The following is a 57,671-nucleotide window of genomic DNA, read 5'->3' as shown; positions in this document are numbered from 1 at the left end:
TCCCGCAGACCGGCGACGAGCTCCTGCCGTGGATGGTGGGGCTGGCCCTGGTCGCGGCCCTCGGCCTCGTTCTCGCCGTGGCCGCCCGCCGGCGCGACGATGACGACGAGGAGGAAGAAGAGACCCCTGAGGAGTAGGGGAGACCGCCGGGGCGGACGGAGCGCCCTCCGCCCCGGCACCTGAGACCTTTCCGAGTAGGCAGACTGCTTCGCGGAACCCTGATTACCCGCGAAGTCACCTGCCGAAGCCCGCCGGCTGCCGCCGCTTATGCGCGCGGCGGCAGCCGGCACATCATATATGCCATCTCCGATGAAGCAGACGGCCCCGCGGAATCCTGATTACCCGCGGGGCCACCTGCTATTTAGGGGTTGTGAAATCGGGGGAAGGGTCTTTCAAAAATCTGCGAGTCGATTATCATAGGCGTCATGTTTTCTCGCGAGCACATACTTTCGGCGTTCTCCGCCGCCGTTCCCATCATGCTGGGCTATGTGGCCATTGGCCTTCCCTGCGGCATTTTGGGGAACACCATCGGGCTGAATCCCTTGCAGGTGGCGCTTCTGTCCATCCTTCTGTACTCGGGCGCCGGCCAGTTCATGATTCCCAACATGCTCCTCGCCGGCTCTTCGGTGGCGGCCATCACGGCGTCGGTGTCCCTCGTGAACACGCGCCAGATGCTCTACGCCGCCTCCTTCGCGCCCCAGTGCGCTGCAAGCCCCCGTTGGCTTGCGGCCCTGTTCGCCGCATCGGTGACTGACGAGTCCTACGGCGTGAACACGGCGCGCTTCGCCGAGGGCAACTGGTCGGTGGATCGGGCGCTCATGGTGAACCTGTTCTCCCAAAGCTCCTGGACGATCTCGAACATCGTGGGCTGCGCGGTGGGGGCGGCCGTCGACATCCCCGTGCCCATCGCCGCCTTCGCCATGACGGCCATCTTCATCTGCCTGCTCGTCACCCAGAAGTTCACCTCCGCCAATATCGTCGCCATGATTGTGGCGATGCTCGGCGTGTACCTGTGCAAGGCGCTCGGGCTTACCGGGCCGGCCATTCTCATCGGCGCTGTTGCCGGTGTCGTGTGCGCCCTGGCGTTCTCGGCGCTGTTCCCGCGCCGTCCCGTCACGGCAAGCGCTCCCGGTACTGATCCCGTAGGGGGCGACCTTGGTCGCCCCTCCTCGAGTGGGGACTCCTCGCCTGATGAGGGCGGTGAGCGCCGATGAGCTGGGAGCAGTTCTGGTTCGTTCTCATCGGGTGCGTGCTGGCCATGTGGGCCTGTCGCGTCATCCCGCTGTTTCTGCTGAAGGGCCGCGAGCTGCCCCCGCGCCTCGCCCAGGCCCTCGGCTTCATCCCGCCCGCGGCGTTCGCGGCGCTTGTGGCCAACGACCTTCTGAACCCCGGCATGTTCGACGCGGGCGTGTGGCCGGCGGCCATCCCGCTCGTGGCCGCTGTGGCATCGGCGCTCGTGGCCGTGAAGACCAAGTCGCTTCTGTGGACCGCCGTGGCTGGCGTGGCCGTTTACGCGGCGCTCGCCTTCTTCGCTGTGTAGGGGAGGGGCAGCCTTGGGCGTGATCCGGTTTCTCGGGCAGCACAAGGGGGCGGTGGCGCTCGTTATGCTGCTTCTGCTCCTGAAGGCCGGTTGCGAGCTGGCCATCCCGGTGCTCACCTCGCAGATCGTCGATGTGGGCATCGCCCAGTCGGGCGTGGAGGATCTCGACGTTCTTGCGGGCTACAAGGCGGCCGGCGTCGATCTGTTCCCCATTCAGATGGCCTATCTCCTGCGCATCGGCGGCCTCATGCTGCTCGCCGCCGCCGGCTCCATGGTGCTCGATGTGGCCGCCGGCTTCGTGTCGGCCCGCACCGGCGCCAAGATCGGCCGCGACTTGCGCCGGCGCCTGTTCGCGCGGGTGGTGGCCTTCTCCGATGCCGAGATCAACCAGTTCTCGGCGGCCTCGCTCATCACGCGCGGCACCAACGATGTCACCCTCATCCAGAACGTGTGCACCATGGTGATGCGCATGGTGCTCTACGCCCCCATCCTCGCCATCGGCGGCGTGGTCATGGTCATGGTCACCAACCCCCAGTTGGGGTGGATCGTCGTGCTCGCCGTGGCCATGGTCTTCGCGGTCATCGCCGTTCTGTTCCGCTTCACGCTGCCGCGGTTCAAAATCATGCAGACGCTCATCGATCGCGTGAACCTCGTGGCTCGCGAGATGCTGAACGGCCTGTCGGTGGTGCGCGCCTTCAACCGCGAGGGCTTCGAGGAGAACCGCTTCGACGCCGCCTCGCGCAAGCTGCGTGATACCCAGCTGTTCACCAACCGCGCCATGGCCTTCATGATGCCCACCATGATGCTTGTGATGAACCTCACCTCGGTGGCCATCGTGTGGTTCGGCGCTCAGGGCGTGGCCGCGGACACGATGCAGACCGGCGATCTCATCGCGTTCATCACCTACGCCATGGTCATCATCATGGGCTGCCTCATCATGGGGATGGTGTCCATCATGCTGCCCCGCGCCGACGTGGCCGCCCAGCGCCTGAGCGAGGTGCTCGCGACCGAGCCCACCGTCCGCGATCCCGAGGCGCCGACTCGCGTGCGATCCGATGCCGCAGCGGGCGCGCGCATCACTTTCGACGACGTCTCCTTCCGCTACACCGACGACGGCGACCCGGCGCTCTCCCATGTGTCGTTTACGGCCGAGCCCGGCACCACGCTGGCCATCGTAGGCCCCACCGGTTCGGGCAAATCCACCATCGTGAAGCTCATCGAGCGCTTCTACGACCCGACGGAGGGCTCCGTCACCCTCGACGGCGCCGATCTGCGCGCGCTTTCCCAGGCCGACCTGCGGGCGTGCTTCGGCTATGTGCCCCAGAAGGCCTTCCTGTTCGAGGGCACGGTGGAAAGCAACATCGCCTACGGAGACGAGAGCGCCGACGAGGCGGCCATCCGCGGCGCCCTTGAGGTGGCCTGCGCCCTGGATTTCGTGGAAGCGCGCGAGGGAGGCCTTTCCGCTCCCATTGCCCAGGGAGGCGACAACGTCTCCGGCGGCCAGCGCCAGCGGCTTTCCATGGCCCGCGCCCTCGTGCGGCGGCCGCGCGCCTACCTGTTCGACGACTGCTTCTCGGCGCTCGACTACGCCACGGACGCCCGCGTGCGCGCCGCGCTGCCCGCCTGGGCCGCCGGTTCCACCGTGATCCTCGTGGCCCAGCGCATCTCCACGGTGCTTGCGGCCGATCGCATCGTGGTGCTCGACGAGGGGCGCGTCGCCGGCGTGGGCACCCATGCCGAGCTTATGGAGAGTTGCCCCGAGTACCGCGAAATCGCCCTGTCGCAGCTTTCCGAGGAAGAACTTGCCGAAGGGGGTGCGCGATGAGCGGGCATCCCTCCTTCATTCCCAAGGCCGGCAGCGGCTCTCGGCGGAGCCCCGGCGGCCACGGCCACGGGCACGGCCCCGGCGGCCATGGCCCGGCGGCCCGCATGATGGGCGGCGAGAAGGCGCTGGCCTTCGGCCCCACCATGAAGCGGATGCTCGCCTTCATGGGGCAGTTCAAGGGCCGGCTTCTGCTCGTGCTCCTGTTCGCCATCGCTTCCACCGCGTTTTCCATCGTGGGGCCCAAGGTGCTCTCCGAGGCCACCACGGTGCTCTTCGACGGCGCTGTGGCCTCCGCAGCCGGCACCGGCTCGATCGATTTCGACGCCATCGGCCGCATCCTTCTGGCGACGTTGGCCCTGTACCTGCTGTCGGCGGCGTGCTCGTGGGTGCAGTCCTGGGTCATGAGCTACATCTCGCAGCAGACGTGCTACCGGCTGCGCGACGCCATTGCGAAAAAGATCGACCGTGTGCCCTTCGGATATTTCGAGAAGACCTCCACCGGCGACACCCTCTCGCGCATCACCAACGACGTGGACACCCTGGGCCAGAGCCTCAACCAGGGCATCACCCAGGCCATCACGTCGGCAGTCACGGTGGTGGGCGTGCTTGTCATGATGCTCTCCATCAACTGGATCATGACGCTCGTGGCCCTGGTCATGGTGCCGGTCTCCATGGCGCTCGTGGCGGTGGTGGTGAGGCTCTCCCAGAAGCACTTCGTGGCCCAGCAGCGCCTGCTCGGCGTGCTGAACGGCCGCGTGGAGGAGACGTTCTCGGGCCATGCCGTCGTGCGCGCCTTCGGGCGGGAGGACGAGACCGTGCGCGCCTACGAGGCCGACAACGAGGCGCTGTACAACGCCGGCTGGAAGGCGCAGTTTCTCTCGGGCCTCATGATGCCGGTGCTCGGGTTCGTGGGGAATCTGGGGTACGTGGCCGTCGCCGTCACCGGGGCGTTCTTCGCCGTGGCAGGCACCATCACCGTGGGCGACATCCAGGCCTTCGTCCAGTACGTGAAAAACTTCACGCAGCCCATCACCCAGCTGGCCCAGATCTCCAACGTGCTGCAGTCCCTGGCCGCGGCGGCCGAGCGCATCTTCGCCTTCCTCGATCTGCCCGAGGTGCCGAAAGAGGCCTCCGCCGTGGATCCCGCGGCGCTTTCCACCGACGTGGAATTCGACGGCGTGCGCTTTGGCTACACGCCCGATGCGCCCGTCATCCGCAACTTCTCCGCTCGCGTGGCTGCCGGGCAAACCGTGGCCATCGTCGGCCCCACGGGCGCCGGCAAGACCACCATGGTGAAGCTGCTCATGCGCTTCTACGACGTGGACGCGGGCGCCATCCGCATCGGCGGCGCCGACATCCGCGAGCTTTCCCGCCCCGATGTGCGGAATCTGTTTGCCATGGTGCTGCAGGATACGTGGCTGTTCTCCGGCACCGTGCGCGAGAACATCCGCTACGGGCGGCTTAATGCCACCGATGGGGACGTGGAAGCGGCCGCGCGCGAGGCCTGCGCTGACCATTTCATCCGCATGCTGTCCGGCGGTTACGACTTCGAGATCAACGAGGACGCGAGCAACTTGAGCCAGGGCCAACGCCAGCTCATCACCATCGCCCGGGCTCTTCTGGCCGACCGCCGCATGCTCATTCTGGACGAGGCCACCTCCTCGGTGGACACGCGCACCGAGCTGCGCATCCAAGAGGCCATGGACCGGCTCATGGCGGGACGCACGTCCTTCGTCATCGCGCATAGGCTCTCCACCATCCGTGCGGCCGATCTCATCTTGGTTATGCGCGACGGCGACATCGTGGAGCAGGGCAGCCACGAGGAGCTGCTCGCCGCGGGCGGCTTCTACGCCGAGCTGTACAACTCCCAATTCGCCTCCTGCAACGACCGCTTCGAGGAGTAGCCTCTCTTTCCTCCCGTAATCTCTTCGTAGACGCCGGCCCATCCGTAGGGGCAGACCTTGGTCTGCCCTCCTCAAGCGAGGCCACCGCACCTGAACAGGAACGATCAAGGTCGCCTCTTGCGGGAACAGGCGCGAAGCTGTTCTTCGGCGAGGCGGCTCCATTCCTTCAATTCCGTAAAAGTTTCCTGCAGAAACGTCGCAGGACGGGCGGGGTCGTGCCGGGTCGGCTATCATAGGCGAGGCAAATTTTGACGAACCTGACCGCACAGCTGGAGGACGAGCGAGTGATTATGCCCCAGGCGAGCACCTATGTGAGAATTCCCGACGACGCGGCTTTTCGCGGCGAGACCGGGCCACTTCCCGCCGGGGTGCGCCGCGTGACCCCCGACGCCTTGGGCGCCATCCGACTCATGGACGGGCCGATTGCGCGCAACGCTGAGGGAAAAGTCCAGGTGGCGGCCTTCGATTTCGACGGCACGTGCATCCAGGGCAACTCGCCGGTCATGCTCGTCCGCTACCTGGTGCGCCGGCGCATGCTGTCACCCTCGGTGGTGGCCCGCATTCTCAGCTGGGCCTTCGCCTACAAGACGCGCCTGCCCCAGAACGAGGCATGGGTGCGGGGGCTGGTGTTTCGCGCGTTCGCGGGGCGGCCGGTCGCGGAGGTGAACGGGTTTCTGCGCGACTTCTACGACCAGGTTATCGACTGGCGTTTCCGCGCCGATGCCGAGGCCGAGATGACGGCCCACGAGGAGGCGGGGCATGCCGTGGTGTGCGTGTCGGCCACCTTCGAGCCCATCATCGCCGCGGCCATGGAGCGCCGCCCCATCCAGTACGCCATCGCCACGCGCATGAGGGTCGACTTCCAGGGCAACTACACCGACGAGGTGGAGGGCGAGCCCATCGAGGGCCCCGAGAAGGTGGTGGTGCTCCGTCGCCTGTGCGACGAGCTGTTCGGCGCGGACGGCTGGGAGCTCGCCTGGGCCTACGGCGACCATCATTCCGATAGGGCCATGCTGGCCGCTGCGAAGAGCGCCTACGCGGTCACGCCGGATCGGCCCCTTACGCGCACGGCCAACGCCCAGGGCTACGATATTTTGGAATGGTAGGGCGCGCGAGGATAGTTGCGAAGTGGCGATGGCAGCGGTCGCGCGGCGGCAGCGGCGGCGGCGCGCGGTAGCAGGGCGCAATGGTGGCGCGGCGGCCGATAAATTTTCTCCCGCGAAATACGAAAATATTCTTGGCAATCGTACTTATGTACGATAAAATGGCGGCAGAACACGATCGGGGCCCTGAAAGCCCCCAGCATTTGAGAGGTAACGGCCATGTTAGAGAATATCAACACATCCCCTAATTCCCGCGACGACGGCGCGGGCACTCCGGAAAACTACCTGTCCCGCGCGGTGGCCGCCTGCGAGGCCGGCGACGCGCGCCTCGGGCTCCATCTGTACCTGGCCGCCTTCGAGCAGGCCGCCGAGCAAAGCGACGCCCCCTCCGAGGACGCTATCATGGGTCTCAAGCAGGCATGGCGCGTGGCCTGCTCCACCAAGGAGCGCGCTCTGGCCGAGTACATTTTCGAGCGGCTCGAGCCCTACCTGTCCGATGACGAGGTGCAGGCCTGCGTGGAGCAGCTGCAGGTGCTCGCCATGGAGCGCCTCGAGGGCATCGGTCTTTCCGGCGATGATCTCATGGAAATGACGGAGGCCCTTTCCGGCGACTTCATGGAAATGGTGGGGCCGATGATGGCCGCCGCCGTTCACGGCGAGGACGCGGCCATGGCCCAGGCCGAGGCGCTGGCAGCGCCGTCGGGGGCCGCTCCGGCGGGAGAGGAGGCCTCCCAGTCCGTCGATATCTTCTCCTACGACAGCATCTCCGGCTACGGCGCCGCCGTGGCGCGCATGCGCTCTTTGGGCGTGGGCCTGGCCGGCACTCCCGAGTTCGACGATTTCGTCGCGATGCTGAACTCCCGCCACGGGCTGGACGCCATGCCAGTCGTCGACAGCCTTCTGTTCTGCTCGCCGGCCCGGGAGGATGCGAGCCGCTTCATGCTGGCCACGGTGGGGGAGCTGGGACTACCGGCTATCCGCATGCGCATGGAGGAGACCTTCCAAGGCGTGCCCATGCTCTGCGTCAGCGCCCAGGCCACCGATGCCGAGAAGCTCGCTAGCCTGCGCCACGGCTTTGCGGGCCCGGGCATCCTGGTGCTGGAGGATCTCGATCTGTGGGGAGCGCCGGTCATCGATGCCGCCGACGACATGGCGGGCTTCTTCATGGCCGCCATGTCCCGGGGTGCGCGCGAGGCGGTGAACCTCATCCGCCAGGCAGTGGAGAACCCCGACGTCTACGTGCTGGCCTCCGCTTCGTCGCTCGAGGCCATCGATCCGTTCTTCGCGGAGCTTCTGTTCCCCCTCACCTGCGTCGATATCGACTATCCCACCGCTGAGGAGCGCGCCGACATTTGGATGGATATCGCCCGCGACCACCCCTCCATCCGATCGGTGGGCCGCGACGAGCTGGTGCGCCTTTCGGCGAACCTGCCGCGCTACGACATCTACATGGCGGCCCGCGAGGCCATCGAGGAAGCCTACAAGCAGGGCCTTGTGGAACGCCGCTACATCCCGGTGTCCCGCGAGAACCTCTTCGACAAGCTCGCCGCCTACCAGCCGCTCGATTCCGCCGAGTACGCCGAGCTCGAGCGCCTCGTCGTCTCCGACTTCTCCGCCTCCTTGGGCGATTTGAACGACTTGGTGGGATAGCCGGTGGTTATTTGCCGAATTGAACGGGCGGGCGCGAACCCGCCCGTTTTCTGTCGGGAGCTCTGCTTCCGTGTGAAGACGACCGATGAAGGAGGACGGGATCTGTGGTTCGCCGTGAGAATGCAGAACCGATAGATTGGCCCTGCGAGGGGCCGGCCCTCGATGACTTTGTGACCTCGATGCTCGCCAGGGGAGACGAGCTGTACCGCGATTTGCCTTGGCGCCATGTGGACGATCCTTACGCGGTGCTCGTCTCGGAGATCATGCTGCAGCAGACCCAGGTGGCGCGCGTCGGTCGCTTCTGGGAACGGTTCCTGTCGGCGTTTCCCACGGTGGATGCCCTGGCGTCCGCCGCGGTGCCCGATGTGCTCGAGCTGTGGCAGGGCCTCGGCTACAACCGCCGCGCCCTGGCGCTTAAGCGTACGGCCGATACCTGTGCCGCCGAGGGGGCCGGCCGCCTTCCGGAAACCTACGAGGGGATGCTGGCGCTGCCCGGCATCGGTCCGGCTACGGCGGCGGGGGTGGTGGCCTTCGCCTATCAGCGGCCGGCCGTCTATCTGGAGACCAACGTGCGCTCGGTGTTTTTGCACGAGCTCTTTCCCGAAGAGGAGGCCGTAAGCGACAAGGTGCTTTTGCCCCTGGTTGAGGCCGCCGCCTTCCATCCCGCCGCCGCAGCCGATCCGCGCCGCTGGTACTACGGGCTGCTCGACTACGGCGCTCACCTGAAGGCCACGGTGCCGAACCCCTCTCGGCGCAGTGCGGGCCACAGCCGCCAGTCGGCTTTCGAGGGCTCGCGCCGTCAGAAGCGGGCCTGGATCATCCGCCGCGTGCTCGCCGCTCCCGAGGGCGTTTCCCGCGCGGCCGTGCTCGCCGACCTGAACACGGCTGAGCTCGCTGCCGGTCGTCCCGAGGTGGAGCCTCCGCTCTTCGATTCCATCGTCGCCGATCTCCTCGCCGAGGGCTTCTTCCGCGAGGAAAACGATACGTTGACCCCCTGAGGGAGAAAGGGTTCGCTGTGGGTTTCATCGAGTTGTTCCTGACGGGCGTCGGGCTTTCCATGGACGCGTTCGCCGTGGCCATCTGCAAAGGCCTCGGCATGCGGAAGATACGTTGGCGCGATGCGCTGGTGATCGCCCTGTTCTTCGGGGGCTTTCAGGCGCTCATGCCGCTTATCGGTTGGGCCGCAGGCTCGCTGTTCGCCAGCACCATCACCGCCGTCGATCACTGGATTGCTTTCGGGCTTCTCGCCTTCATCGGCGGCAAGATGCTCTGGGACGCCTTCCACGAGGAGGACTCCCCGTGCGTGTGCGGGCGTGATTGCGCGACGTGCCAACGCCGCGGAGGCGCCGATTGCGACGATCCCGAGGCGGCGCGGCAGGCGCCGATCGCCCCGCCCCTCGATTATCGCGAGCTTGTCATGCTCGCCATCGCCACGAGCATCGATGCCTTGGCTGTGGGCATCACGTTTGCCTTCCTCGGAGTGAACATTTGGGTCGCCATCGCGATCATCGGTGTCACCACTTTCGCGCTGTCGCTTGTCGGCGTAGTGGTCGGCAACCAGTTCGGCTCGCGTTTCGAGAAGCCCGCCACCATCGCCGGCGGCATCGTCCTCATCCTCATCGGCCTGAAAATCCTCATCGAGCACCTCGCCGGCTAACGCGTCCCTGCGTGCCGCGTCCCTAGCCGACCGGTGCGCTCTCGCAGCCGTCCGATCCCCGCAGTCGCCCAATTGCCCTCACCAGCCGACGCGTCCGATCCTGCACTTTTTAAAATCCGCAGGTGAATGCCGCTTCGACTCCGAAATGGTCGACTTGCTGAGGGGAAATCCCTCGAAAATGCCACTTTAACCTAGAAATGGCCAGAAAGATAGGAGGGGGATGAGCCATTTCGGGGTCGAAGTGGCATCTACCTGCCATGTTTCCGATACGTACCCGCTTGCATTCGTTCTCGGCGATTGACGCGATGCATACTTGTCGAATTCCGAAACTTACCTCCAGAACTCCGCAATCGAATCGGGTGCAAGAAGCAACCTGCGAAGCTGCATTCGGCTATCTCGGCAATGCGCCGTCTCCGGACGGCTTCGCACGCCAAGTTCACGGCGGACGTTATCTGCGAATTGGGAAAACAGTGCGGCGGAAGAAACGATGGAACGATTGGCGATCATGACGCGATAGCCGATGGACTCGAGATCGTTACGCCTCCGGGCGTCATGCTCTGTCTTTTTCGGCGTGCTGTGGTGCTTGAAGCTGTCGTATTCGACGATGAGCTGCTTGTCGGGCCAGAATAAATCCGGGTAGAAATTGTGCTGGGCGACAAGGTGCGCTTCGCGGGACTTGGGCGCGATCGGTTGGTTGGCAACGGGCTTGGGGAGGCCGTAGCCTCCAAGCTTGCGGGGCAGGCAGAGAAACAGGTAGAGAATGGTCTCATAGGGGGAGCCTAGGTGGTCGATGGCGAGATCGATGGCCCTGAGCGCCTTCGATGCTCCACGAATTTGTTGATGAGCGTGAAGGAACGCACGCATCTCTCGCAACGATGTGAGCGGTACTGCCGAGGTGACAACGTCTTCGGGTTTGGAGGCGAAGCGGTAGTTGCCGCTCAGGGCGCATGCGAGCTCAGTGAGTTGCGCGAGAGGCAGCTCGCCGGCGAACTGCGCCAGGCACATTGCCGGTGAAACTGTGGCAAGCTTAGGGGCAATTCCCCATACCGTGCCTTTGTTGCCGAGTTGGCGATCGATGTGGGAAACGCAGCGCAAGACGCGGCAGCGCTCGGATGGAGACCCGACGGCAATGTGAAGCGGTTCGGTGAAGAAGCTTCCTCGATTCAGCCAGAAATCAACGTCCTTCGCCGCAACGCCGACGGCGCCCTTCTTGGACTTGAGCGTCCGGTCGTAGCATGTGGGCGCAGCATTGGTTTCGGCCATATGTGACCATAGTTCAAGGGAGCTTTTATGTGCTAGCGTGCATTCCATGAGCCCACGATACCAGGTCTCAATTCCGTGTCAATACGATTTGAAATAATGTGCAAAACTCTTGGTAAATCGGGAATTTAACAAGACATCAATGCGGTTTCAACGCGAATTTGGCGAGAATGAGAGTAGACGAGATGACGAAAGAGTGGAAAGTCGTTTCGAGATGGTGGATAACGTACCCTGAAGGATGCTTTGCCGGAAAAGCATCCCGGAAACGCTTTGTTGATGCTGTCGTGTTCGCCCAAGGCTCAGCAACCGAAGAGCACGTGAAAGAGATCGGAACGGGGCTGTTTCAAAGCCGTTCGGGCGCCGACGCGCTATGATGATCGCAGACAACACGCGACGTCGCGTTCTGGCATGCAGCATCGCGAGCGACGTGCGACGCGGCTCGCGATTAGTGGCGCAGTGATTGGCGCGCGACATCGCAAATGACGCACAACAGATTGGTTTAACATGAGCTACGAGAACTCCATCGCTTTTTTGGGTCCTGCCGGAACGTACTGCAACGAAGCGGCTTTGCGTTTCGCCGCCCGTCTCGGCATCGACGACCCCGATCTGGTGGAGTGCGCTTCTTTCGACGAGGTTTTCGATTGCGTCGACGATGGGACGGTGCGCTTCGGCGTCGTCGGCAAGGAGAATTCGCTGGAAGGTCCCGTCACGGCGACGCTCGACAACTTCGCCTTCCGCACCGACTCGGTTATCCTGGCCGAGGAGGTGATCGATGTGCGCCATTGTCTGGCGATGCATCCCGAGGCCGCTCGATCCGACATTCGCAGGATCGCCTCCCATCCGCAGGGCATCGCGCAGTGCCGCCGCTTTCTGGCGGAGCATTTTAAGGGCGTTTCAACGCTTTCCGTGGCCTCAACGGCCGAAAGCGCGCGGATGGCGGCCGGCGATCCTGCCACGGCGGGTATCTGCAACCCCCTTGCCGCTCGGTTGCACGGCGCGCGCGTGGTCGCGGAGTCGATACAGGACAACCCCGAGAACCAGACCGCTTTCGCATTGGTGGGTCGCCTGGTCGATGCCGAGCTTTTGCGGGGTTCGCGCTACAAGACGTCGCTGGCGCTCTTTTTGCGCGCGGACAAGCCCGGTGCCCTACAGATGATTCTTTCCGAATTCGCCTACGCGGGCATCAACCTGACGATGCTGCAGTCGCGTCCGACAAAAAAGCAGCTGGGAGATTACATGTTCTTCGTTGAGCTTGACGGGTCAATGCATGATATCGACGTTCAGACTGCCCTCGATTGCCTGCGGCTGAAGTTGCGTGAGGTTAAGGTGTTCGGTAGCTATCCGGTGGAGTAGCGGCCGTTCCCTGCTCTCTGTTTCGAGCAAGTGGTCGGTAGATGCCACTTCGACCCCGAAATGGACGGGAGCCCACCTTCCTTTTTGGCCATTTCTAGGTCGAAGTGGCATTTTCGCGTGCTTTTTCTTTGGCCCGTCGACCATTTCTGGGTCGAAGTGGCATCTACGCGGCAAATACCGAAGACGAGAGAGCGGGCGACCCGCGATTCTTTCGTGCGGCAAAGCGGAGTTGCGGCTGAGGGCGCTATCGCAAGCGGCATGTGTTGGTCGCGCAGTCGTCTGCCGCCGCTGGCGAATTCGGGCATGCAAGGGGATTGCGGCCGACAGCTCGCCAGGGCCGCGCGAGCAGGGCCTTCCCGCCGACGGCGCAAATCGGGCGCGAACGGCGCGGCGCCGAAAATGCCTTGTTACCAGCAGGGGAGCGCGTAACATTTTCTCGCCGCTGGTAGATGATTTGACCGTTTGTGACCCATTGTGCAGCTTTTGTGGCGATCGAACGGATAATCTAACCCCTGCATGTAAGAGAGACGAGACACCTATAAGGAGGTGTACGCATGGAAAATCAGGCAACGATGTCAGACTTTGACAGCATCCTTGCCTCGCGTGGCGTTACCCGTCGCAGCTTCATGAAGCTGTGCGCCGGCATCGCCGCCGCAGCCGGGCTCTCCCAGCTCGCGGTTCCGCGCGTGGCGCAAGCTCTGGAAGAGTCTGTTATCGGCGCGACGTCCGGCAACCTGTATCCGGTCATCTGGATCGAGGGTGCTTCCTGCACCGGTTGCACGGAGTCCTTCGCCCAGGTGGAGACTCCCGATGTCGCATCGGTCGTGCTCGACATGATCTCCCTGAACTACTCGGAGACCCTGTCGGCCGCCGCTGGCCACTCCATGGAGGAGGCCAAGGCCCAGACCATCGCGGCAGGCAACTACATTCTCATCTACGAGGGCGCCGTGCTCGAGGCCTTCGACGGCAACGCTCTGCGCGTGGCCGGCGAGACCGGCATCACGGCCCTTGTGGAGGCTGCCGAGTCGGCCAACGCCGTTGTGGCGGTCGGCTCCTGCGCCGTGAACGGCGGCTGGATGGCCGCTGCCCCCAACCCGGCCCAGGCCCTTGGCGTCCAGCAGTACCTGAAGAAGGTCGGCGTCGCCACGCCGGTCGTCAACGTTCCGGGCTGCCCCGTGAACCCCGAGTGGGTCATGTCCGTGCTCGTGGACGTCGTGGTCATGAAGGACATGGGCCTGCTGGTGAACCGTCTGAACGAGTTCAACATGCCGGGCGATCTGTTCAACCAGACCATCCATGACAACTGCGAGCGTCGCGGCCACTTCGAGAATGGCGAGTTCGTCTACGAATTCGGCTCGAAGGAAGAGGAGATGGGCTACTGCCTGTATCCCGTCGGCTGCAAGGGCCCGCAGACCCGTGCCCTGTGCGGCGTCACGCTGTGGAACAACCGCCGCAGCTGGTGCGTGCAGTCCGGCGCCCCCTGCATCGGCTGCTGCGAGGCCAACCCGAACAACCCGGGCGACAACTGGGCCGAGGTGAACACCCCGTTCTACAAGCGCATGCGCGACCTGCGCATCGGTCCTCTGAGCCTGCAGCCCACCACCATCGCCGTGACCATCACCGGCATCGTGGCGGCGGCGCTCGTGGTGCACGGCTTCGGCATGAAGCTCTCCGGCCGCATGGACGGCGGCGCTCCGTTCGAGAAGATCCGCAAGTGGGATGCCAAGCATCCCGACCAGGAGATCGGCACCTACGCCGACCCGGTCGCCGGCGGCCCGGTTCTCGACGACGAGCTGCTGCAGAAGAACGCCGAACCCCGTAACAACGATTAAGAAGGAGGTGAGCTGACTTGACACGTTCTGTTATTGATCCCATTACCCGTATCGAGGGCCATCTCCGCGTCGAGATGGAGGTCGAGAACGGCGTGGTCGCCGACGCCTGGGTGTCCGGCGGCTGCTTCCGCGGCATGGAGCTCGTCGTGCAGAACCGCACCCCCGAGGATGCGGCCCAAATCGTCGAGCGTATCTGCGGCGTGTGCCCCGTTTCGCACGCGCATGCCTCCTCGATCGCCGGTGACAAGGCCTACGGCATCACCATTTCGAACAACGCCCGTATCGTGCGTAACCTGCTGGAGGGCGCTCAGTTCCTGCACAGCCATATCCTGTGGCTGTACAACCTGGCGGCTCTCGATTACGTGAACCCGCTGAATGCGCTTCAGGCCAACGTCGACGACGCCTACGCTGTGGCCCTGGAGAACGGCCTGGCGCTGCACTCCGACCTCAACCAGCTCTACGAGAAGCTGGCGGCCTTTGCCGACAACGGCCAGCTGTCCATCTTCTCGGGCAACTGGTTCGATGCCGACGGCGGCGAGGCCTACGTCGACAACCCTGAGGCGAACCTGATCCTCACCTCCCATTACCTGGAGGCCCTGAAGATGCAGGCCCGCTCCTCCGAGATGGCGGCGCTGCTCGGCGGCAAGATGCCCCACGTCATGACCTCCATTCCCGGCGGCAACATGTGGGTGCCCACCGAGAGCAAGCTCGACGATCTGCTCGCCATGGCCACCGAGGTCCGCGACTGGGTCAACGACACCGTTCTCGCCGACACCGTGATGCTCGCCAAGCTCTATCCCGAGGTGCTCACCTTCGGCAAGGGCTGCGGCCGCTACATCGCCTGGGGCGTCTTCGAAGGCCCCGACTGGCCCTACGGCGACAACTACACCGAGCAGATGCTCAACCGCTACCTGCCCATGGCCGTCCTGGACGAGCAGTTCCAGGCGTCGGACGTGCAGGAGAACCTCATCACCGAGTACATGGGCCGCTCCTGGTACAAGGGCAGCGAGACCTACACCTCGCCGTACTTCGTCACCGATCCGGACTTCACCGAGTACAACGTCGACGACCGCTACAGCTGGGTGAAGGCCCCCGCCTACGACGGCAAGCCCATGGAGGCCGGCTCCATGGCCCGCATCTTCGCGGCCTACGTGCGCGGCGTGCCCTTCATCAAGGAGCAGGTCGACGCCGTTCTCGGCATCCTCGGCGCCAAGCCGGGCGACCTGGCCGCCTTCCAGTCCACCCTGGGACGCACCGCCATCCGCCAGATCGAGACCATCTACATCGCCAACCTCATGGTGGAATGGGTCAACGAGCTCGCCGAGGCCATCAAGGGCGGCGACTCCGAGTACTTCCGCGAGCCTGCCCGCCTCACCGGCGAGGGCACGGGCTTCTGGGAGGCCCCCCGCGGCGCGCTCTACCACTCCGAGAAGGTGGTTGACGGCAAGATCGAGGGCTACCAGATCATCATCCCGTCCACGTGGAACCTGGCTCCCATCAACGGCGACGGCGAGCACGGCCCGCTCGAGCAGGCGCTCATCGGCGTTCCGGTGGCCGACATCGAGAAGCCCATCAACGCCCTGCGCACGGTTCACTCCTTCGACCCCTGCACCGCTTGCGCCGTGCACGTCACGGAGCGCGGTACCGGCAAGCACTTCGAGACCGTCACCAGCCCTTGGGGGGTGAAGTAAGATGGCCCATCTCGCTCACTACAAAGAGGCCCATCCTCTTATCTTCGTGGTGACCCACTGGATCAACCTGATCGCCATGATCATGCTCATCCTGTCGGGCATCATCATCCACTTCCCGGTGCTGCCGTTCCTCACGGGCATCGCCCGCGGCTGCCATCTGTTCTTCGGTTTCGTGCTGTTCATCAACTGTGTGGCCCGCGTCATCATGGCCTTCTTCGTGAAGACCGCGCCGACCGGCGGCACGCGCCAGCAGGTGACCGACTTCAAGACCTGGCTGCCCCAGAAGGACAACCGTCATCAGGCCCTGGAGTGGATCAAGTACTACCTGTTCCTGAAGAAGGATCATCCCCTGGGCGCCAAGCTCGGCGTGCCGCAGAAGATCAGCTACCTCTTGATCCCGATCCTCATCGTGCTGATGTTCTGGACGGGGCTCTGCCTGTGGGGCGTGACCATGAACGTTCCCGCGTTCGCCGCGACGACGAACCTCGTGGGCGGTCTCATGTCCATGCGCATCATCCACTACTTCGGCATGTACGTGTTCATCATCTTCATGTTCATCCATATCTACCTGGCCAATGTTGAGGGCTTCGCCCCCACCAAGCTCATGTTCATCCGCAAGGAGCATGGCGGCCTGGTGTACGACCCCGACCTGCACAACATCGTTGGGGAGGACGCCGACCTCCACTAAGGGTCGCGCGCGCCGAAGTCGAAAGGGCGGTCTCGCAAGGGGCCGCCCTTTTTGTTGCGCGTCTCCCGGGGAGGAGCCGTCGGGTATTCTGATTCGCTCAAACAGTCCTCGCTGGTATCGAAGGCGACGAGATTGCCCCATTCCGTTCCCACTGCGCCTTCGATACCATCTGCGGAACTCGCTCGGTCAGAACACCCGACGTCTCCTCTGGGCTCTCACGTGCTTGACCAAACGTTCCGAACCGTCAACAAGAGGAAGCAAACTTGCCGGGGTTGCGTTATGATTATCGGCAACTCTGTTCACTTACCGACTGCAGGCGGAAAGGACCCGTTTCGTGCGGAATGTTCTGAAGATACTCAAGCGCGATCTTCTGCGTCTTTTGAAAACGCCGCAGGCGCTCGTGGTCGTGTTCGCCCTCATGGTGATTCCCTCGCTGTACACCTGGTACAACGTCGTCGGGTTCTGGAACCCCTACGACAACACCGGCAACCTCACGGTCTGCGTGGTGAACCAGGATGCGGGCGGTTCCTCCGAGCTCACCGGCGAGCTGAACGTGGGGGAGCGCATCGTGGACCAGCTGCATGAGAACAACCAGCTGCACTGGGAATTCACCGACTACGACGCGGCCATGAACGAGCTGAAGGGCGGACGCGCCTACGCGGCCTATGTCATTCCCGAGCATTTCACCGCCGATCTGCTCACCATCACCACCGGAAGTTTCACGCAGCCCAAGATCGAGTACTACGTGAACGAGAAATCGGGCCCGGTGGCGCCCAAGATCACCGACACGGGCGCCACAACCTTGGACGAGACCATCAACTCCACCTTCGTCGCCACCGTAAGCGACGTGGTCGTCAAGACCATCGACGAGAAGGTGAACGAGGGGCGTGAGAGCACCAAGGAGATGCAGTCGAAGGCCGCGCAGAAGATATCGGAGGCCGTCGCCGCCACCGGCGAGGTGCGCCGCGTGCTCGCCGATTTGGGGGATGCGTCGAAGGCGGCCAAGGACAAGGCCGCCTCGGCCAAAGAGACGCTCTCCAAAGCGAGCGCCGGCATCGACGCGGCCGATGAGTCCTTGGGCCAGATGGGGGAGACCGCGACGACCATGCAGAAGACCTTGAGCGACTTCTCCGCCTTCGTGCTGCCGGCCGTCACCGCCGGCCTCGACGACATCACCCAGGCGTCGAACGACGCCACCTCGGCCGCCGCGCGCCTCACCGCCGCCTTCGGCGAGGCCCAGGGAGGCATCCAGGCGGCGCTGGCCCAGGGAGGCGCCGCCGTGCAGGAGAGCGGCCAGCTGGCGTCCTCCGTGCGCGCGGCGGCGGCCTCCCTTCCCTCCGGCAGCAGCGAGCGCGCCGCCCTGGAGGCTCTGGCCGACTCCCTGGACGAGCGGACCCGGGCGGCCTCGACGGCCCTGGACGCGCTGACGGTCGCCAACGACCGCGCGCAGTCCTCGGCGGCCGCGCTCTCCGACGCGGCATCGGCCCTCGATGGCGCGGTGCGCCAGGCGACCAGCGGCGCGTCGGCCTATTCCACGACGTTGTTCGGCACCACGCTACCCGCCGTGAACGACGCGCTGGACGCGCTGGCCGAAACTTCGTCGGCCCTTTCCGGGGCCCTTGAGACCCAGCGGCTCCTCGTGGCCCAGACCGGGCTCGTCATCGACCAGCTGGACGCCACCATGGACACGGCCGCCTCAACGGTGGCCGAGACCGACCGGCTCTTCGCCGGCCTGGAAAGCGAGCTGGGCATCGTCTACAACGACGTGCTCGCCTTCGGCACCTCCGACGCGCTTTCCCGGCTCGTAGGCGAGGGCGGTCTTGACGCCGACAAGATCGCGGCGTTTATGGCGTCGCCCACCGAGGTGGTCACCGAGCAGCTCTATCCGCTGAACGCCTACGGCAGCGCCATGGCGCCCTTGTTCATGAACCTCACGTTCTGGATCGGCGCCTTCATGCTGCTCGTCATCATGCGCCAGGAGGCGGACGGCGAGGGCATCCCCGGCCTGACCCTGGCCCAGCGCTATTGGGGCCGGTATTTGTTCCTTGCGGCCATCGCCGTGATGCAGGCGGTCATCTGCTGTGTCGGGGTGCTCGCGCTCGGCGTGCAAACCGTCTCGGCGCCGGCGCTCATCTTCGCCGCGGCGCTGGCGTCGCTTGCCTACCTCTCCATCATCTACGCCTTCTCCGTCACGCTGCAGCATATCGGCAAGGGCATCTGCGTCGTTCTCGTGTTCGCCCAGATCCCCGGTGCCACGGGCCTCTATCCGATCGAGATGACCTCGCCGTTCTTCCAATCCATCTACCCGCTGTTCCCCTTCACCTACGGCATCGGGGCCATGCGCGAGGCCATCTGCGGCTTCTACGGCGGCCAGTACGTCTCCGACCTGCTCGTGCTCGCGCTGTTCCTCGTGCTGTTCATGGCGCTCGGGCTCCTCATCCGCCCGCTCATGGCGAACGTGAACCGCATGGTGGCCCGCCAGGTGCGCGACGGCGGCCTGTTCAACGGCGAGGACGTCGATATCCCCGTGCGCCCCTACCGCATCTCCCAGATCATGCGGGCGCTCTCCGACAAGGACACCTACGCCACGGCCCTGCAGCAGCGCTACGCGACGTTCAACCGCTGGTACCCGCGGCTCATGAAGGGCGCGCTCGTTTTGGGCGTGGCGGTGCCGGTGGTCCTTGCGGTCATCTTCGCCCTGACGCCGACCGAGAAGGTGTGGCTGCTCACGGGCTGGCTCATTTGGATCATCGTCATTTTCGTGGCGCTCGTGGTCATCGAGAGCCTGCGCTTCAGCTTCGAGCGGCAGCTGAAGCTGGAGAGCCTCTCCGACGCGAGCCTGATCGACCTGTACGGCGCCACGGCGGACGTGGAGCGGGCCGCCTGCATGGATGCGCGCGACGCGGGCTTCGGCGATCGAGAGCGCGCGTGCGCTCGCGATGCCGCGCGCGACGGTGCGGAAGGGGAGGAGGCCCGTCATGAATAACGTCTGGCGCCTGTTCCGCTTCGATCTGGGCCGCTTGAAGGCCAACGTCATGTCCATCATCATCACGCTGGGCCTCGTTCTCGTGCCCTCGCTGTTCGCCTGGTACAACATCATCGCCTGCTGGAACGTCTTCGACAACACGGGCAACCTCACGGTGGCCGTGGCCAACACCGACGAGGGCTACCAGAGCGACCTCATCCCGCTGCGCATCAACATCGGCGACCAGGTGGTCTCCGCCCTGCGGGCCAACGACCAGATCGATTGGCACATCACCGACGAGGAGGACGCCATCGACGGCGCGAAGTCGGGGCGCTACTACGCCGCCGTGGTGATCCCGAAGAGCTTCAGCCGCGACATGCTCACCTTCTACACGGGCGACGCGGGCCACGCCGATATCGTCTACTACGCCAACGAGAAGAAGAGCGCCATCGCGCCGAAGATCACCGATCAGGGAGCCGACACGGTGTCCTATCAGGTGAATGCCGTGTTCGCCCAGACGCTCTCCGAGGTGTCGCTCTCGCTGGCCGAATCGCTTTCCAGCTTCGCCGACGAGGACGACTGGGACGGCCGCATCGCGGTGGTGGCCGATCATGTGCGCGAGATGGCCGATGCCTTCGACGACGCGTCCGGGGTGCTTTCGCTCTACGGCTCGCTCGCTCGCTCCTGCGAGGATCTCTCGCGCCATTCGGCCGACCTGGCCACCCAGGCCTCCACGGCTCTGGACGAGACGCTGTCCGCCGCGACGGGGCGGGCCGACGCGGTGCCGGCCACGGTGGACGCTCTGAAGAGCTCGGCGGATACGCTCAAGAGCTCGCTGGCCGACAGCGCCGCCGCCTTCGGGGCGGTATCCGATTCCGTCGACGCACTGTTCGATGCGGCTTCCGGGGACAGTCAGGGCATTGCCAAGGATCTGCGCGCCCAGGCCGATGCGCTTGCGTCCCATGCGACGGTGTACCGCCAGGTGGCCGACAGCTTGGAAGGCGCCGCCCCGTCGCTGCCCGAGAGCCTCCGGCCCCAAGTGACCGCCCTGGCCGGCCGTGCGAGAGCGGTGGCGTCCCAGGCGGATTCCATGGCCGCGAGCCTGCGGACGGCCGCCGATAAGCTGGAGGCGGGCGACACCGATCTTTCCGCCGAGCGCGATGCCGCCAAGGCCAAGGCGGCCGAGGCCGCCGCCTCCATCAATTCCATCAAGGACGATTACGAGGCGAATGTGGCGCCGGGGCTCGCCTCGCTGGCAGAGCAGGCCGCCTCCATGGCCGATGCGCTCTCCGGCGTTTCCGACGACCTGAAGGGCGTCGGCGGCGAGCTGTCCGCCTCGGCCACCTCGGCGGCCGATGTCATGGCCGGCACCGCCGACAAGATAGCCGAGACCACCGAGAAGCTCAAGGGCGTCTCCTCGGGGCTGCGGGAGATGGCCTCCGATATCGACGGCGCCATCGCCTCGGGCGACCGCGACGCCCTGCGCGCCGTGCTCGGCTCCGATGTATCGGCCCTTTCGAAGGCGCTGTCCGCGCCCGTCGGCGTCGAGCGCATCCCGGTGTTCCCCGTGGAGAACTTCGGCAGCGCCATGGCCCCCCTTTACACGACGCTGGCCCTGTTCATCGGGTCGCTGCTCATCCTCGTGGTGTTCAAGCCGAAGGCGGGCCTACGCATCCAGAAGGAGGCGGGGCTTGTGAATCCGAAGCCGCGGCAGCTGTTCTTCGGTCGCTTCGCCGTCATGGCCGTGGTGTCGCTGGCCCAGTCGACGGTCATGGCGCTGGGCAATTTGTTCTTCCTCGATGTGCAGGTGACCTCGCCATGGCTGTTCATGGTGTGTTTCTGGGGCGCGGGACTTGTGTTCACCTTCATCATCTACGCGCTGGTGGTGTCCTTCGCCAACCTCGGCAAGGCCATCGCCGTGCTTCTGCTCATCGTGCAGGTGACCGGCTGCGGCGGCTCGTTCCCGCTGCAGATCATGCCCGATTTCGTGCAGGTCCTCTCGCCGTGGCTTCCCGCCACCCACGTGGTGAACGCCATGCGAAGCGCCATGATGGGCACCTACGGCAACGACTTCTGGGTGCAGATGGGCACGCTCGCCCTGTTCCTCATCCCGGCGGCGCTTTTGGGCCTCGTGCTTCGCAAGCCCCTGGAGAAGTTCATGGAATGGTACGTGGAAAAGGTGGAGAGCTCGAAGCTCATCAGCTAGCGCGCGCTGCGCGACCGTATCCGACCCCCATCCCCCATGCTTCCCTTTTTGGCAGTGAATGCCACTTTGACCCCGAAATGGCAAGCCAAATGCCAGTTGAAGGGCGAAATGGTCGAAAAAACTCTGGTATGTTGCCGAAAAATCGACCATTTCGGGGTTGAAGTGGCATTTATCCCCGAAAATTGGAAAACGAGAATCGAGATGGTCTTGTTGAATGAAACTGGGACCTGGATGGGACGTCCTGCCAATGATAGGGCGGGGTTGGAAATAACGGCGAGCACACGAAGGGGCCACCCGACGTGCCGCCGATCAAAGAGAGGAAAGATAGGCGACATGGGCGAGCCATTGACCGACGAGCAGATTGCTGAAGAGGAGAAGTTTCTCGCGGGGCTGCCCCGGGTGAACCTGGGGGCGCTGTTTTTGGCACCCGTGTGGGGGCCGGCCCATGGGATGTGGGCGGCGTTCCTCTTCTTCGTCGCGTGGCTGTTCGCGGACAACGTGATTTACGCGGCCACGGTGGAGCCGACAGCGATGAACGTGGTGCTGGCCATTCTCATGGCCGCGGGGCTGGTGGGCGCAACCGCGGTGTTCGCCATCGTGGCGCAGCCTTTCGCGGCGCATCGGGCCGAGAACATGGGGGTGAGTCGCGAGACCTACCTGCGGCGGCAGCGCATCTGGGCCGTTGTTGGCGCGATCATCGCCGTGGCCATCGTGGCGTTTGCCACCTGGTACAACTTGGATCTGCGCCCGACGCTGGATACCTGGGCCTAAGGAGAAGGCATGGAAGCGAGCGAGCGCACGGCGGCGGTGTTCTTCGTCGGGAACCGACTCATGCTGGACGATGGCGTGGGGCCGGCGGCCTACGACGAGATACTTGCCGGCTATGACATCCCCGAGAACGTGACGCTGGTGGACGTCGGCTGCATGTCGCTGGACATGCTGCCCTACGTGGAACGTTGCGACCTTATCCTCACGGTGGACGCCGTGGACGGCACGGGCGACGCGCCGGGCACCGTGTACCGGTTTGAGCCGGATGCCATGGCGCGCCATTTCGGCCCCGAGGCGTCGCTGCACGATTTGAAGCTCGTCGACCTGTTCGACGCCGCATCGCTCATGGGCTACGAGGCCGAGGGCTTCTGCCTGGGCATGCAGGTGGGCAACCCCTCCCCGGAGCAGTTTGTCGTGGGCCTCACCCCCGAATGCTCCGCTGCGCTGCCTTTGCTAGTTGAAACCGTCGTGGCCGAGCTGCACCGCCGCGGGTTCCCTCTGCGAAAGAAATAAGAAGAAGCGACCGAAGTCGCTTTCTGCGAAGGGGTTTTTGCCAGAAGATCCCGTAGGGGCTGGCCTTGGCCAGCCCTTCCAACCGGAATGAAGCCTCCTGCTGCGAAGGGGCGACCGAGGTCGCCCCCTACGGGTTCGATACTGAGCGGTTCCCGCCCTCTGCGCGTCGCTTTTACTGACGCATATCCACGTAGCCCAGGGCCAGGTCGGATTCGTCGAAGCTGGCATAGGTGCCATCTCCGGACAGGTTCAGCAGCAGTTTGTCCAGCTCATCGGCGGGCACGATCCAGGCGAGCTGCACCGTGGCCGCCTCGCCGGGCGTGGCGCCCACGGCGTGCAGGGCGCTCATCTCTTCAGCGCTAGCATCAAGCTTGAACTCTGCGGTTTCGGTCTCCTCGCCGGCGCCCCTCGCCTGGGCGATCTCCTCGGACCAGGCGCGGAGGGTCCCGTCGCTGCCAGGGATGACCTTGGTGCCTGTGGGAATAAGGCACGCGGCCTCGGCGATGCGGGTCAGCTCGTCGGAGGTGAGCGAGTCGGTCCACAGCCACAGGACGCGCTGCTCGTCGGGGAAGACGAGGTACATGTCCAGGCTGTGATCGCCCTGGGCGATGCCCGGCTTCTCGAAGACGACGCCCTCGGCGCCGTTCACGGACACCGGGGTGGCGCCGGTCGTGAACGACACGGGCAGAGGCTCGCTGGAATCTAGATAGAACAAGAAGGCGGAGAAGCCCTTCTCGTGGTCGGCCCAGTCGTATTTGGCGAGGTGGTTGTCGCGGTCGAAGGCGGCCGCCCCCTCGGGCAGGTTCGCGAACTCCAGGCGGTAGTCGGCCACGGGGCCCGTCGCCGGTGCGGCGACCTCGCCGGCATCCACGGCCATCAAAGTCTGGTAGTCGCCGGATTGCTGCAGGTTGATGAGCCCCAGGGCGTCGGCGGCGTAGGCGGTGCCTCCCACGCCCAGGCACACGGCGCAGGCCACGGCGGCCGCCCGGGCCCAGCGCGGCACAAGCACCGGCGCCGGGCGACGGCGGCTCGTAGAGGGCGCGGGGCTGCGGGCGGCGGCCTCCTGGGCGATGGCGGCGAAGGCGTCATCCATGGCCGCCTCGGCTTCAGGCGTCGGTCGCGCATCGCCCACAATGGCGCGGATGCTGCGATCAAGATTGTCGTTGGTCGTGTCGGTTCCTCTCATCGTGCCACGAATTCGGAAGGCGTGTGTAGCGCCCGCGCAGCAGGTAGGCGGCCGCGAAGCTGCTTCGCTTTCGCACGGTGGCATCGAAGGGTCGTAGGTGAAAAGGGATTGCGGTTCGGAGGAGGCGTCCTCGTCGGCTTCCGGGGTGATGGATCGCGAGAAGGGCCCTCCGTGCTCAGGCGGGGTTGGCGGCCTGCATGAGGGGCGCGTCGGTCTCGGCGGGAGCCCTCGGACGGCAGCCCCGCTCGGATATTCGTCGCGGGCCGTCCGGCTCTTCATTCGCTGCGACGCCGCGAGGGTCGCAGCCCAAGGCGCGCGCGATGCGCTTGCGGCCGCGGGAGAGCCGCTGGCGCACGTTCTCGGCGGTCGTGTCCAAAAGCTCGGCGATCTCGGCGGTGCTGTAGCCCTCCCCGTAGTACAGGGTGATGGCCAGCGCGCAGCCCTCGCCGGCGGCGGCGACAAGGACGCGGAAGGAGGCTTTGGCGTCGCTTGCGGCTGCAGCTCGGGTGGTCTCGTCGCTGCTCCCCGCCTGGCGCAGCGAGGCGTCCAGCCGCTCTTCGTCCACGGCCTCTAAAGGCATCAAGTTGATCTTCGTCTTGATGGGAGACTATTTAATGGCGATAACGGTATCGATGCACAAGTTCTTTCTCTGGAAGAGCCAACCCTGATTGCTCTAGAGAAGGATCAGATGGGAACTGTCTCCTTAGATAGAAGCTCCTTAGAGTCACATGCTCGAAAAGCTTTAGGCTGTGCGGCTGCGAAATATGGAGCCTATGTTTCTCCTGAGTTCATGCTGGGCTTGTGCTGCGATTACCCTCTTCTCTGGGACATGAGACAGGAGGGAGTTCGCAATGCGCTTCGCCTGCTTCACGACTTCGTCGACCGTGAAAAGGAAGCGTCTTTGGTTGGGTGTTCGGGATGTGAAGCGCAAATACTATGTGAGATGTGCGCAGCAAAAGCAGAGCCCATTAAATCGAACGACAAGACTATGTATCAGGTTCCTTTGGGTTATTGCGACGAAGTACGCACACGTTACCTTTCATTGATTGGATGAGAAAGCGAGGGTTTGAATGGCAACAAATTACGAGCGTGCCAAAGAGCTGGTTGGAGAATCGCAGGATCATTGGTTGCTGGCGCCTTTTATAGAAGAAGATCGGGTAGCCGCATTCGAGAAGGCGCGTCAAGCTGTTGCTCTTATAGAAAAGGACGCTTCTGCTGACGGTTCCTTAAGTTCTGAGGAGGGTCTTGTTTATGTTGCTGCGCTCGCTTTCAGCAATGAGGACGGGTATTTGCCAGAACTCGTCAAGGACAGATTGAAGCCATGTGTGAGCGGAGTCTACGGGATCATTTCTGAGGCAACTTTAGATGACGAAGGAAAAGACGAATGGGCAATGAGCCTTTTGGGCGTCGTTGAAACTACCCTCGGTCGGTACGTTGATCGGTTTTCGCATGCTGAGCCTGAGTATACGAAAGCAGAGCATCGCATTTCGCCGACAAGCTATTTCAATGGTCTCATCGCCCTTATGAACTTGCTGCAGGAGTTGGTGGCGCTTTGTGGCTCTGCGAGGGGTGCTGGTTCGGAAGACATTGTCCTGGCGGCTCGAAAAGATCTCGTCAAAGCTTGCAGCCTTATGCTTGAAGGAGATGGTACCACTTACACGCTTGCCCCTAATTATCCGGCTTCTTCGAAAGAAAAAATGATGGGACAGAAGGCGTTTAAGGCCGATGATGCTACGATTGAGAAAATCAAGACAGTAAAGCAGCGTGCTCAGAACGCAATTGCGAAAGTCGAGCCCAGTTATTGTAGTGAGCAGGAAAAAGGGGGCTGCTATGTAGCCACTTGCGTCTATGGCTCCTATGACTGTCCAGAGGTGTGGGTTCTTCGGCGTTTCAGGGATCAATACCTCGAAAAGAGTGTGATAGGTCACTCCTTGGTGAGGATTTACTATGCCGTCAGTCCATCTGTCGTGAAAAGGTTCGGCACTTGCGCCTTGTTTAGAAATCCTGTTCGGCAGACGCTCGACGTTTTCGTGCGTTCACTGAGAAACAAAGGCTATGCCGCTACTCCGTATTCTGATGCTGCTCAAAATTCCAAGAGGAGTCGTCATGGCAAATAAAATATTGAAGCCTTCACGATACAATTATGCTGGTCATTTGACCAATGGAACTGTGCTCGCAGTCAATTTCCTGACATCGGCCGTTTTGAACATGTCTCGTGATGATTACAATCGCCTTAATGCGATGTCAGTAACGAAGGAAGAGGAAGAAGTACTTAGCGCGAATGGTTTTTATGTTGCGGAAGACGAAGACGAGCTGGCTAAAGTCGTAGCGTTACGCAATGCGAATAACTTTTCCTCAAGTCAAGTTAGCTTTCAGATTCTTCCAACAACGTTGTGCAATGCACGCTGCTTCTACTGCTACGAAGAAGGTTTCAATCCTTGCGCATTTGATGAAAAGCATGAGAACGAGCTCGTTGCTTTTATCGAGCGGACTATGCAAGCAGCCCAAAAGCTTCACATTACTTGGTTCGGAGGCGAGCCTCTTTTGCGGCCCGACTTCATCGAACGTGTATCGATGAGGTTAATGGAAAGCGCGGATTCGAGGGGAATTACTTTTGAAGGAGACGTTATCACCAACGGATCGTTGGTGACAGACGAAGTTGCCAAGTTGCTGAAACGCTGCCGAGTTGGGAACGCTCAAATAACTCTTGATGGCACAAACGAAGAATATCAGAGGAGAAAAAACTACCTAGATTCCTCTATTACCCTTGACGATGTTTTAGGAAGTATAGAGAGGCTGCTAGACAATGAGATAGCCGTATCCGTCAGACTCAATATGGATAAAAGAAACCACGAGGATTTGCTGAGCCTTATTCCTTTACTAGGTGCTCGATTCGCTCAGAATGACTTCTTTTCCGCCCATGTGGCTCCTCTGTATAGTCTTTCTGCCGACAATTCCTGTTATGAGTCAGAAGAGCTGGCTGAAGCTTACAAGCCGATCTTGCGTGCGATGATTGATGCTGGCCTTATTAGGTCGTTGAATGGACTGCCGCTAAATTTCAATAATGCGAGTTGTTGCGCGCAAGGAATTAACAACTTTTGTATTTCGCCAGAAGGTTTCATCTCGAAGTGCGACCACTTGATCGGCGATCCTGGAGACCGAATCGGCAGCTTAAGCGAAGGCGTTGCTTTCAATGGATCAGCTGCTTTTTGGGCGCAAACGTCCATACCTGATCAATGTCGTGAATGCGTCTTTCTGCCAACTTGTCAAACTGGCTGCTACGCCGGTGAAAAGATGGGCTTCGGGTATGGTCGCTGTCCGTATATCAAGTTCATTTACGAGGCAGTATTTGATGCTGCTTCGTATTTGATAGAAAGAAACATGTAGAGAAAGGAATACTGATGGTAGTTTTAAGGAAAGCATTTTCGCTTACCGAGAATGGAGCCTGCGATTTTATCGGGCTTTCGTCTCTCCAGAGCGGAGGGGTCTATGCGTCATGCTCGACCATCTGTTCCCCTTATGAGGTGCCAGGCGGCGGTACCCCCTGTGGGACGAAGTGCATGATGTACTGCGTGGGTCGATAGAGCAATGGACGTTGGAAGCCTGCCATTCGGCAGGCTTCCTTGATATAGAGACGAGTGACGGCATGGCTGATTTTATGGAAGTTGTCAACTTGAGGGACGAAGCTCGAAACCTTAAAGGATTGAGCGACTGTGACAAGCTCTTTCAATATGCTCAGGAACTTTGGGAGGAGTCGAAGAGCGATGGCGAGCGTTATGCTGCTATTACAGGACTTGAAGCTGCAATGTTCCATGGGGATGCACCGCAGAGCGAAGCTGCCTCAATTATCGAGGAAGCTTATCGCGAAGGAAAGGGGGTTGATGGATCCCCTCTTGAAGCAATCGCATGGCATGCCGTAGCGGAAAGAGATATGTATACATTAAGAAAATACATTACAGTTCTCTATGAGGAAAGAAGAATTCGAGAGTTGGTTCAGTGGCTTGACTTGACGTCCTCGCTTGGCTCAACAAGGGCGATGGCTGCGTTGCCGGGAGTCGCCAATTTGTATGCTGAGATGATGTTCGAGATGGGGGATGAAAAAGAGGCGGTGTTCGTGGCAGAGAGGGGAATGCGCTGCATTGAGAAACTCTTTGCAATCGAGAAGGAAGAGACAGCACTAAAGGGTACGAGTTCTGCTCTTGGAGAATCGACTAGGGAGCAGTTTGAGAAGTTGCGCGAAGAGTTACGCTTAATTCAGGGAAATTCATACAGGGATCTTTATCTGCACGAGAGATCCAAAGATGCAGCTACGGCGAATTTGTTTTGCTTCGAGGCCTATAGATGTTACGAGGCGGTAAATGGCTTTAAATCCGAGATGCTGACTGCTTACTTAGACATTGCCACTAAAGAGGACGAAAAGATAGACAGAGCAATTAAGTTTCTAGAGAAGCGCTTGCGAGGACAAACCAAGCGATATTTTGAAGAGCTTCAAGCGTGCAATTCGTCCAACTGCCTCCGTTGGGGAAGTTATCTGGCGGCCTACTATGCTTTTTCTTTTGTCGAAAGCGAGCCAGCTTATGCCTACGAACTGTTTTCTGTAGCAGCTGATAATGGAATAGAATTCGCGCAAGAGCAATTGGGCAATTTTAAGAAGAACTTCTTTGGGAAAGTTGTTTATTCAGGGTGAAAAGCGAGAGCCATGGTAATCGCGCTTGCTGGTAGTTGCTCTTCTCCATTTCAGTTTTTCCCAGCTAAGGTTTATGTTTATAGTTGTCCAAACCCTGTAGGATCGACTTCGGTAGCTCTTCAAGCAACGGCCATGTTTGTGGCGAGGGGCGACCAAGGTCGCCCCCTACGGGGGTGAGACGGCGATTATCCGCTATGGAAGGGGGAAGGGTCCTACCCCCAAAGCCCTCGGGTGGGGCACAGATCGCCGACGATGCAGTCGGCGCAGCGGGGGTTGCGGGCGCGGCAGAACTCGCGGCCGAAATGCACCCACTGGTGGTTGATGAACAGCCACTGCTCGCGCGGGTACACCTTCAGAAGGATGTCCTCCACCTTCTGCGGCGTGTCAGCTGAGGGCCCGGCCAGCTTCAGCCGGTGGGCGATGCGGAAGACGTGGGTGTCCACGGCGATGCCCTGGGGATCCTTGAAGGCTTCGCACATGACGCAGTTGGCGGTCTTGCGGCCCACGCCGGGCAGCTTCTGCAGCTCATCTACGTCGGCGGGCACCTCGCCGCCGAAATCCGCCGTCACCATTTGTGCGAGTGCCACGAGGTTCTTCGCCTTGCTTCGGAAGAACCCCAGCGAGTGGATGATCTCCGCCACTTCGTCCGATGAGGCGGCCGCCATGGCCGCTGGGGTAGGGAAGGCCGCGAACAGGCGCGGCGTCACCTTGTTCACGGCGGCGTCGGTGCACTGGGCCGACAGCACCACGGCCACGGTGAGCTCGAAGGGCGTGCGATAGTCGAGCGACGCCTTCCCAGGGCCGTAGTGCTCGAACATGCGCTCCTCGATGGCCGCCGCCCGCTCCCGCTTGCTCGCCAGGGATTCCCGTGCCATGCTGCCTCCTTACCTTTTGCGCCGGCCTGCGTCGGCGCTGTGTCGTTTTCGCTATTGTCGCACAGCGCGGGCTCCTTCTCGAGGAATAGTTAGGGGAATCGCGGCGGGACGGTTTACTTCTTTGCTACTATTGGCCCCCCGTTCGCGTCGCTGCGCGCCCCAGTGCGCTACACTGTGCGAGGCGCTCATCCCGGGCGCCGACCGCCCGCTCGGGCGGCTTTTGCCGTTTGCCCTACTGGAAAAGAGACCGCTGTGCTCATCGATTCGCTCGCCTTCACGCTGGAGAAATCCGGCTGTCTGGATACGTTCTGGGGAAAGCTCGATGCCGACGAGGACGCCACCTTGGGTGTGGCCGCCTCGGCGCGGCCCTTCCTCGTGGCGGCCCGCTTCGCCCATGCGCCCCAGCCCACGCTCGTCGTCGTGGCCGGCGAGGACGCCGCCGTCGCCTTCGCCCGCAACGTGGCCGCCTATGTGGGGGAGGAGCGCGTGCTGCGCTTCCCGGAGCGCGACGATTACCCCTTCGACCCGAAGCCGGCCGATCGTCGCGTCATCGCCCAGCGCATGGAGGCCGCCTGGGCGCTCAAGAGCGGCCGCGAAGTCGTGGTGGTGGCGAGCGCCCGGGCGCTGCTGCGCCTGTTGCCGCCGGTAGAGGCGAATGCTGCGCGGCCGATCGCGCTTACGGCCGGCGAGGAGCTCGAGGATATGGGCGTCGAGGGCGTCGAGGAGCTGGGCGACCTGCCCCGCGCCCTGGAGGCCGCCGGCTACGCCAACACCGGCGAGCTGGACGGCCCGGGCACCTTCGCCGTGCGCGGCGGCACCGTGGATGTGTTCCCCGGCAACCTGTCCTTTCCGGTGCGGCTCGACTTCTTCGGCGACGAGCTGGACGAGATTCGCCGCATCGTGCCCGCCACGGGGCAGACCATCTCTTCGCTGCCCTCCGTGGAGATTTACCCCGTCTCTGAGTTCCCCACCTCCCCCCGGGCGCTGGCCGACGCGCGGCGCGCCCTGGAAAAGCCGGCGCTCACCAACCCGGCTCTGCGCGATGTGCTGGAGAAGCTGGAAGGGGGGCTTCGCTTCGACGGCGCCGATGTGGTGCTGCCGTTTCTGTACAAGAAGCCGGTGACGCTGGGCGCCTACGCCGGAGCGGGCACGTGTGCGGCCCTCATCGAGCCGCGTTCGCTCTTCGATGATGCGGCCCACGCCGCAGATGACATCGCCGAGCGCGCCCGGGGTACCAACATCGCGCTCGCGGGCCTGTTCGCCGAGCCGGCGGCGTTGGACTTCGGGGGCGAGGTGCGGGCCACTTATGTCTCCATCATGCGGGTCGGCGGCGCGCTGGACGACGAGCTGCCGGTGAAGCGCGTCGATGTGGCCGGGATGCCCGACAAAATATTCGGCAAGCTGAAGAGCCTCGCCGCCGACCGCTACACCATCGTCTTCTCGGCTCCGAACTTGCGCGCCCGCGAGACCATGCGCCACGCCTTCGTCGATCACGGTATTCCCATCCAGATTGTGCAACCGGAAAATTTGGACGATGGCGAGTCGCAACCCGAAAGCACAGAGGCCGACACCCCGGCCCAGGCCAAACGCCGCCTGCGGCGGGGGGTCGTCAACATCGTGGACAACGACATCCCGCTCGGCATGATCATCCCGAAGGCGCATCTCGCGCTGGTGTCGGCCGCCGACACCCAGGGTTCGCGCGCCGCCAGCCGCCGCGTGCGCTCCCGCGTGGATGCCACCGAGGTCACCTTTCCGTTCAAGCCCGGCGACTACGTGGTGCACGCGGCCCACGGCATCGCTTTTTTCCGCGATCTGGTGCGCCGCGAGGTGGACGGCACCGAGCGCGACTACCTGCAGCTGGAATACGCCGAGGGCGACAAGCTGTTCGTCCCCGTGGAGCAGCTCGACCGCGTGACCCGTTACGTGGGGCCGGAAGGCGGCAGCCCCCGTCTTACCCGCCTGAACACGAGCGACTGGGCTCGGGCCATGAACCGCGCCCGCAAGGCCACCAAGAAGCTCGCCTTCGACCTCGTGGACGTGTACGCCCGCCGCGCCGCCACCCAGGGCTTCCGCTTCTCGCCGGACACCCCCTGGCAGCGCGAGATGGAGGAGGCCTTCCCCTACACCGAGACCCGCGACCAGCTCGCCGCCATCGCCGATGTGAAGCACGACATGGAATCGCCGCGACCGATGGACCGTCTCATCTGCGGAGACGTCGGCTTCGGCAAGACCGAGGTGGCCCTGCGCGCCGCCTTCAAGGCCACTCAGGACGGCAAGCAGGTGATGGTGCTCTGTCCGACCACCATTCTGGCCCAGCAGCACTACACCTCCTTCAAAGACCGCTTCGACCCCTTCGACGTCACCGTGGAAGTGCTCTCGCGCTTCCGCACGCCCGAGCAGCAGAAAGCAGCGCTGGAGGGCTTCGCCAAAGGCGACGTGCAGGTGCTCGTGGGCACGCACCGGCTGCTCTCGCGCGATGTGAACCCGCACGATCTGGGACTGGTCATCATCGACGAGGAGCAGCGCTTTGGCGTGCAGCACAAAGAGCAGCTGAAGAACTTGCGCGAGTCCATCGACGTGCTGACGTTGTCGGCCACCCCCATCCCGCGCACCATGCAGATGTCGCTGTCGGGGGTGCGCGATATGTCGCTCATCCTAACGCCGCCCGACGAGCGGCGCCCCGTAGAGGTGCACGTGGGGGAGTGGGATCCCGACGTCGTATCGGCCGCCATCCGCTACGAGTTGGCGCGGGGCGGCCAGGTGTACTACGTGTCCAACCGCGTGCGTTCCATCGACGAGGCCGTGGACCGCGTGCATGCCGCCGCCGGGGAGGCGCGGGTCGGCGTGGCCCACGGGCAGATGACCAAGGAGGAGCTGGAGCAGGTGATGGAGGAGTTCGCCGCCGGCGAGCTGGACGTGCTCGTGGCCACCACCATCATCGAGAGCGGCATCGACAACCCCCACACCAACACGCTCATCATCGAGGACGCCCAGCGTCTGGGCCTCGCCCAGATGTACCAGCTGAAGGGCCGCGTGGGCCGCTCGTCCACCCAGGCCTACGCCTACTTCATGTTCCCCGAGAACGTGCCTTTGACCGAGGAGGCCGCCGCGCGCCTCACCGCCATCAACGAGCACCAGGATCTGGGCAGCGGCATGCGCATCGCCATGCGCGATCTGGAGATCCGCGGCGCCGGTTCTATGCTGGGCGCCGAGCAGTCCGGCAATATGTCAGCCGTGGGCTTCGACCTGTTCGCCCAGATGCTCAACCAGGCCGTGAACGAGACCCGCGAGGGCGTGGGCGCCTCAGGCGAGCTGCCGCCGGCGCTTTCCGACATCACCGTGAACATCCCCGGTCACGCCTACCTGCCCGAGGAGTACATTCCCGACGCCGACGCCCGGGTGCTGTGGTACCGCAAGCTGGCTTCGGCCTCCACGGTGGAGGAGGTGGCCGCCCTCCGCGAGGATATGCTCGCGGAGGCCCCCGAGATGCCCGAGGCGGCGGCCAACCTCTTCGAGCGCGCATGGCTGAAGGCCTTCGCCAACGAGCACGGGGTCAAGCTCATCTCCGTGGCGGCGGGCAAGCTCATCGTGGAGCCCATCGACATCCCCGCTGCTGCCATGAAGCCCCTGCGCCGCGCGGCCGGCCGCTACCAGACGGACAAGCGCAAACTGACGCTGCCTTTGCGCTACTTCTCGGAGGAGGAACGCGACAACCTGCTTCCGGCTATCGTGCACTTCCTGGAGAAACTCTTCGGCGAGACCGACGCCGAAGAGGGGGCTCCTTTCGCGGAGATGGAGGGCGGCGCTTCCGGCTCTGCCTCCGATCCTGCCTCTTCTGTCCCCCGGGGTATCGCAACAGATCCCGCTGCGGGCGTTTCCAAAAATGCTCGGACAGGCTCTGCTAAGGCTGTTTCGCAAAATGCCCCGACCGATTCCCGCAGGGGCGGACCGAGGTCCGCCCTGGGCCAGGACCCGGCCAAGGGCTCAGCGTCAGCCGCTCCCGCTCCCACTCGCCCCACGGGGCGCAGCGAACGGCGCGCCAACAACCTCGCCAAGGGCGATGCCGCCCGCGAGCGTTTGGCCGCCAAGCGCGCCGCCCGTGCCGCCAAGCGCGAAGAGGGGCGATAGCCGCGCCGCCCGCGCCGCCAAGTGCCGAGGGCGGCAGTAGGGAGGTCGCTTTGCCCGCAGCGGTCGAAGGTGCGTCCTCTCTGGCTCCTTGTGCATGGGATGGTGTATGCTGCCTCTGCGGCAACGGATTTCGATGGATTGCACGGAGGTGAGACGGCGGTGAACGCTTCTAAGGTCTTCTGGCGAGGGGTGGTATGTGCCCTGGCGGGTGCGACGCTGTGGGGATTCTCAGGAGCCTGTATCCAGTTTCTCGCGGAGAGTTACGAGGTAAGCTCCGCCTTCATCTCCGCCGTACGTGCCGGCGTGGCGGCCCTGCTGTTCGCCGTCTTCGTATTCGTTACGCGTCGCGAGGCTCTGCTCTCGCTGCTGGGGAGCCCCGCCGCCCGTCCGACGCTCGTTCTGTTCGGCGTGGGGCTGTACCTCTCGCAGATCACCTATGCGGTGTCGGTGGCCCTCACCAACGCCGGCACGGCCACGGTGCTCCAGGCCACCTGCACGGTGTTCGTCATGCTTATCACCTGCGCCCGAGCGCGCCGTCTGCCGCGCGTCGCCGACTTTGTCGGGCTGATGTGCGCGATGGCCGCCGCGACGCTCATCGCCACCCAGGGAGACTGGGGCGTCATCGTGCTGCCGGTGGCGGGCTTGGCTTGGGGCATTGCCAACGCCTTGTCCGAGACGCTCTACATCATGGCGCCCCAACGGCTCTACGGCCGATGGGATCGCCCCACCATCATCGCCTGCGGGATGGTCATTAGCGGTATTGTCGCCGTTCTCGTGTGGCTCATCGGAGAGATGATCGTTTCGCTGCTCGCCGCCCCTTCTGTCGCCCTCGGCGCTGCGGGCTCGATTCTCGCCGACCTTTTCGGCACCGCCGGCAGTTTCGTTCCCGACATGGACGCTACAGGCTGGCTCGCTCTTGTCGGTGGCGTGGGCGTTCTTGGTACCTTTGCTGCTTTCGGGCTGTTCCTCTACGGCGTGTCGCTCGTGGGCTCGGTGAAGGGGAGCCTTCTGGGCGTGGCTGAGCCGGCCGGTGCCATGGTCATCGCTGCCTTGTGGCTGCACACTCCGTTCTCTGCCTGGGATTGGATCGGCCTTGTCCTCATGGCCGCCATGATCGCCCTCGTCTCCCTCTCCGGGCAGAATTCCGAAGGCAAAAGGAAGCGCTCAGGCGCCCGCTAAAAGTACCGCCATGGTGCCCCTTGTTTTTTAGATGGATCGAAGTAGGGCGGGGATCGTAGCAGCGTCAAACCGCAGTTATGTCGCGGCAGTGTCTCGTTTTCGCTGTGGACAACTCTATGAGCAGGCACTTTGTAAATAGGCACACATGAAATGACCACAACTGGAAGGCTTGCAACATAACTGATGAGTGGCAGTTTGCGTTGTGCCGAAGCGGTGGAGTCATAATGGGTAGAGCGAGGAAGCGTGATAAAGGAGTGTCTAATGGAAAAATTGCCGCCGGTTGAGAAAGTGTACGAGGCGTGGACGGCGCTGGTCGACGATCGCTACGATTTGAGTCCGGAAGCGCTTATCGTGCGATCGTCGGACGGGTCGAAGGAGTACCGGGTGACCTGGGACGACGAGGGACGCTACCGCTCCAACGACAACGCGACGTTCTGGCAGGGGTATGCGGGATACCCTGTCATCATGGCGCTCATGCTGCAAGGACGCGTGCCCTTCAATGGGGAGGTGGCCGCTTGGTTCAAGGGCATTCCGTGGAAGGCGCTCAACGATGCCCACAAGCGCGACTACGCTGCCGCGCTGGCCGAGGCCTTCGAGCGCGCGGGCCTCGACATGCCTCGGCAGTTGCAAGCCGAGGAAGCCGCCGCTGAGGTAATGGAGGCCCTGCGGGAGTTGCCCGTTTCCGTGAGGAGGCCGACAAGGAGGTAGTGGTCAGGGCGACGGCCTCGATGTGCGCTCTCAGGTAAAGAGGAGCCACGGCGATTGCGGCTTACGGTGCGGGCGATGCCGAGCTACGCTACTTGGCCCGGGCACGCTTCATGCGGGCGCGGGCGAGGGCCGCGGCGCCGCCCGAGACGACGGCCAGAGCTCCCACGGCGAGCAGCGCATCGGTGGCCGCGTCTCCAGTCTGTGGAACGCCGCGGTAGGCGATCGAGCTGCTGCGGTAAGTATGCGTGCCAGACGCCGCGCTGGATGTGCTGGGTTTGGCTGTCGCCTTAGAGGCGTCATCCTTGTCCGCGCCCTTCGTCCCGTTGCCGTCGGTCTGGTCGTCGGCTGCGGTGCTGCCATCTGTCTTGTCCCCGGCATTCGCGTTGGCGTCTCCGCTCGGCTGCCCGTCGTTTGCCGTTCCCGTCTGTCCGTCGCTCGGGTTGCCCTCGCCGCCCTCGTTGCCCGATGGCGTGCTCGGGGCGTTCAGCTCCTCCACGGTGGCGCCAGGGGCAGCGGCCGCTGCTGTTCGGGCTGCGCCGGCGTCACCATAGTAAACGGTCTTGCCTCCATCGTGAACGACGGCCTGGGCGTTGTGCTTGGCCGTTGAGGCGGGCACGACGGAAAAGGGGGCCGTCGCGTGAGCGTCGGCGGGGACGAACTCGGCGTAGGAATCGGCCACATAGGGCGCTACGTCCTGGTTGTAACTGCCGCCCTTAAGCGCGAGTGACCCCGTGCCGCTCACGGTGGCCAAAGGCTCGGGCTTGCCGTCGGCTCCCTCGGCGGTCGCCACGTCGCCCTGTCCGGTTACCGTCAGGGCTCCATCCCGAAGGGACAGGCCGCCGTCCGTGGCGAAGAAGAGGTTGAAGCCGGCCAGATCCAGCGTGAGCTCGCGGCCGTCGGAAACGGAGAGGGTCGGCTGTTCGCTCACGCTGCTGACGAGCTTGATGGTGCTGTGATCGGGGGCCGTTGCGAAGGCGCCCGCGAGCGTGGCGTAGCGCGTCGCTCCGGCCTGGGCCACCCAGGCGCTCCCGTTGTCGCGCACGGTGAAATCGCTCGGCGTGTTGTTGTAGGCGTAGGGGCCCTTCAAGGGAGCCGTGATGGCATTGAGCGGGGTGGCGCTCACGTTGTTCTCCACGAGGATGCCCTCGGGCACCGTGGAGGGCAGCGACGAGATGTCGGCGTTCTGCAGGTTGCCCACGATGCCCCCGGCGAAGCTCGAGCTGGTGATGGACGCGGCCGTATTGGTGTTTCCGCTTACGGTGCCCGCGTTGTAGAACGTGCCGACGATGCCGCCGGCGCAGCTGCCGCCTTGCACGGAGGCGCTGTTGGCGCAGCCGGTCACCGTGATGGGCGCGCTGGCGGCGTAGGCGGGCGCGGCGCCGTCGTAGCGGGCCCATCCCACGATGCCCCCGATGCCGTAGGCACTGGCGTTACTCGTGGAAACCGCCCCGGAATTGGTGCAGCCGCTCACGGCGCCGTAGTTCTTCTGCTCGCCGACGATGCCGCCGACAGAGTAGCTCGTGCCGGCAATGGCGCCGCTGTTCTCGCAATTCGACACGAAGGTCGCGCTGAGGCCGGCGATGCCGCCGATGCAGTCGGTGCCGGAAATGCTCCCGCTGTTGCGGCATCCGGTGATGGCCATGCGGCCGGTGTGGGTGGTGTAGTAGGCGGCGCCCACGATGCCGCCGGCGTTGCCCACGCCGCCCGCGGCGGTGACCGAGGCGCTGTTCTCGCAGTTCTCGATGGTGCCGGATAGCGTCATGCGCCCCGCGATGCCGCCCACGCCCGCCTTGCCGGAAACGGATCCGGAGACGCTTACGCCGGATACAGTGGAATCGTTCGCCAACATGCCGCAGAGGATGCCCGCCAGCTCGCTTTGAGGCACGGCGATCTTCGTGTCGGCCACGGTGAGGTTCTTCGCAGTGGCCCCGTCCAGAATGCCGAAGAGCCCGATGGCGTAGTCGGCGCCCTGGGTCGAAGTGATCTTCAGGCCGCTCACGGTGTGGCCCGCGCCGTCGAAGGTGCCAGCGAAAGGTGTGCTGCCCTCGGCGATGCCGCTGCTCTTGCGCGTGCCGGCGCCGATGGGCGTCCACTCGGCGCCCTCGAGATCCACGTCGGCGCCGAGGGCCACGTATTTGCCGTCATAGTCGTCGCCTGCGTTCACAGCATCGCGGAAGGCCGCTAGCTGACTTGCATTCTCGATGAGGTAGGGGTCGGCCTCGGTGCCCGCGCCCGAGGCGAAGACAGCGCTGTCCACGGCCCAGGCCGGGGACGCCCAGCAGAGAGCGGCGAGAAGGGCGAACGCGGCAACGGCCCAGCGGAGGGACACCGACGAGTGCGGAAAGAAGCGGGCGGTGAAGGCGTGTACGGAACGGTGCGGGGCCATGGTGGTTTCCTCTCTTACGGCGTCGTGCGAGCGTGCGGAACGGGGCATGGCGGGCGCGCCCTTCGAGGATGGCCGTGCGAAGCCCCTGCAGCGACGCTTCCAGTCTAGGCGCGCCGTTGCCCTCTCTTCGGGTTGCCGTCCAACCGATACGGCCCCACCGCCGAACTGTCACGGAGCGTCACGGCACCGTTGCGCTGCGGACACGAGCCCTGCACCGAACCGTCGCCGAGCCGGATGTGGTCAATGAATGATGGGTCTGCCCCCGTGCTATACTGGCGCTATTACCTGAAACGACCCCGAGGACTGAAGGAAACCCATGACCACGACCAAGCCCGTGCGCGTCCGCTTCGCGCCTTCTCCCACCGGCAAGCTGCACATCGGCGGCGCCCGCACCGCCATCTACAACTGGGCCTTCGCCCGTGCTACCGGCGGCACCTTCGTCCTGCGCATCGAGGACACCGACCCGGAGCGCTCCACCGAGGAGAACACCCAGATCATCCTGCGGGCCCTCCGCTGGATGGGACTCGATTGGGACGAGGGCCCCGAGGTGGGCGGCCCCTGCGGCCCCTACTTCCAAACCCAGCGCACCGCCACCTACGAGGCGGCGCTGCAGAAGCTCATCGACGCCGGCGCCGCCTACCCGTGCTTCTGCACCAAGGAGGAGCTGGATGCCAAGCGCGAGGCCGCCGAGAAAACCGAGGGAGGTTACGCGGGCTACGACCGCACCTGCCGCGCCATTCCGGCCGACGAGGCCGCCGCGCGCGTCGCGGCCGGCGAGCCCCATGTCTGGCGCCTGAAAGTGCCCGACGACCACGGTCCGGTCACGTTCAAAGATGCCGTCTACGGCGACATGAGCTTCCCCATCGATGTGATGGACGACATGATCCTGCGCCGCACCGACGGCACCTTCACCTACAACTTCGCCGTGGTCTGCGACGACGTGAACATGGCCATCACCCATGTCATCCGCGGCGACGACCATCTCTCCAACACCCCGCGCCAGGTGCTCATCTACGAGGCCCTGGGCGCCGAGGTGCCGCTGTTCGCGCACCTGTCCATGATCCTCGGCCCCGATGGCAAGAAGCTCTCGAAGCGCCACGGCGCCACTAACGTGGAGGAGTACCGCGACCGCGGGTATCTGCCCGACGCGCTCGTGAACTTCCTCGCGCTGCTCGGCTGGTCGCTCGATGGCGAGACCACCATCATCCCGCCGGCGGAGCTGTGCCGCACGTTCTCGCTCGATCGCATCACGAAGAAGCACTCCATCTTCGACGAGAAGAAGCTCGACTGGATGAACGGCGTCTACATCCGCGATATGGGCGCTGCCGCCTGGGTCGACGCCGCCAAGCCCTGGCTCGCCCAGACCAACCTGGACGGGTCGAACGTGCCGGACGGCATCACCGTCGTGCCGACGCCCACCAAGGAGGAGGCGGAGGCGGCCGCCCGCGAGTTGCGCCTTCCCGGAGCCGACGTGGACGCCGACACCTGGGAGGCGTGCCTGGCCGACGTGGACGACGATCGCGAGTTCTACGAGGCCATGTACCCGCTCGTGGCCGAGCGGCTGGCGCATTTGGACGAGATCCCCGCCAAGCTGGCGTTTCTGTTCTGGGGCGACTCGGTGGTGCTCGACGAGAAGAGCGTCCAGAAGGTGCTGTTGAAGGAGGGCGCGCGAGCCGACGAGGCGCTCGCCATTTGTCGGGCCATCCTCGCCGACGACGACAACCCGTGGGACGCCGAGGCGCTCGAGGAGCTCTGCCGCGCCGCCGGTGAGGAGGCCGGGCTCAAGCCGAAGCTTCTGTTCCAGCCCTTGCGCGTGGCCGTGTGCGGCAACATGGTGTCGCCGCCTTTGTTCGAGGCCATGATGCTGATGGATCCCGCCGACATCGTCGCCCGCATCGACGGCGTCACCGAAACCGTGTTCAGCGAGCGCGCCAACTAGCGGCCGCGTCAACCAGAAAGGTCGAAGACCATGGACGAGAACAGCAACATCCCAGGCGCTTCCGGCGCGGAGCCTCAGCAGCCGGCGCCGGAGCCGGCGCCAAGCGCCGTGCCTGAGAACCCCTTCGCTGCCTTCGGAGCGCCCGGTCCCGGCTCTCAGCCTGCGCCCGCGGCGCCCTCCGATGCTGTGCAGCCGGCGCCTGCCGCAGCCGCTCCGGCTCCTGAAATAGCGCAACCCGCGCCCACGGCGCCGACGCAGCCCTACTACGACGCCACGGCGGCACAAGCCGCCCAGCAGCCCTACGCCCCCTACGGACAGTCCGCCGGCGCTGGGCAGTCGTATGCCTACACTCAAGCTACGGCCCAGCAGCCGACCTACGCGCCCTATGACGGCGCCGGCTACGGCTCCTACGGCGCGGGCAGCCAGCCGCCGGTGCCCCCGGCGCCCGCACAGAACATCTATCCGGGCTACGAGCCGCCCAACCCCAACCAGAAGCGGCGCTGGCCGTGGTTTCTGCTGGGCCTGGCCGTGGGACTTGTCGTCGGCATGGGCGGTTGCGCCAGCTGCGTGGGGATCATGGCCCTGGCCGACTACGATAGCAGCTACGACAGCTACAACAGCTACGATGACGGCTACGACTACAACTACGATTACGACTTCGGCGACACCGATATGTGGGCTCCGGAGGACAGCTACGGCACCGACGAGGACGCCTCGCCCTACGGCACCTTCACCTTGGACGAGATCGCCTCGGTGTTCGAGGCCGACGGCATCTCCCAGGGCGAACCGGGGGAGGGTGACGTCTGCACCAAGGGCTTTTACACCGTAGGGCCCGCCGGCCAGATTCCCGCCGGCCTGTATTACTTGGAAGGTTCCAACGAGAAGCTCTCCCACTACTACGTGTTCGACGGGGACGACGGCCGCTATTCCGTTGATGACTCGGTGCAGTACTTTGGCAACTACTTCGTCGATTTGGACGAGGGCGATCTCATCGTGTTCGATCCCGGCGACGAGGCGACCATGTATCCGGCCCCCTCTACCTCCACGGATCCGACGGCGCCCTACACCAACGGCTGCTACCGCGTGGGCATCGACATTCCCGCCGGCAGCTACACCATCACTGCGGCTACCGTGGGCGAGGGCGAGACCGACGAGGACTCGGCGGCCTTCGTCATGAAGAACCTCGACTTCGACGACGACTCCATTGTGGACACCAAGTACGTCATTCCCGGCGGCGAGCAGACGGTCACGGTCAGCAACGGCCAGTACTTGGAACTCTTCGCCGCCACCGCCACCCCCGTCGCTCAGGGGTAAGGGCAACCACCTGCGTGGACGCCAGTGCATTAGATCCGTAGGGGGCGACCTTGGTCGCCCCTTCCAACCAGAGAGATTTTTCTTGCTGATGAGGGGCGACCGAGGTCGCCCCCTACGAAGGTTGACCGGAAGGAAAGGATTCCTATGGCGAAGCAGCTAAGCGATCGCCCCACGTTGGAAGAGCTGAAAGACTTCTTCGGTCACGACCGGTTCGCCGAGCACGCGGGCTGCCGCATCGTGAAAGGATCGCGCGATCACGCCGTGTGCGAGCTGGACATCCAGGACCACCACCGCAACGCGCTGGGCAACGTCATGGGCGGCGCCATCTTCACCTTGGCCGATTTCGCCTTGGCCATTGCCAGCAATACCGGCGGGAACCCGAGCGTGTCGGTATCGAGCACCATCGAATATCTCAGCGCCTCGAAGGGCACCTGCCTCATTGCGACGTGCAACGCGGACAAGTCCGGCCGCCGCCTCGGCTTCTATACCACCGATGTGACCGACGACACAGGGCGCCGCATAGCGCGCGTCACCACCACCGTCTTTCGCGAAAGCGAGTGAGGACAGCGAAAGGGCCCCAACCGGGGCCCTTTCGCTTATGAAAGATGGGGTTTTGCTGGACGACCCGTAGGGGCTGACCTTGGTCAGCCCTCTCGAGCGGAATGACGTTCCCGGGTTGGGAGGGGCGACCAAGGTCGCCCCCTACCGAAGGAGCGGCCAGCGAGGACTGTCTGAGCGAATCAGAATGCCGCGCGTCTCCCCGTCGGGAGAGCCGCAGCCAGGTTACTCGACCCCGCAGGCCGCCCGCAGGGCGTCGACGCGGTCGGTCTTCTCCCAGGTGAACTCGGGCAGCTCGCGGCCGAAGTGGCCGTAGGCCGCTGTCTTCTGGTAGATGGGGCGGCGCAAGTCCAGTTCGTCGATGATGGCGCCGGGGCGCAGATCGAACACCTCGGACACGGCGCGCTCGATATCCTCTTCCGGGACATGGTTCGTGCCGAAGGTCTCCACCATGACGCTCACCGGCTTCGCCACGCCGATGGCGTAGGCGATCTGCACCTCGCAGCGGTCGGCCAGTCCTGCGGCCACGACGTTTTTGGCTACCCAGCGCGCCGCATAGGCTGCCGAGCGGTCCACCTTGGTGCAGTCCTTGCCGGAGAACGCCCCGCCGCCGTGGCGGCCCATGCCGCCGTAGGTGTCGACGATGATCTTGCGGCCGGTGAGACCGGCGTCGCCCATGGGGCCGCCGATGACGAAGCGGCCCGTGGGGTTCACGTAGATCTCGCAGTCGTCGGCGAGCGCCACCCCTTCGGCCTCGAACACCGGGCGGATGACCGTCTCGATGACGGCCTCGCGCAGGGCGTCCTGCTCGATGTCCTCGGAGTGCTGGGTGGACACGACCACCTTCTCAACCGCTGTGGGCGCTCCGTCGATGTAGCGCACCGATACCTGGGTCTTGCCGTCGGGGCGCAGAAATTCCAGCGTGCCGTTCTTGCGCACCTCCGTGAGTCGCTCGGAGAGGCGATGGGCCAAATAGATCGGCATGGGCATGAGCGTGCTCGTCTCGTTGCAGGCATAGCCGAACATCATGCCCTGGTCGCCCGCGCCTACGGTCTCGTAGGGGTCGGCCGCGGCCGCCTCGTCGCGCTGGGCCTCGAAGGACTCGTCCACGCCCTGGGCGATGTCGGAGGACTGCTCGTGGATGGAGCTCATGACGGCGCAGGTGTTGCCGTCGAAGCCGTACTTCGCGCGGTCGTAGCCGATGGAGCACACCACGTCGCGCGCGATGGACTGCACGTCCACGTAGGCCTGGGTGCGAATCTCGCCGGTAACGAAGACGGTGCCCGTGGTGACGAGCGTCTCGCAGGCGCAGCGCATCTTCGCCGGGTCGGCCGGGTTGCCGTCTGGCGCGATGTAGCCCTCCTCGGCCAGGGCGATCTCCTTGGCCAGGATGGCGTCCAGAATGGCGTCGGAAATCTGGTCGCAGATCTTGTCCGGGTGTCCTTCCGTGACGGATTCGGACGTGAACAGGTACGATGAGTGCTTTTCAGCCATAAGAGTCCTCTCTTATCGGTGTTGGCCGGACCACCTTGGCGCTCATAGCGAGGGACGCGTCAGGTTGGTGTCGGGATCATCGAGCCAACTCTCTACCCCGACTCTGGATAATGCAGATCGCGCGTCCGATGCGGGCGCGCGATCAAGTATGCTAACGGTTCGAAGGAGCGGGCGCAAGGGGAGGAGTCGGCCTACGCGGTAACTTCATCGGCGGCCTTCTCGGCCCTCTCGGCGGCGCCATCCACGGCCTGCTCCACCACGGCGGCGTCGGCCTGGGAGAGCAGGGCTCCCTCGTCTAGGGCGCATCTCAGCTCATCGGCCAGCGCCGGCTCCAGTGCCATCTCGTCCACGGGGCGGTCCGGATCGAAGGCCCCGTGCATGGTGCGGCCGAGCCGCGCAAACTTCGCCTTGTCGGTTTCGGCCATGCCGCAGAACTGGCGTGCTCGGTAGGGTGCGCGCTTGTCGGCGCCGTTCGTCCACAGGCGCTCGGCCTCGGGCGCCCATGCCCGGGCCGCCGGGCGGCATTTCTCGGCCAGATCGTGGGCGCTTTCCGTTTCTACGAGGTCGGTGCCGCGGGCGCCGCTCTTCTCGACCATCTCCTCCAGGCGGTCGGGATTCTCGAGCATCGGACAGGGCCGCAGCAAGTTGTCGTTGAAAGGCTGCCCCTCGTAGTAGGCCATGAACAGCGGGCTCTTCAGGCATTCCAGCAGCGGTTGCTCGCGGATGTTGGCATTGGAGTAGTGGATGAACACGCAGGGCTCTACATCGCCTGCCGCGTTGATGTGCAGATAGCGGCGGCCTCCGGCGATGCAGCCGCCGACGAACTCGCCGTCGTGTTGGAAGTCGAGCGTCAGGATGGGCTTCTCCGCCCGCACGCGGCGGTTGAAATGGTAGAGCAGTTTGCGGTCGTCCGGCGTGGGCATGAGCTCGGTCGGCGCGCCCTTGCCCACGGGCATGTAGGTGAAGATCCAGGCGAAGAGCGCCCCTTTGTCGATGAGCCAGTCGAAGTACGCGTCGGAGGCCACGGAGTGCGCGTTGTCGTGGGTGTAGCAGATGGACACGCCGAAGGGCAGCCCGTGGCTCGCGAGAAGATCCATGGCCGCGTCCACCTTGGCGTAGGTGCCCGCGCCGCGCCGCCCGTCGGTGGCCGCTTCGTCGCCCTCGGCGGAGATGGCCGGCACGAAGTTCTTCACGCGGATCATCTCCTGGCAGAACTCCTCGTCGATGAGCGTGGAGTTCGTGAAGCACAGAAACGCGCAGTCCGGATGGGCCTCGCACAGCCGAATGAGATCGCGCTTGCGCACGAGGGGCTCGCCGCCAGTATAGATGTACACGTGCACGCCGAGTTCCTTGCCCTGGCGGATGATGGAGTCGATCTCGTCGTAGGCGAGGTTCAGGGCGTGCCCGTACTCGGCGGCCCAGCAGCCGGTGCAGTGGAGGTTGCAGGCGCTCGTCGGATCCAGCAGGATGGCCCAGGGGATGTTGCACTGATGGCGCTCGCGCATCTTCTCTTGCTTGCCCCAGGCGAGGAAGTTCGCGTCCATGACGAAGGTCTTCAGCAGATCGGCCCGCACCTCGGGGTTCAAGTCCATGACGCGCATGATGAGCTGGTACATATTCGTCTTGTTCTTGATGGCGTCCGAGAAGGCGGCGCGCTGCTCGGCGAACAGGCTGGCCGGAGCGAGGGCGTCGATTTTGCCCATGATGTTCGCCATGTTGTTCTCGGGGTCGTCGCACAGATAATCGACGAGCTTGTAGGCCAGCGCTTGCTTCGCTCTCTCGGTGGGTTTCATGGGCTTCTCCTTTGCACGGGCTTCCTTTGGCATAGCGTCATTGTGGCAAAATTGCATTCCGTGAGCGTTCGAGTCATGATTACTGTCACGGCCTTGATCGCTTGCCGTTTCTAAGTTGTCGCTTGCATGTCATCTAACGCTGTGGCTTCAAACTTCGAGGTCACGCGGGCCCATCCTGTGCGGGCGTTGCGCGCTGCCCGCCAACGGCTTTCCAACGCGTTGCCCGCGCCCCGCATAGGTCGTGCTACACTTATCCAAATGCACAAAAGCCCAAGGGACGGAGCCCTCATGCCAAGCAATGCCGATTACACCCGCGAGTACTTCCAGATCATCGACGAGCTGGACGGCGACATCGAGAGCCGCCGCGCCGCGTTCAACTACATGCAGGACTCCACGGCCATCGTGCACCACCAGGTGGTGGCCTCCTCCTTCGTGCCGCGCCTGTTCAACCGCAAAACCTACGAGGTCATGAAGCGCACGGCCGAGACGAGCCACCGCATCCTCTGCAAGGTCATCGAGCGCTACCGGGCTGACGAGGAGTACCGCAAGCTGTTCGATTTCGACGAGCGTCTCGTGGAGCTCATACTGCTGCCCCGCGACTACGATTCCGTGCTGCCCTTCGCCCGCGTGGACACGTTCTTGAACGAGAACGACTACCGCATCCACTTCTGCGAGTTCAACGGCGACGGCAGCGCGGGCATGAACGAGAACCGCGAGATCACGAACTCCATCGTGGGCTCCGACACCTTCCGCACCTTCGCCGAGAACCACGCCGTCCAGGGCTGCGACTTGTTCATGCCCTGGGTGCGCGCCTTCATGGACATCTACGGCACCTACCGCTTCAAGGTGGAGAACCCCCGCGTGGCCATCTGCGACTATCTGGAGAACGGCGTGGTGGACGAGTTCCACATCTTCGCCGAGAAGTTCCGCGAGGCCGGCGTGGAATGCGTCGTGGCCGACGTGCGCGAGTTGTCCTTCGACGGCGAGGTGCTGACGACACCCGACGGGCTGCCCGTGAACGCCATCTGGCGGCGCTCGGTCACCAACGACGTGCTGGAGTTCTGGGACGACTCGCAGGACCTCATCAACGCCGTGCGGGCGCGGAAGGTGGCGCTCATCGGGGCGTTCTCCGGGCACATCGTCCACGACAAGCAGCTGTTCGAGGTGCTCTTTGCGCCGGAGACCCAGGCCTTCCTCACCGAAGAGGAGATCGCGTTTGTGGAGGAGACCGTGCCCATGACGGCCTTCCTCAACGACGATCAGGTGAACATCGACCAGATCCGCGCCAACCGCGAGGAGTGGATCATCAAGCCCACCGACCACTACGGCGCCGACAACGTGTACGCCGGCTGCGAGGTGAGTCAGGAGGAGTGGGAGCGCGTCATCGACGAGTTCGCCAACGAGCGCGCCGGCTACCCCTTCATTGTGCAGCGCTACATCCGCCCCTTCAAGACCGACACGCTGCCGCCGGACCGCGGCATCAACGAGGCGCCCGACGGCGCCGTGGAAAGCGAGCCGGTACCTTACAACAATCTGAACGGGCTGTACCTGTATAACGGCCACTTCCAGGGCGTCTTCAGCCGGCTGGGGCCGCACCCCACGATTTCGAAGACCAACGACGGCATGACCGCGGCCACTATCTGGGTCGATTGCGACGTGCCCGATGGGCTGGAGCTGTAAATGGGATCCGATAGCATTCTCGCCGGCATTGGCGCCACGGTGCTCGCCGTCACCCTGCTCGTGTGCGGGTTCGCCGCCTGCTGCTTGCCGGTGACCACCGCCTCGCTTGCCGGCGCCGTGAGCACGGGGGCGGATTCGCCCTACACCCACGAGCAGCTGGTATCGCTGGCGCAGGAGACCCGCGCGTTCACCGTGGACGCCCACTCGAGCATGGAAGAGGCCCGCGAGTCTTTGGCCGCCGACGTGGTGGCGGCGGCGCGGGAGGCCTCGGCCGAGGGGGCTCCCAAGTACTCCCAGTGGACGCAGCAGGCCAAGCAGGTTCTTGGCGATGCGGAAGGGGAGGGCGGCGCGGTGGCCGCGGACGATGGCGCGGCCGCTGGCGACGGTTCGGCGCTTGAGACCATGGATGCGCTGGCGAAGGTGTCTGACCGCTACGCCCTGGACGCCGATGCGGTGAGCCACTTGGAGGACTGCAACGGGCTCATCACGGGCTTGAGCTCCTATCTGGGCATGATCGGCGTGGCGGCGCTCATCATCGCGCTGGTGCTCGGTTTTCGCAAGCAGTTCGCGGCGCTCGCCTTCATGCTGCGCATGGGGCCGGCGCTGCTTCTGGCGGTGCTCGTCGTGCTGGGGCTGTGGGGCGTCATCGACTTCAACGGCCTGTTCGCGGCCTTCCACTCGCTGTTCTTCGTGGACGGCACCTGGACGTTCAATTACGACTCGCTGCTCATCTCCATGTATCCGATCGACTTCTGGATGGGCATGGGGGCGGTCTGGGTCGGCTCGGCCATCGGCGTCGGGCTGCTCTGCTTCGCCGCCGGCTGCCTGTTCGCGTGGAAGGCCCAGGTGCAGCACCGCGAGCTGGAAGAGGCCGCCGCGGCCGACGCCGCCCGCTCCAAGAAGCGCCGCAAGAAGGGCCGTCGCTGATGGCGCGCGCCCCCAAGGACCACAAGACCAACGCCCTGCGCGAGCTGGACGCGGCGGGCATTCCCCACGAGGAGCTGTTCTTCGACGCCGAGCCCACGATGACCGGCGAGGAGATCGCGCGCTCGCAGGGGGAGGATCCCGACGTCGTCTTCAAGACCCTCGTCACCCAGGGCAAGTCCGGCGGCTACTACGTGTTCCTCGTGCCCGTGGCCGCCGAGCTCGACCTGAAGAAGGCGGCCGCGGCGGCCGGCGAGAAGGCCATCGCCATGATCAAGGCCCGCGAGCTTCTGCCGCTCACCGGCTATGTGCACGGCGGCTGCTCGCCCATCGGCATGAAGAAGCGCTTTCCCACCTTCGTGGATGAGACGGCCCAACTCTTCGATACGATTCACTTCTCGGGCGGCAAGGTGGGCTGCCAAATCCGCATGAACCCCGACGACCTCGCCCGCCTCATCCCCTTCCAATACGCCGACCTCACGGTGTAGGCTTGCGGTATACTGGCGGGCATGAACATTGCCTCGGTCATAGTCGACATTCCTACCCAAGCTCTCGACACCCCCTATTCCTACGCGGTTCCCGACGAGATGCTCGTCGGGGAAGGGGGGCGTCCGGCCGCGGTGGGCTGCGCCGTGCTCGTGACGCTCGGCGGCCGCAAGGCCGTGGGCTACATTGTGGGCCTGGAAGAGGTCGCTCCCTCTCCGGACGAGGGCACCGACTTGTGGGGGACGCCCCAGTCGGCGGCCGATCTCAAGCAGGTGGAAGCGGTGCTCTCGGCGCCGTTTTTCGACGAGGAGGGGGCGGCCTGCGCGCTCTGGCTCGCCGAACGCTACGCCGCGCCGCTTTCCGAATGCGCGCGCTTGTTCACGCCGCCGCGGGCCGTGCCGCGCATCGTGCGGGGCCGCGACGGCCGTTGGCGCGTCGAGGAGCCGGCCATCGGGGAAGTGGACGACCGCTGGGTCACGCGCGGGCCGGACTTCGACGCGTTCGTTCCCCGCAAGAACGCCGTGAAGCAGCAGGAGGTGCTGGCTGCGGTGGGCGCCGGCGACGTGCGCGTGGCCGAGCTGTCGCGGGAGTTCGGCGCCGTGGGTTCCACGTTGAAGGCGCTGGCCGCCAAGGGGGCTGTCACGGTGGAGCGGCGCCGGCGCATGCGCGGCATGGAAGACGGGGCCTCGCGCGCGGGCGCGCCGGCCGGCGGGGCGGCTGCTCCGGCCCCCACTGCGGCCCCGCAGCTCACCGAGGGCCAGCAAGCGGCCGTGGCCGCCATCGAGGCCGCCTGGGCCGCGGGCGACGGGCGCGTGGTGCTCGTGGACGGCGTCACCGGCTCCGGCAAGACCGAGGTGTACCTGCAGGCCATCGAGCGCACGCTCGCCGAGGGGCGCCGCGCCATCGTGCTCGTGCCGGAGATCTCCCTCACCCCCCAGACCGTCGCCCGTTTCCGCGGCCGCTTCGGCGACGCGGTGGCCGTCATGCACTCCCGCATGAGCGACGGCGAGCGCTACGACCAGTGGGATTTCATCAAAAGCGGCGCGGCCAAAGTCGTCGTGGGCGCCCGCAGCGCGCTGTTCACGCCGGCCGCCAATGTGGGGCTCATCGTCATCGACGAGGAGCACGAGGGCTCCTACAAGCAGGACTCTTCGCCGCGCTACCACGCGCGCGACGTGGCCGAGTGGATGATGTCGCGTGCCGGGGGCGCGCTGGTGCTCGGCTCGGCCACCCCTTCCATCGAGGCGCTCTACCAGGTGAACAAGAACCCGCGCTGGACGGCGGCGGCGCTTCCCGAGCGCGCCAACGGGCGGCCCATGCCCGCCATCGAGGTGGTGGACATGGCCGCCGAGTTCGCCTCCGGCTCCCGCGCCATGTTCTCCGGACGGCTCGCCCGGGCGCTGGGCGAGGAGCTCGCTCAGGGTCGCAAGGCGGTGCTTCTGCTGAACCAGCGCGGCTTCGCGAAGTTCCTTCTGTGCCGCGACTGCGGCTTTGTGCCCGAGTGCCCGCATTGCTCAACGTCGCTCACCTACCACGAACAGGGGGCCAAGCTCGTCTGCCACCACTGCGGCTACACCGTGGCCGCGCCTCCCACCTGCCCCGAATGCGGCAGCCCCTACCTGAAGAAGTTCGGCGCCGGCACCCAGCGTGTGGAAACCGAGCTGCGCCAGCTCTTGGACGGGCTGCCCGGTGTGGGGCCAACCGTTCCCATCATCCGCATGGACGCCGACACCACCCAGGCCAAAGGCGCCCACCAGGCCCTGCTGGAATCGTTCGCCGCCGCCGATGCCGCCGTGCTGCTCGGCACCCAGATGATCGCCAAGGGGCTCGATTTCGACGACGTCACGCTGGTGGGCGTCATCAACGCCGACACCCAGCTGCACCTGCCGGACTACCGCGCCGGCGAGCGAACCTTCCAGCTCATCGAGCAGGTGGCGGGCCGCGCCGGGCGCGCCGAGCTGGACGGGCGGGTCATGGTGCAGACCTACGAGGCCGACGACGTGGCCATCCGCGCCGCTGCCACCTACAACCGCGGGATGTTCCTGCGCGCCGAGCTGCCCAAGCGCAAGCTTCTAGGCTACTCGCCCTACGTGCGCATGGCCAACGTGCTTCTGTGGGGCGCCGACGAGCACGCCGTGGCCACCGAGGCCGAGCTTCTGCACGCCCAGCTGGCCGAGCTTATCCGCAACGAGGTGGGGGAGCGCTGGCAGGTGCTGCCCGCCGTCCCCTGCGTGCTGGCGAAGCTGCGCAACACCTACCGCTACCACATCGTCGTGAAGGCGCCTTTGGGCGACGACCTCTCGGCCCCGCTGGTGCGCCTGTTCCGCGCCCGCAAAGTGAACCCCGCCGTCAACGCCGCCGTCGACATCGACCCTGTGGACTTGCTGTAGGGCCGAACCTGACAGTGCTGAAACCTCCTTCAATGGCGCGTGCTATACTGAGCTTCACCACACTGTGTCATCGTCCTGGTTCTTCATATAAGACCAGGTCTTAGGCGAAAAGGAGCGCGAACGGTGGAACTGTCCCTTCATCGCTGGCCCTATGCGGGGCGCGCTTTCCGGCGCGCGTCCGCTCCTCCTCTGCTGGGCGGCCTTCTCACTTTCTCCCTCGCCCTTATGACGGTGGGCGTCGTCGTGTACGCCGGTGCCGTTCCATCTCTGGCGGAACAGAGTCCTCTTGTGCGACAGTGGGCGGGCGCCGATCGCGCGCGAGCGCTCGGTCCCGATGCGCCGCTTATGGGCGCGCATGGCCTTTCCGGCACCGGCGGCGTTTCTTCCGGAGCCGGAGGCGCGAATGGCCCGGGGGCAACGAGCACCACATCGGACGGTACGGCTTTGGCACCTGATGCGGGCGCGCTGTCCGACCCCGCGGATCTTCTGCTGTTGGGAGGGCGGAGCGCGTCGCTGCTCGGCGGTTCCGGTTTTGCTGCTCCGACGAATAGGGGCGCGGGCGCTGAGGGCGGATCCTCGAACTCGGCACATGTCGAGGCGCCGGCGTCCTCGGGTGATCCGAATACTTCAGGCTCGAACGCGACCGGCTCTGGTTCCACGAACGGAGGATCCGGCGCTTCTTCGGGGAATCCCTCGGGCGGAGGTTCGGCCTCCGGTGAATCTTCGGGTGGCGGCTCGTCTTCAGGTGGCTCCTCGGGCGGCAACGCTGTTGCGCCGACACCGAGCGACCCGGAGCCCGATCCTGAGCCGACCATCCCCGTTGAGGCGGGAGGCCCGGTTCCCGAGGATATGGAGCAGCGCATATGCAATACCTTGCGCAGCGAACACGACGTGCTCAAGGCAGAGGCCGCGAAGGTGTACCAATGCGCCGATGACTACGAGCGCCTTTGCATGACGCGTCCGCAGCAGCCGCGCATCGAAGCGGCCCGGACGGTTTCGAACCTGCTGCGCGAAGTGCAAGTGGCGGATTCCAATATGATGATGGAGGTGGGCTACGCTTGCAATCGCGACGACGGAGCCATGTACGGCGCTTCGCGCTATAGCGGAAACTTCTCGCAGATGCACCAGTCCTACGGCGACCTGATCAACCTGCTGTACGAGTTGGACAATGCCTGGTCGGGGAATTGCTATTTCGAAGATCCCGCCGCGAATGCCGATTATTGGTCGGGCCGTGTGACGAGAAGCGCAGCGACGGGACGCATGGCGTATCTGGAGGCCTACGAGGCCCATGTGGGCGGAGCGCGCCCGTGACGGCGGTGCTGGAAGCGCGCCCCGTTGGCGGCGCGTTGGCCGATGACACCCGCAGTGGTTCCGTGCGACTTTTTCGGGTGGAGGCGTTCGAGCCTGCGGTCTATGTCGCCCCCGAGCATCGCGACGCCTACGAGCGACGCTTCGTCACGCTGCTGGTGGACGAGGCCTCCCGCCGCCGAGGCGGTGTAGGGGAGGTGCTTCATGCCCGCAATCCCCGTGGCGAGCGGTTCGCGCTCAAGCGTTTGCGGCGGTCCGATGGCGAGAGAGGGGACGATGGGCTCGCCGAGGCCCGTCGAGCCGCATTCGATGCCGAATACGACGCCCATCGCGTCTTGTCCCCGTTGCGCGGCTTCCCGCGCCTCTATGGCCGCGGCCGCGTCGGCGAGGATTCGGTCATCGTGATGGAATGGGTGGAGGGGGTCACGCTCGAAGAGGCGGCCCGCGCTCTGGCCGTGGACGACGAGGGGCGGCTCTCTCCGCTTACGGTGGCCCGCATCGGACGCGACCTGTTCGATCTTCTGGCTCGTATGGCCTATGTTGAGGGCGGCCTGGCCCATCGTGATGTGGCCCCGCGCAATATCATGATCGATACGGGACAGCTTTCTGTGGCCGATCAGGTGGAGGAGGGCGCCTTCCAGCTCGTTCTCGTCGATTTCGGATCGGCCGTTCCTCTGGAGAGCGCAGATCCCTCGCTGACGGCGCGATGGGGGGCGCCCTTGGGGGCGACAGCCGATTTCGCTGCCCCCGAGATGCTGACCGACGATGTATCGGGGGCGGTGGCTCGGCGCCGGTCTCCCGCTGTCGATGTGTACGCGGCTGCCAGCGTGCTGTACCAGTTGATGGAGGGGCATTCGCCCTACGACCTCAGCTTTGCCGGTCGCAGCCAGCGCGAAGGTCGGTCTGCCTACCGCATCAAGACGGAGTTCTCGCCCGAAATGCCCGCCGGTGCCCATGGGATCGCCGCGGACGTTCGCGCGGTGCTCGCTTCGGAGCCCGAGGTAGCCGTGGCAGTGGGGCGTGCCGCGGCAGAGTTGGATGGCGCCCCGGCGCCGCATCGCGTTCGAGCGGCCTTGTCTGCGGTGGACGACCAGCTTGCAGAAGTGCTCATGGCCTGTCTCGTCCCTGAGCAGAGTCGACGCCCCCGGGCGAGGGAGGTGCGGGAGGCGCTCGCCCTGTTCTGCTCCCAGTACGCCGACAACGTGGCCCGCGCTCTGCGCGGCGAGCCCTTGGCACCGTGTCCTTTGGGCGGGGCGGCGGCAACGGAGGCCCGGCGCCGTCGACGTTTGCGCCGCGCGGCACGCGTGGCCGCCGATGCGCTCTCGGCGGCTGTGGCCGTCGGAGGAGCTGCGACCGCAGGGCTTCTCACTCAGGACATGACGGTGGCTTTTCCAGCCGGTCAGCCGCTATGGTCGGGGCCGATGCCGGGACTTGCAGTCTCCGTGGCGCTTCTGTTGCCCCTTGCGGGTGCCCTTATCGCCCGCGGCAGCGAGAGAGACACCGGTTTCGGTTTCGCGCGAGGGCTTCTCGGGTCGCTTCTGGGCGGTGCGGTAGCGGGTCTTCTGGCCTCGCTCACGGCATGGCCGAGCGAGTCGGTCTCGGACGCTCTCTATGCGGTGCTGTTCCTCGCCGTCGTCGCTCCTTTACCGGGATTGGTCGCTGATTGGGCCTTGGCGCTGCCCCCGTTGTCGTCTGCGTCCTCCACCGCCCCGTTGGCGCGGCCGGTACTACCCTGGGGCGCGGTGCCTTCCGAGGATCGCGCCGTCTCGGCTGCGAGCCGCGAGGCCTTGGCGTTAGAGGCAATGTCAGAGATAACTTACGAACTAGCTGATGAGTCCAATGAGGAGGGCATATGACCCCCATCGATGCCACACCCACTTCCGTGCTGTTCGATTTGGCGAAGCGCCATTGCGGTGTGAGCCACAAGGAACTGGCCGGCTTGCTGCTGTCGGGGCGCCCCCTCTCCGACGGGCGCAGCCCCCAGAGCCGTCTGGACGACCGTACCTGGGTGTCGCGGTTCATCGTGCACGCGCCGGCCGGAACACTCTCCGACAGCTACTTCTGCGACTACGCCGTCGGCGCGCTCCGGTTCGCGGCGCGCATGAAATCGCGCAGCAAGCGCGCTCTCACGGGCGAGGCCATTCTCGATATCGTCTGCGGAAAGGCCGGCCGGGCCATGGACGACGCCCTTAAGGCATGCGGCCAGAGTCCCACGCTGTACCGCAACATGATGGAACGCATCGCCTGCGAGGGATCGCTGACGGCCGACGAGCGCGCCGAAGTGGCCCTGGTGCTGCTGGTGACCGCTGCTTGCACGGCCGATGTGCGACGCGCCGTGGCCGAGGCGCGCGCTTTCTCCGAGAAGATGCACGGAGGCGGTCTTGCCACACCGCCCTTGGCGCCGGTGCCTCAGGGCGCTGGGCGCGCGGCGGCCCCAACCGGCGCCGACGATCGCCCGCGCTGGTTGGGACTTCTGCGCATCGTCGACGGCGTCGTCGCCGGTGAGCCCCAGTGGGTGGAACCCACAGCGACGGGTGCCGAGGTGGGGGCGCTTGTGCTAACCGAGGGGGCGGTAAGCGAAGTCGGCCCTGACGTGTCCGGTTGCCACGCGCGCCTCTGGCGCGACGATGCGGGCGCGTGGTGGGTAGAAGGATGCGATTCCCGTCACGGCACGGTGCTCGTGAACGGCCTCACCGGCGAGGAGACGGTGGTGGAGCCGCCCCGCGGCCAGCGCGATGGCTGGCAAGCCTCTCCTGTGCCCGTGGCCCCGGGAGACCAACTCCGCCTCGCCGCCTCCACCACCTTCCTCCTCATAGAGGGCTACCCGGGCTAAGCAGCCGTACGGGAGCGCTACAGGCTTTCGATTTCTGCGATATTTAACTGATGACGTTGTAGTCATTCTGTCCCTCATTGTAATTTCAACCGTTTTGCCGTTGTCGCAAGTGCGGCAATGCGGTCGTTTCGCGCCTTTCGGACGCTGCCACTCATTATTGATGTTTACAACCGTATGTCCTGGCGTTCTCTTTTCTGGACTATATCGTGTGCATTTTGCTTTTAGCTTAGGCCCATTCAATCTTTTCCACTCCAAATTGGCTGACTAACGACGGGATCAGAACAAGTTTTGTAAGCTTTCGCATCACTGGTCTTGCTAGGTGGTTGTTCGGACGGAATGTAAGGAATGTTGCGCAACAAATTCTAGTGGTTCGCGTCTATGCTTTTTCAAAAGGTTTATTCTAAGAGGAGGCAAGCATGAGCCTTGTTGACGTTATCAAATACGAGGGGGATAACCAGACGTTCGTATGGAAGCATCCTCGTGAGGATTTCAATACGGGCTCTCAGCTGATCGTTCATGAATCGCAAGAAGCGATTTTCTTTTTGAACGGACAGGCGCTTGATTCATTTCTCCCGGGAAGATACGAACTTGAAACCCAGAATATCCCACTACTTAATAAAATAATAAACATCCCATCAGGTGGTGAGAGCCCATTCCACGCGGAAGTGTATTTCATCAACCTTGTTGAACAGATGGGTATACCGTGGGGAACCAATTCCAAAATACAGTTTATGGAACCTGAGTTTATGTTTCCGCTGTCCATTGGTGCTTCGGGAGAAATGGCGCTAGCGGTTAGGGAACCGAAAAAACTGCTTTTAAAGCTAGTCGGCACGGAGGCGCTTTTGTCGCAGGAAAAGCTCATCAAATACTTTAAGTCTTTCCTGCAAACTAGAATAAAAACCGTGATCGCGCAGGTTGTTATCGAACGCAAGCTGTCAATCTTCCAGATGGACGCACAGCTTGCGACGCTTTCAGATGAAGTCAAAGCACACCTTCAATCTGATTTTAAGGAATACGGGCTTGAGCTTACCCAAATGATGGTTACTACGATCGTGAAGCCTGAAGGCGACCCGATTTATGAACAGTTCAAAAACCTCTACTTTCGTCAATACGCTGCTGTGAAAAATGCTCAAATCAACCAACAAGTAGGAATCATAGATCAGGAGACGATTGCAAAGCAAACGGTCATAGAGGCAAAAGGAATTGCTGAAAAACGTCAAGTCGAGGGATACACCTATCAACAAGAGCGTGGTTTCGATGTTGCAGAACAGATGGCTCAAAACGAAGCTGCTGGAGAATTCGCGAATATGGGAATAGGTCTCGGAATGATGGCTGGCGTAGGAGGCCCCATGGGTGGAATTGTGGGGAGTGCGGTAACGGAAGTCTTGGGCGGGGTCGCCTTTGGTGCAGCCGCAACGGGCCGTTCGGCAGCAATGCAGCCATCAGGCTCTTCGGAGGGGTTTTGCGCTGAGTGTGGCTTTGCGTTTAAAGACGCTGAAAAGTTTTGTCCTCAATGTGGGAAGAAGAGGGCTTAAATGTCTAAAGAGATAAGCAAGCACAACATTGCAATTGGAGTTTTGTGCATAGCTTTTATGGCATATGCTTTAATCTGCTCCATTGTTTTTCAGAGAAATATTGTCTTCTGGGTGGAAATTTGCTTCAGCTTAATCGCATTTCTTCTTTCGGGGGTAGCGATGACATCCGCTGAAGATCAGAAACTCGTTTTCAATCTGCCCCTCTATTGCCTTGCGAGCGTATATTTGGTTCTCCAGATCCTTGCGAGCCTATTCTTCATGGGATTGCAAGGATCATGCGAACCTTGGTGTTATGCAATTAATGTTTCATTGCTTGCGGTTTATCTCTGCGCCTTGTTAGCAACGCGAGCAACATTGTCGCATATCGTGCAGGTGGACAAAAGCGCCGAACAGCAGACATCTTTCGTAAATGCTTTGATGCTAGAGCTTGAGACCATGCGGGATAGAACAGAAGGCGAACGCAAGAAGAAGATCGAGGAAGTCATCGACGTTGCGCGATACTCGAATTTGCGATCTTGCGATGCTTCGCAGGAAATAGAGGAAGTCATACTTGAAACAGCAAAGAACCTTAGTGCAGTTATCCAAGATGAACCGAACAGCAGCATAACTGATATGACGAACCGAATCTCTGAACAACTTAAACGGCGTGATCGGATTTGTAAGAAATAGGTGATAGGAGATCAATGCATGAGCTATGAAGAAGAAATGACTGCCGCGTTGTTAAAGGTTGGCTCTTTGAGGGACGGCGAGGAATTTGTCGTAAAGGATCTTTTTGATGGGGTGGCTTGGAATAGGTTTGAAATAGGCCAGAGACTGAATATAGGGAGGAATTTCAAAAGTCGAGTTGAAAGTGGACAAATCCCTGGTGTCGTACTCATGGGGAAACGTCCCAATAATTCCGCTTATTACAAAAAGATGGGAGGTACGCGATGAGGGCAATGCAATGCGAACTTTGCGGAGGAACGGACATAGTCAAGGAAGACGATTTTTTTGTATGTCAAAGTTGTGGGATGAAGTATACTCCCGAAAACGCTAAGAAGATGATGATCGATGGTGTCGTTAATATTCAAGGAACAGTTAAACTTGATAATACGAAATTGATTGACAACTATTTATCTATATCGCGGAATGCATATGATTCCGGAAACAGCAAAGAGGCTGAGGAATATGCAAACAAAGTCTTAGAGATAGATCCAACCAACTATAAGGCCCTTTCCCGCTGTTAAACCACCATTGACATATAGCCGTACCTCTCCCCGATGCTGACGCGGTTGGCCAGGCTCAGGAAGGGATGCGACTCCAGGTGCGTCAGC

Annotated in this window: 44 protein-coding genes (1 of these 44 running past the window's edge); 37 read left to right on the top strand and 7 right to left on the bottom strand. The window is 63.7% G+C overall.

The window, feature by feature from the left end:
- From ACW4QM_RS05210 to ACW4QM_RS05170, 9 genes are all read left to right on the top strand, one after another.
- Positions 1-137: the 3' end of an SdrD B-like domain-containing protein gene (locus ACW4QM_RS05210; protein ID WP_302148302.1), read on the top strand. 11,848 nt of this gene lie to the left of the window's left edge; 137 of the gene's 11,985 nt are visible here — the last part of the coding sequence; its start codon lies beyond the left edge, outside the window; it ends in the stop codon at positions 135-137.
- A gap of 288 nt (positions 138-425) precedes the next feature.
- The gene (locus ACW4QM_RS05205; protein WP_455798247.1) at positions 426-1,214 is read left to right on the top strand and encodes an AzlC family ABC transporter permease; all 789 of its coding nucleotides are present in this window, start codon (positions 426-428) and stop codon (positions 1,212-1,214) included.
- A complete protein-coding gene (locus tag ACW4QM_RS05200) occupies positions 1,211-1,540 on the top strand; it encodes an AzlD domain-containing protein (protein WP_117285282.1) in 330 nt (109 codons plus the stop codon). The genes ACW4QM_RS05205 and ACW4QM_RS05200 overlap by 4 nt, the downstream gene beginning before the upstream one ends.
- Positions 1,541-1,559: 19 nt before the next feature.
- On the top strand, positions 1,560-3,365 hold the full coding sequence (locus ACW4QM_RS05195; protein WP_306506346.1) for an ABC transporter ATP-binding protein: 1,806 nt from the start codon (positions 1,560-1,562) through the stop codon (positions 3,363-3,365).
- A 104-nt stretch (positions 3,366-3,469) separates the two neighbouring features.
- Positions 3,470-5,269: an ABC transporter ATP-binding protein gene (locus tag ACW4QM_RS05190; RefSeq protein ID WP_237418899.1), complete on the top strand. Its 1,800-nt coding sequence runs from the start codon at positions 3,470-3,472 to the stop codon at positions 5,267-5,269.
- A 248-nt stretch (positions 5,270-5,517) separates the two neighbouring features.
- Positions 5,518-6,375 carry an HAD family hydrolase gene (locus tag ACW4QM_RS05185; RefSeq protein WP_237418897.1) on the top strand — a complete coding sequence of 286 codons (858 nt, stop codon included), beginning with the start codon at positions 5,518-5,520 and terminating at the stop codon, positions 6,373-6,375.
- A gap of 216 nt (positions 6,376-6,591) precedes the next feature.
- Complete coding sequence (locus ACW4QM_RS05180; RefSeq protein ID WP_161128068.1) at positions 6,592-8,022, top strand: ATP-binding protein; 1,431 nt, start codon at positions 6,592-6,594, stop codon at positions 8,020-8,022.
- Between the two features lie 104 nt (positions 8,023-8,126).
- Positions 8,127-9,020 carry an HhH-GPD family protein gene (locus ACW4QM_RS05175; protein WP_306506347.1) on the top strand — a complete coding sequence of 298 codons (894 nt, stop codon included), beginning with the start codon at positions 8,127-8,129 and terminating at the stop codon, positions 9,018-9,020.
- Positions 9,021-9,037: 17 nt separating this feature from the next.
- Complete coding sequence (locus tag ACW4QM_RS05170) at positions 9,038-9,679, top strand: manganese efflux pump MntP (protein ID WP_022740101.1); 642 nt, start codon at positions 9,038-9,040, stop codon at positions 9,677-9,679.
- Between the two features lie 330 nt (positions 9,680-10,009).
- On the opposite strand, the gene ACW4QM_RS05165 is transcribed toward ACW4QM_RS05170, so the two are convergent.
- Positions 10,010-10,942: a DUF559 domain-containing protein gene (locus ACW4QM_RS05165; protein WP_161128419.1), complete on the bottom strand. Its 933-nt coding sequence runs from the start codon at positions 10,940-10,942 to the stop codon at positions 10,010-10,012.
- Positions 10,943-11,443: 501 nt separating this feature from the next.
- Between ACW4QM_RS05165 and pheA the strand changes: the two genes are divergently transcribed.
- The 8 genes from pheA (at position 11,444) to ACW4QM_RS05125 (ending at position 22,955) form a co-directional block, all read left to right on the top strand.
- Positions 11,444-12,292, top strand: coding sequence for a prephenate dehydratase (gene pheA, locus ACW4QM_RS05160; RefSeq protein WP_114540044.1), 849 nt, complete (start codon positions 11,444-11,446; stop codon positions 12,290-12,292).
- Positions 12,293-12,846: 554 nt separating this feature from the next.
- The gene (locus tag ACW4QM_RS05155; protein ID WP_161128418.1) at positions 12,847-14,124 is read left to right on the top strand and encodes a hydrogenase small subunit; all 1,278 of its coding nucleotides are present in this window, start codon (positions 12,847-12,849) and stop codon (positions 14,122-14,124) included.
- A 17-nt stretch (positions 14,125-14,141) separates the two neighbouring features.
- Entirely contained in the window at positions 14,142-15,815 is a 1,674-nt protein-coding gene (locus ACW4QM_RS05150; RefSeq protein ID WP_022740096.1) for a nickel-dependent hydrogenase large subunit, read from the top strand.
- A 1-nt stretch (position 15,816) separates the two neighbouring features.
- On the top strand, positions 15,817-16,503 hold the full coding sequence (locus ACW4QM_RS05145; RefSeq protein WP_022740095.1) for a cytochrome b/b6 domain-containing protein: 687 nt from the start codon (positions 15,817-15,819) through the stop codon (positions 16,501-16,503).
- Positions 16,504-16,837: 334 nt separating this feature from the next.
- Positions 16,838-19,489 (top strand): YhgE/Pip domain-containing protein, encoded by a 2,652-nt coding sequence (locus ACW4QM_RS05140; RefSeq protein ID WP_418694197.1) that lies wholly within the window; start codon positions 16,838-16,840, stop codon positions 19,487-19,489.
- On the top strand, positions 19,482-21,674 hold the full coding sequence (locus tag ACW4QM_RS05135; protein ID WP_161128416.1) for a YhgE/Pip domain-containing protein: 2,193 nt from the start codon (positions 19,482-19,484) through the stop codon (positions 21,672-21,674). Before ACW4QM_RS05140 ends, ACW4QM_RS05135 begins: the two co-directional genes overlap by 8 nt.
- Before the next feature lie 333 nt (positions 21,675-22,007).
- Positions 22,008-22,445: a viscotoxin-A3 gene (locus tag ACW4QM_RS05130; RefSeq protein WP_161128455.1), complete on the top strand. Its 438-nt coding sequence runs from the start codon at positions 22,008-22,010 to the stop codon at positions 22,443-22,445.
- 9 nt (positions 22,446-22,454) lie between these two features.
- Positions 22,455-22,955: a hydrogenase maturation protease gene (locus tag ACW4QM_RS05125; RefSeq protein ID WP_161128456.1), complete on the top strand. Its 501-nt coding sequence runs from the start codon at positions 22,455-22,457 to the stop codon at positions 22,953-22,955.
- A 172-nt stretch (positions 22,956-23,127) separates the two neighbouring features.
- Here ACW4QM_RS05125 and ACW4QM_RS05120 read toward each other — a convergent pair whose 3' ends face one another.
- Together ACW4QM_RS05120 and ACW4QM_RS05115 are read right to left on the bottom strand one after the other, a co-directional pair.
- Positions 23,128-24,141 carry a hypothetical protein gene (locus ACW4QM_RS05120; protein WP_455798246.1) on the bottom strand — a complete coding sequence of 338 codons (1,014 nt, stop codon included), beginning with the start codon at positions 24,139-24,141 and terminating at the stop codon, positions 23,128-23,130.
- Positions 24,142-24,316: 175 nt separating this feature from the next.
- Entirely contained in the window at positions 24,317-24,721 is a 405-nt protein-coding gene (locus tag ACW4QM_RS05115; protein ID WP_161128458.1) for an RNA polymerase sigma factor, read from the bottom strand.
- Between the two features lie 490 nt (positions 24,722-25,211).
- Between ACW4QM_RS05115 and ACW4QM_RS05110 the strand changes: the two genes are divergently transcribed.
- From ACW4QM_RS05110 to ACW4QM_RS05100, 3 genes are all read left to right on the top strand, one after another.
- Positions 25,212-26,258 (top strand): CFI-box-CTERM domain-containing protein, encoded by a 1,047-nt coding sequence (locus ACW4QM_RS05110; RefSeq protein WP_302148456.1) that lies wholly within the window; start codon positions 25,212-25,214, stop codon positions 26,256-26,258.
- Complete coding sequence (locus ACW4QM_RS05105) at positions 26,248-27,528, top strand: radical SAM/SPASM domain-containing protein (protein WP_161128470.1); 1,281 nt, start codon at positions 26,248-26,250, stop codon at positions 27,526-27,528. The genes ACW4QM_RS05110 and ACW4QM_RS05105 overlap by 11 nt, the downstream gene beginning before the upstream one ends.
- A 169-nt stretch (positions 27,529-27,697) precedes the next feature.
- Positions 27,698-28,828 carry a hypothetical protein gene (locus tag ACW4QM_RS05100; protein WP_455798245.1) on the top strand — a complete coding sequence of 377 codons (1,131 nt, stop codon included), beginning with the start codon at positions 27,698-27,700 and terminating at the stop codon, positions 28,826-28,828.
- A 212-nt stretch (positions 28,829-29,040) separates the two neighbouring features.
- On the opposite strand, the gene nth is transcribed toward ACW4QM_RS05100, so the two are convergent.
- Positions 29,041-29,703, bottom strand: a complete 663-nt coding sequence (gene nth, locus ACW4QM_RS05095; RefSeq protein WP_161128340.1) for an endonuclease III — start codon at positions 29,701-29,703, stop codon at positions 29,041-29,043.
- Positions 29,704-29,955: 252 nt separating this feature from the next.
- Here nth and mfd point away from each other — a divergent pair, with 252 nt between their 5' ends.
- The 3 genes from mfd to ACW4QM_RS05080 all read left to right on the top strand — a co-directional run bounded on the left by mfd (position 29,956) and on the right by ACW4QM_RS05080 (position 35,718).
- Positions 29,956-33,831 carry a transcription-repair coupling factor gene (mfd, locus tag ACW4QM_RS05090; RefSeq protein ID WP_161128341.1) on the top strand — a complete coding sequence of 1,292 codons (3,876 nt, stop codon included), beginning with the start codon at positions 29,956-29,958 and terminating at the stop codon, positions 33,829-33,831.
- A gap of 159 nt (positions 33,832-33,990) precedes the next feature.
- Positions 33,991-35,010, top strand: a complete 1,020-nt coding sequence (locus ACW4QM_RS05085; protein ID WP_302148455.1) for an EamA family transporter — start codon at positions 33,991-33,993, stop codon at positions 35,008-35,010.
- Positions 35,011-35,271: 261 nt separating this feature from the next.
- On the top strand, positions 35,272-35,718 hold the full coding sequence (locus ACW4QM_RS05080; protein WP_161128343.1) for a hypothetical protein: 447 nt from the start codon (positions 35,272-35,274) through the stop codon (positions 35,716-35,718).
- 88 nt (positions 35,719-35,806) lie between these two features.
- Here ACW4QM_RS05080 and ACW4QM_RS05075 read toward each other — a convergent pair whose 3' ends face one another.
- Entirely contained in the window at positions 35,807-38,104 is a 2,298-nt protein-coding gene (locus ACW4QM_RS05075) for a hypothetical protein (RefSeq protein WP_161128344.1), read from the bottom strand.
- A gap of 316 nt (positions 38,105-38,420) precedes the next feature.
- Here ACW4QM_RS05075 and gltX point away from each other — a divergent pair, with 316 nt between their 5' ends.
- The 3 genes from gltX to ACW4QM_RS05060 all read left to right on the top strand — a co-directional run bounded on the left by gltX (position 38,421) and on the right by ACW4QM_RS05060 (position 41,918).
- Positions 38,421-40,043 carry a glutamate--tRNA ligase gene (gene gltX, locus ACW4QM_RS05070; RefSeq protein WP_161128345.1) on the top strand — a complete coding sequence of 541 codons (1,623 nt, stop codon included), beginning with the start codon at positions 38,421-38,423 and terminating at the stop codon, positions 40,041-40,043.
- A gap of 30 nt (positions 40,044-40,073) precedes the next feature.
- Complete coding sequence (locus tag ACW4QM_RS05065) at positions 40,074-41,357, top strand: hypothetical protein (RefSeq protein WP_161128346.1); 1,284 nt, start codon at positions 40,074-40,076, stop codon at positions 41,355-41,357.
- A gap of 144 nt (positions 41,358-41,501) precedes the next feature.
- The gene (locus ACW4QM_RS05060; RefSeq protein WP_161128347.1) at positions 41,502-41,918 is read left to right on the top strand and encodes a PaaI family thioesterase; all 417 of its coding nucleotides are present in this window, start codon (positions 41,502-41,504) and stop codon (positions 41,916-41,918) included.
- A gap of 222 nt (positions 41,919-42,140) precedes the next feature.
- Here the strand turns inward: ACW4QM_RS05060 and metK are convergent, their stop codons facing one another.
- Both metK and ACW4QM_RS05050 read right to left on the bottom strand, forming a co-directional pair.
- Entirely contained in the window at positions 42,141-43,409 is a 1,269-nt protein-coding gene (metK, locus tag ACW4QM_RS05055) for a methionine adenosyltransferase (protein WP_237974523.1), read from the bottom strand.
- A 191-nt stretch (positions 43,410-43,600) separates the two neighbouring features.
- Positions 43,601-45,202: a radical SAM protein gene (locus ACW4QM_RS05050; protein ID WP_202427925.1), complete on the bottom strand. Its 1,602-nt coding sequence runs from the start codon at positions 45,200-45,202 to the stop codon at positions 43,601-43,603.
- Positions 45,203-45,490: 288 nt separating this feature from the next.
- On the opposite strand from ACW4QM_RS05050, the gene ACW4QM_RS05045 reads away from it, so the two are divergent.
- The 11 genes from ACW4QM_RS05045 (at position 45,491) to ACW4QM_RS04995 (ending at position 57,584) form a co-directional block, all read left to right on the top strand.
- On the top strand, positions 45,491-46,882 hold the full coding sequence (locus tag ACW4QM_RS05045; RefSeq protein ID WP_114540530.1) for a circularly permuted type 2 ATP-grasp protein: 1,392 nt from the start codon (positions 45,491-45,493) through the stop codon (positions 46,880-46,882).
- A complete protein-coding gene (locus ACW4QM_RS05040) occupies positions 46,883-47,809 on the top strand; it encodes a lipoprotein intramolecular transacylase Lit (protein ID WP_161128349.1) in 927 nt (308 codons plus the stop codon).
- A complete protein-coding gene (gene ybaK / locus ACW4QM_RS05035; RefSeq protein WP_455798244.1) occupies positions 47,809-48,294 on the top strand; it encodes a Cys-tRNA(Pro) deacylase in 486 nt (161 codons plus the stop codon). Before ACW4QM_RS05040 ends, ybaK begins: the two co-directional genes overlap by 1 nt.
- A gap of 21 nt (positions 48,295-48,315) precedes the next feature.
- A complete protein-coding gene (priA, locus tag ACW4QM_RS05030; RefSeq protein WP_161128350.1) occupies positions 48,316-50,682 on the top strand; it encodes a replication restart helicase PriA in 2,367 nt (788 codons plus the stop codon).
- Positions 50,683-50,805: 123 nt separating this feature from the next.
- The gene (locus tag ACW4QM_RS05025; protein WP_161128351.1) at positions 50,806-51,993 is read left to right on the top strand and encodes a hypothetical protein; all 1,188 of its coding nucleotides are present in this window, start codon (positions 50,806-50,808) and stop codon (positions 51,991-51,993) included.
- Positions 51,990-53,846, top strand: coding sequence for a protein kinase domain-containing protein (locus tag ACW4QM_RS05020; protein ID WP_161128352.1), 1,857 nt, complete (start codon positions 51,990-51,992; stop codon positions 53,844-53,846). Before ACW4QM_RS05025 ends, ACW4QM_RS05020 begins: the two co-directional genes overlap by 4 nt.
- Positions 53,843-54,823: an FHA domain-containing protein gene (locus tag ACW4QM_RS05015; protein ID WP_161128353.1), complete on the top strand. Its 981-nt coding sequence runs from the start codon at positions 53,843-53,845 to the stop codon at positions 54,821-54,823. The genes ACW4QM_RS05020 and ACW4QM_RS05015 overlap by 4 nt, the downstream gene beginning before the upstream one ends.
- Before the next feature lie 416 nt (positions 54,824-55,239).
- Positions 55,240-56,358 carry an SPFH domain-containing protein gene (locus tag ACW4QM_RS05010; protein WP_237974525.1) on the top strand — a complete coding sequence of 373 codons (1,119 nt, stop codon included), beginning with the start codon at positions 55,240-55,242 and terminating at the stop codon, positions 56,356-56,358.
- Entirely contained in the window at positions 56,359-57,027 is a 669-nt protein-coding gene (locus tag ACW4QM_RS05005; RefSeq protein WP_237974526.1) for a hypothetical protein, read from the top strand.
- Positions 57,028-57,045: 18 nt separating this feature from the next.
- Entirely contained in the window at positions 57,046-57,291 is a 246-nt protein-coding gene (locus ACW4QM_RS05000) for a single-stranded DNA-binding protein (protein ID WP_161128468.1), read from the top strand.
- Entirely contained in the window at positions 57,288-57,584 is a 297-nt protein-coding gene (locus ACW4QM_RS04995) for a hypothetical protein (RefSeq protein ID WP_455798243.1), read from the top strand. Before ACW4QM_RS05000 ends, ACW4QM_RS04995 begins: the two co-directional genes overlap by 4 nt.
- Positions 57,585-57,671 lie beyond the last annotated feature (87 nt).

The sequence above is a fragment of the Adlercreutzia sp. CNCM I-6207 genome (genome assembly GCF_977072305.1).
This window is presented reverse-complemented; position numbering and strand designations above follow the sequence as displayed.

Bases quoted from the DNA above. Each gene is read 5' to 3' on its own strand.
- ACW4QM_RS05205 (WP_455798247.1), top strand. From the start codon at position 426: ATGTTTTCTCGCGAGCACATACTTTCGGCGTTCTCCGCCGCCGTTCCC.
- ACW4QM_RS05200 (WP_117285282.1), top strand. From the start codon at position 1,211: ATGAGCTGGGAGCAGTTCTGGTTCGTTCTCATCGGGTGCGTGCTGGCC.
- ACW4QM_RS05190 (WP_237418899.1), top strand. From the start codon at position 3,470: ATGATGGGCGGCGAGAAGGCGCTGGCCTTCGGCCCCACCATGAAGCGG.
- ACW4QM_RS05180 (WP_161128068.1), top strand. From the start codon at position 6,592: ATGTTAGAGAATATCAACACATCCCCTAATTCCCGCGACGACGGCGCG.
- ACW4QM_RS05165 (WP_161128419.1), bottom strand. From the start codon at position 10,942: ATGGCCGAAACCAATGCTGCGCCCACATGCTACGACCGGACGCTCAAG.
- pheA (WP_114540044.1), top strand. From the start codon at position 11,444: ATGAGCTACGAGAACTCCATCGCTTTTTTGGGTCCTGCCGGAACGTAC.
- ACW4QM_RS05155 (WP_161128418.1), top strand. From the start codon at position 12,847: ATGGAAAATCAGGCAACGATGTCAGACTTTGACAGCATCCTTGCCTCG.
- ACW4QM_RS05145 (WP_022740095.1), top strand. From the start codon at position 15,817: ATGGCCCATCTCGCTCACTACAAAGAGGCCCATCCTCTTATCTTCGTG.
- ACW4QM_RS05135 (WP_161128416.1), top strand. From the start codon at position 19,482: ATGAATAACGTCTGGCGCCTGTTCCGCTTCGATCTGGGCCGCTTGAAG.
- ACW4QM_RS05130 (WP_161128455.1), top strand. From the start codon at position 22,008: ATGGGCGAGCCATTGACCGACGAGCAGATTGCTGAAGAGGAGAAGTTT.
- ACW4QM_RS05125 (WP_161128456.1), top strand. From the start codon at position 22,455: ATGGAAGCGAGCGAGCGCACGGCGGCGGTGTTCTTCGTCGGGAACCGA.
- ACW4QM_RS05120 (WP_455798246.1), bottom strand. From the start codon at position 24,141: ATGAGAGGAACCGACACGACCAACGACAATCTTGATCGCAGCATCCGC.
- ACW4QM_RS05115 (WP_161128458.1), bottom strand. From the start codon at position 24,721: ATGCCTTTAGAGGCCGTGGACGAAGAGCGGCTGGACGCCTCGCTGCGC.
- ACW4QM_RS05110 (WP_302148456.1), top strand. From the start codon at position 25,212: ATGGCAACAAATTACGAGCGTGCCAAAGAGCTGGTTGGAGAATCGCAG.
- ACW4QM_RS05105 (WP_161128470.1), top strand. From the start codon at position 26,248: ATGGCAAATAAAATATTGAAGCCTTCACGATACAATTATGCTGGTCAT.
- nth (WP_161128340.1), bottom strand. From the start codon at position 29,703: ATGGCACGGGAATCCCTGGCGAGCAAGCGGGAGCGGGCGGCGGCCATC.
- ACW4QM_RS05080 (WP_161128343.1), top strand. From the start codon at position 35,272: ATGGAAAAATTGCCGCCGGTTGAGAAAGTGTACGAGGCGTGGACGGCG.
- ACW4QM_RS05075 (WP_161128344.1), bottom strand. From the start codon at position 38,104: ATGGCCCCGCACCGTTCCGTACACGCCTTCACCGCCCGCTTCTTTCCG.
- gltX (WP_161128345.1), top strand. From the start codon at position 38,421: ATGACCACGACCAAGCCCGTGCGCGTCCGCTTCGCGCCTTCTCCCACC.
- ACW4QM_RS05065 (WP_161128346.1), top strand. From the start codon at position 40,074: ATGGACGAGAACAGCAACATCCCAGGCGCTTCCGGCGCGGAGCCTCAG.
- ACW4QM_RS05060 (WP_161128347.1), top strand. From the start codon at position 41,502: ATGGCGAAGCAGCTAAGCGATCGCCCCACGTTGGAAGAGCTGAAAGAC.
- metK (WP_237974523.1), bottom strand. From the start codon at position 43,409: ATGGCTGAAAAGCACTCATCGTACCTGTTCACGTCCGAATCCGTCACG.
- ACW4QM_RS05050 (WP_202427925.1), bottom strand. From the start codon at position 45,202: ATGAAACCCACCGAGAGAGCGAAGCAAGCGCTGGCCTACAAGCTCGTC.
- ACW4QM_RS05045 (WP_114540530.1), top strand. From the start codon at position 45,491: ATGCCAAGCAATGCCGATTACACCCGCGAGTACTTCCAGATCATCGAC.
- ACW4QM_RS05040 (WP_161128349.1), top strand. From the start codon at position 46,883: ATGGGATCCGATAGCATTCTCGCCGGCATTGGCGCCACGGTGCTCGCC.
- ybaK (WP_455798244.1), top strand. From the start codon at position 47,809: ATGGCGCGCGCCCCCAAGGACCACAAGACCAACGCCCTGCGCGAGCTG.
- priA (WP_161128350.1), top strand. From the start codon at position 48,316: ATGAACATTGCCTCGGTCATAGTCGACATTCCTACCCAAGCTCTCGAC.
- ACW4QM_RS05015 (WP_161128353.1), top strand. From the start codon at position 53,843: ATGACCCCCATCGATGCCACACCCACTTCCGTGCTGTTCGATTTGGCG.
- ACW4QM_RS05010 (WP_237974525.1), top strand. From the start codon at position 55,240: ATGAGCCTTGTTGACGTTATCAAATACGAGGGGGATAACCAGACGTTC.
- ACW4QM_RS05005 (WP_237974526.1), top strand. From the start codon at position 56,359: ATGTCTAAAGAGATAAGCAAGCACAACATTGCAATTGGAGTTTTGTGC.
- ACW4QM_RS05000 (WP_161128468.1), top strand. From the start codon at position 57,046: ATGAGCTATGAAGAAGAAATGACTGCCGCGTTGTTAAAGGTTGGCTCT.
- ACW4QM_RS04995 (WP_455798243.1), top strand. From the start codon at position 57,288: ATGAGGGCAATGCAATGCGAACTTTGCGGAGGAACGGACATAGTCAAG.